Here is a 56,851-nt window from a genome sequence, read left to right on the forward strand (position 1 = left end):
CAACCACAAGACCCGCCAGCCCGTCACACGATCACTGGTCGCCTACGACCACTGATCATTCGGAATGACTCATCTAGGCCGTCTCTTCCGGATCTTGCCCGGCCCGCGCCGCCCGCCGCCGCCCTCCGACGCCCCGGCGGGCGGTGGCGAAAAGCCCGGTAACCTGGAGGAGGGGCGCTATTGGCGCGCCCGGACACGTACGCGCAACCAGGAAGGTGCCCGCACCGTGGAAACCGCAGCTCCGACCGCCGTGATCGTCGCCATCGACGGTCCCTCCGGCACGGGCAAGTCCAGCACTTCCAAGGCCGTGGCCGCCAAGCTCGGGCTGCGCTACCTGGACACCGGTGCCCAGTACCGGGCCATCACCTGGTGGATGATCACCAACGGCATCGACACCGCGGACCCGCAGGCCATCGCCCTCGCCGCGGGCAAGCCCGTCATCGTGTCCGGCACCGATCCCGCCGCCCCCACCATCACCGTCGACGGCCTGGACGCCTCCGGCCCGATCCGGACCCAGGAGGTCACCTCCAAGGTCAGCGCCGTCAGCGCCGTCCCCGAGGTGCGCACCCTGATCACCGAGCTCCAGCGCTCCATCGCCGCCGAGGCGGCCGACGAGGCAGACGGCATCGTCGTCGAGGGCCGGGACATCGGCACCACCGTGCTGCCCGATGCCGACCTGAAGATCTTCCTCACCGCCTCCGCCGAGGCCCGCGCGGCCCGCCGCAGCGGCGAGCTGCGCGGCAAGGAGGCCACGGACCTCGCGGCCACCAAGGAGGCGCTGCTCCAGCGCGACGCCGCCGACTCCGGCCGCAAGACCTCCCCGCTGGCCAAGGCGGGCGACGCGGTCGAGGTGGACACCACCGAGCTCACGCTCGACCGGGTGATCGAGTGCGTCGTGACCCTCGTGGAGGAGAAGCGGGCGGGGCGCTCGTGAGCGATACGCCCTCCCTCAAGGGTGCGGCGGTCGGCCGGCGGATCGGCATCGGGCTCATGTACGGCCTCTGGAAGCCGCGCGTGCTGGGGGCCTGGAAGGTCCCCGCCACCGGCCCCGTGATCCTGGCCGTGAACCACTCGCACATCATCGACGGACCCATGCTCATGGGCACCGCACCCCGGCCGCTGCACTTCCTGATCAAGAAGGAGGCGTACGTCGGTCCGCTCGGCCCCTTCCTCGAAGGGATCGGCCAGGTCAAGGTGGACCGCTCCGGCACCGACCGGACCGCCGTCAGCCGTGCGCTGGGCGTACTGGAGAACGGCGGGGCCCTGGGAATCTTCCCCGAGGGCACCCGGGGCGAGGGCGATTTCGCCTCGCTGCGCGCGGGCCTCGCGTACTTCGCGGTCCGGGCCGGCGCGCCCATCGTGCCGGTCGCCGTCTTCGCGAGCACCGAGCGGCGCAGCCGCCTCGTCAAGGCGCTGCCGCCGCTGAAGAGCAGGGTCGACATCGTCTTCGGCGATGCCTTCGACGCCGGGGACGGCAGTGGCCGCCGTACCCGTACCGCGCTGGACCAGGCCACCGTACGCATCCAGGACCGGCTGACCGCCCACCTGGCCGACGCCAAGCGCCTGACCGGGCGCTGAGCGAGACTTGACCTAGTAGTGGGACCGCGCTGCGCGGGCCCCACCGATCACCACGAACGACGAGGAACGGACTTCATGAACGACCAGCACGACCACGGAGCACTTGGCGATGCCGAGTACGCGGAGTTCATGGAGCTCGCCGCGGAAGAGGGCTTCGACATCGAGGACGTCGAAGGCGCGCTAGAGGAAGCCGGTCACGGCCCGCTGCCCGTCCTCGCCGTCGTCGGCCGCCCGAACGTCGGCAAGTCGACCCTGGTGAACCGGATCATCGGCCGCCGCGAGGCGGTCGTCGAGGACAAGCCCGGCGTCACCCGCGACCGCGTCACCTACGAGGCCGAGTGGGCCGGCCGCCGGTTCAAGGTCGTCGACACCGGCGGCTGGGAGCAGGACGTCCTCGGCATCGACGCCTCCGTCGCCGCCCAGGCCGAGTACGCCATCGAGGCCTGCGACGCGGTCGTCTTCGTGGTGGACGCCAAGGTCGGCGCCACCGACACCGACGAGGCCGTCGTCCGCCTGCTGCGCAAGGCCGGCAAGCCCGTCGTCCTGTGCGCCAACAAGGTCGACGGCCAGAGCGGCGAGTCCGACGCGGCCTCCCTGTGGTCCCTGGGCCTCGGCTACCCGCACCCGGTCTCCTCCCTGCACGGCCGTGGCACCGGTGACATGCTCGACGCCGTCCTGGAGGCCCTGCCCGAGGCCCCCGAGCAGCGCTTCGGCACCGCCGTCGGCGGTCCGCGCCGGATCGCGCTCATCGGCCGCCCGAACGTCGGCAAGTCCTCCCTCCTGAACAAGGTCGCCAAGGAGGACCGCGTCGTCGTCAACGAGCTGGCCGGCACCACCCGCGACCCGGTCGACGAGCTGATCCAGCTCGGCGGGGTGACCTGGAAGTTCATCGACACCGCGGGCATCCGCAAGAAGGTCCACCTCCAGCAGGGCGCGGACTACTACGCCTCCCTGCGCACGGCCGCCGCCGTGGAAAAGGCCGAGGTCGCGGTCATCCTGATCGACACGATGGAGAACATCTCCGTCCAGGACCAGCGCATCATCACCATGGCCGTCGAGGCGGGCCGCGCGATCGTGATCGCGTACAACAAGTGGGACCAGCTCGACGAGGAGCGCCGCTACTACCTCGAGCGCGAGATCGAGACCGAGATGCAGCAGGTCGCCTGGGCGCCCCGGGTGAACGTCTCGGCGCTCACCGGCCGCCACATGGAGAAGCTGGTCCCGGCGATCGAGACCGCGCTCGCGGGCTGGGAGACGCGCGTCCCGACCGGCCGTCTGAACGCCTTCCTCGGCGAGGTCGTCGCCGCCCACCCGCACCCGATCCGTGGCGGCAAGCAGCCGCGCATCCTGTTCGGTACGCAGGCGGGCAGCAAGCCGCCGCGGTTCGTCCTCTTCGCCTCGGGCTTCCTGGAGCACGGCTACCGCCGCTTCATCGAGCGCCGCCTGCGCGAGGAGTTCGGCTTCGAGGGGACCCCGATCCACATCTCGGTCCGCGTCCGCGAGAAGCGCGGTGCGCAGCACAAGAAGAAGTAGCGGGAAGAAGAAGCAGCGGGAAGCCGCCGGGCTAGTAGCCCCGGCGCGGAGCGGGCGGCAGGGCCGCCGGGATGTGCTGCATCCCGGTCTGGTGCTGCCGCCCGCCGGCGTATCCGGCCCCTGCGTACGAGTACTGCGGCTGCGGGGCGGGGGAGGGCTGCCAGGCGTCCGCCTGCTGCCCGGCGTGCTGTCCCGCCGACTGCCATGAGGAACCGTTCCAGCCGCTCCCGTAGGAGCTCGGGGAGCCCGCGGCGGAGGTGCTGCCGTACGTGCCCGCGCCCCCGCCGTACGCGCCGCCTCCGTACGCGCCGCTGTACGAGCCCCCGTACGAGAACGCCGTGAAGCCGAGGTCCTCCTCGCCCGTCCGGTCGCCGGGCAGGGCCCGGAAGGCGCGCAGGTACTCCGAGTACAGCGTGTCGTAGATGGGGGTGTGCGAGGCGGTCGGAGAGCTCCCCAGCTCCCGTGCGGGGCGCATCGGGGGGACGCTGCTCGGATAGGACGGGGCGCGGGAGACATCGTAGGAATGCACGTATCAGCCAACGAAACCGGCGGCCCACGGATGCGGGGTCGCGGGGCGGAAAACGCAGATCGCCGGGGGTGCGCGGGACGGACCGCGCACCCCCGGCGCACGCCGCCCGGCCCCCTGGGCGGGGGTCGGACGGCCGATTCGGGGACGGAAGACAGAGCGGGGGCGGGAGCCGGGGAAGGCCCCGGCGGGCCGGTGCCTCAGGCGCCCGGGGTACCCGCCAGCGGCATCGAGGCGGCGACCAGTTTGCCGTTGCGGGCGGCCTTGTCCAGGGCGTCGCGCAGCAGGTCCTCGCGGGGCTGCTGGCCGATGGTGCCGACGGGGGCGGCGTACACCAGGACGCGCTGCGTCTTGTTGACGGCGGCCCGCCAGCCGTCGGTCACCGACAGCGGCCGGTGCGCCTGCCACCAGGCGATCTGACCGGGCTGGAGCACCGAGTGCAGCTGGCCGGCGGCGAGCAGGATCGACCAGCCGCTCAGGGCCTGCGGGACCTCTTCGGTCTCGGTCATGGGGATGAAGCCCTGCTCGATGAGGAGCGGGAGGAAGTCGTCGCCGGGACCGGTGGTGCCCGGGCGCGCGATGGGCGCGGTCGGCTCCACCACGAGGGCAGGGTGCAGCTCGCCGTTGATCAGGATCAGGCCGCTGGTGATGCCGAGGACGGCCTGGCCGCCCGGCACGGACTGCGGTACCTCGCCGGCGGGGGAGGCCGCCGGGGCGGGGCTGTCGCCCGTGATGGAGCGGACGGCGCCCTGGAGGTCCGCCTCGGGCACGGAGACGACCTGGGAGGGGATGCAGCCGGCGTGCGCGAAGGCCAGGACGGCCGTCTCGTCGCCGACGAACAGCACGGTGCTGGTCTGCTCGCGCTCGGAGTCGCCGGGGGTGCGGCAGGAGGTGCAGTCGTAACTGCCCGGGGATCCGTCACCTGCGAGCAGCCGCTCGGCCTCCTCGTCGCCGATCTCGGCACGTACCTCATCACTGACTTCGAGCATGCGCGGCACGGGGTGGCTCCTCGGACTAGGCGTGCGGGGCCGGGGGGTTCCGGCTCGCCGGGATCAACGGGGGAGTGGCGGCCGGGGTCACGCCGTTTGAGGGAACGGAATCGAACCGGACCCCCGAAGGAGTGAACGGTCTGACCGGGCCGTTGTTTTCGTGCCAACTCTTTTTTGGTTGTGCGCAGTTGCTGGCCGGTGCTGGTCGTTTGGGGTGTGGGCCGAGCGGGTGGGGGCGCGCGGGGCGCGGTGTGGCGGGCGCGGGGGGTGGTACGGGGCTGCGTAGCGTGACGCGATGCGCAACTTCGGGGTTCCGGGCGGGATCGGGGCGGCGGCCCTGGTGGCGCTGCTGCTCGTCGGGTCCGCTTCGGCGGCGGTCGCGGCACCGCCCCCGCCCAGGCCCGGGGCGCCCGGCCGGGCGGTGGACTGCGGGCCCGGCGGCCAGTGGCCCTGGGACTGCGTGGCCGACTGCGAGAGCGGGGGCCGCTGGGCGGTGAACACGGGCAACGGCTTCTACGGCGGACTGCAGTTCTGGCAGCCGACCTGGGAGGAGCACGGGGGGCTGGCCTTCGCGCCGAGGGCGGACCTCGCCACCCGGGAGCAGCAGATCCGGGTGGGGGAGGAACTGCTGGGCAGCCAGGGCTGGGAGGCGTGGCCCGTGTGCGCGAAGCGGTACGGGCTGGCGGGGCGGATGCACGTGGTGCGGGGCGGGGACACGCTGGTCGCGATCGCGCGGAAGCGTGGGGTGCCGGGTGGGTGGCAGGCGCTCTACGCGGCGAACCGGGGGGTGATCGGGGATCGGCCGGGGGTGTTGCGGATCGGGATGCTGTTGGCGCTGCCGGCTGTGCGGTCGGATTCGGCTCCTGCTCCGCAGGTGTCACCGGCGCCGGTGCCCGCTGCGGTTGCGGCCCCGCCTGCGCCAGGTGTGCTGCCTTCGGGGGCGTAGGTGGTGGGTGGGTGCGGGTGGGTCGGCCCTGCGGGGCGGGGTCCCCTACCCGCCCTTCGCCCGTTCCCCGGGCTGCGCCCGGACCCCCCTGGGGCTCCGCCCCGGACCCCGCGCCTCAAACGCCGGCGAGGCTGAAATTTTCCGGCGCAGCCGGAAAATCCAGCCCGTCCGGCGTTTGGTAGGGGGCTCCGTGCGGAGGGTCAGGCTGGGTGGCCGAGCACCGGGTCGTGGTCGGGGGAGGGCTGGGCCGGGATGCGGGCGCCCGTGGGCGCGGTCGGGGACGAGGGCTCGTGGCCCGGCTGGGCGGGGAGGCGAACCGGGTGTGCCTCGGGGTCCGCGCATTCCATCGTGCGGGGGAGTTTCAGGGCCATCGCCGCGCCCGCCAGGAGCAGGGCCGCGCTGACGACCAGCGTCACGTGCAGCCCGTGGACGAAGGAGTGGCGGGCGGCCGAGAAGAGGGACTCGCCCGCCGGTCCGCCGAGTCGCGTCGCGATCTGGTAGGCCTCGCCCAGGGAGTGCGAGGCGCCGGCCGAGTCGGCCGCCGAGACTCCGGGGACGGCCGCCAGGCCGGGTGCGTAGGCCGCGTTCATCACGCTGCCCAGCAGGGCGATGCCCATGCCCGCGCCGAGCTGGTAGGAGGTCTCCCCGATCGAGGCGGCGCCGCCGGCCGTCGCGGCCGGGGCCTCGCTCAGCATGGACTCGTAGGCCGCGAACAGGGTGGTCTGCAGGCCGAAGCCGAGGAGGATGAAGCCGACCGTGAGGAGGACCGGGCGGTCCTGCTGGCCCATGAGGGTCAGGAGCAGGACCGCGAAGGCCGTCAGGACGAAGCCCAGGGAGACCATCCGGCGCGGGCCGGTCCGGGCCAGGGTGTACGAGCCGGTCGCGCCCGCCGCCATCGCGGCGAAGGTGAGCGGCAGCAGGCGCAGCCCGGTCTCCAGCGGGCTCAGGTGCAGGACGAGCTGGAGGTACTGGACGGCGATCAGCTCCAGGCCGACCAGCGCCAGCATGGCCAGCACGATGCAGCCCACGGAGGTGGTGAAGGCGGGCCGGGAGAACATCCGCATGTCGATCAGGGGGTGGGGCCGTCGCTTCTGGCGGCGGACGAACAGCACCAGGAGCACCGCTCCGACCAGCAGCGGGACCAGTGCCTGCGGGTCGGCGAACTGACGCTCGGCCCCCAGCCGCTTGATCCCGAGCACCGCGCCGAGCACGCCGCCGGCCGCCATGAGGGCGCCGAGCACGTCCCAGGGTCCGTCGGACGTGCCCCTGGACTCGGGCAGCAGCCAGCGGCCCAGCGGCAGGATCATGATCATGAGCGGGATGTTGATGAGGAAGACCGAGCCCCACCAGAAGTGCTGGACCAGGAAGCCGCCCAGGACTGGTCCGCTCGCCGCGCCGATGGCGGCCACCGCGGTCCAGATGCCGATGGCGAGGGCCCGCTCGCGCCGGTCGGGGAAGACCTGGCGCAGGATCGACAGGGTGGCCGGCATGATCATCGCGCCGCCGACGCCCAGCAGGGCGCGGGCGGCGATCAGGACCTGGGCGTTGTCGGCCAGGGCGGCCACGGCCGAGGCCGCGCCGAAGAGCCCGTAGCCGAGCAGCAGGATGCGGCGGCGGCCCACGCGGTCACCGAGGGTGCCGAAGAGGATGAGGAGGGCGGCGCAGACCAGCGGGTAGGCGTCGACGATCCAGAGGAGTTCCATCGGACCCGGGCGCAGGTCCTCGGTGACGGAGGGGACGGCGACGTGCAGGATCGTCGCGTCGAGCGCGACGAGCACCAGGCTCACGCAGAGGACCGCCAGGACGGCCCAGCGGTTGGCCCCGCCGGAGGCCGCGCCGAGTCGCCGCAGTCGCTGCCAGGGGGAAGGGGTCCTGTCGCCGGTCACGTTCGTCCCCGACATGCATGTACCTCCCAGGTGATCCCTCGCACTCGGCGGACCAGCGTGTTCTCGGGGCCACGGGTGGGGAGGTGGCGTCCTACGGGGTCCGGCGTCGACACGCGAGTGAAGAGTCAGCGTACGCGAGTTCGGCTGTCCGACACGTGGTCAAGCTCTCATCCCGCCGCGGCTGCGCTGTGGTGTGCGCCACTCGTCCCACCTCGGACCTCCCTGTCCGGGCCCGACCGCCCCGGACCTCGATAATCATGCCCGTGAAGGATCTTGGATTTCGCCGGGCCGCGCCCGCTCTGGCCGTGTTCGTGGCGGTGCGGCTGCTCGGCCTGACCGTGCTCGCGGTGTGGGGGGCGGTGGCCGGAAGCAGTCCCCACACCCTGCTCTCGGCCCGCTGGGACTCGCTCTGGTACGCCCGCATCGCCGCCGAGGGGTACGGGTACGAGGTGGCGCTCCCGAACGGCGACGTCCACTCCAACCTGGCCTTCTTCCCGCTGCTGCCCTGGCTGGAGCGGCTGGTCTCGGCCGTCACCGGGCTCGGGTACGGCTCCGCGGGCCTGGTGGTGTCGGCGCTCGCCGGGCTCGCCGCGGCCTGGGGGATCTTCGCGGTCGCCGAGTCCGTCCACGGCCGCCGGGCCGGGGTGTTCGCCGTCGCGGTCTGGGCCGCGCTGCCCGTCGGGATCGTGCAGTCGATGGCGTACAGCGAGTCCCTGTTCACCGCGCTGGCCGCCTGGAGCCTCTACGGGGTCCTGCGCGGGCACTGGCTCACCGCCGGCCTGCTCGCGGCCGGGGCGGGGCTGACCCGCCCGGTCGGCGCCGCCGTGGTCGCGGCGGTGTGGGTGGCGGCCGCCCTGGCCCTGCGCGGCGGGGAGCGCTCCTGGCGGCCGGTGGCGGGGGCGCTGCTGGCCCCGCTCGGCGCGGCGGCGTACGTGCTGTGGGTGGGTGCGCGCACCGGCGGCGGCCTCACCGGCTACCTCGACGTGCAGGGCGGCTGGGGCAACGGCTTCGACGGCGGCTGGGCCTTCGCCCGGTTCATCGGGGCGCGGCTGGCCTCGCCCGCCTTCCCCGCCGGGATCGGGCTGATCGCCGGGGTCGCGCTGGTGCTGTGGCTGTACGTGCTCTGTGTGCGCCGGCGCCAGCCGGTGCCCCTGCTGGTGTACGCCGGGATCGTGGTGGCGCTGGCCCTGTGCGCCTCCGGGTACTTCGGCTCCAAGCCCCGGCTGCTGCTGCCCGCCTTCCCGCTGGTGTTCCCGCCGGCGGTGGCGCTGGCCCGGTGGCGCACCGGCCGGGCGGCCGCGGTCCTGGCCGCGGCGGCGGCCGGCTCGGCCGCGTACGGGGCCTTCTGGCTGAACGGCTCGGGGCCTCCGTAGGCCGCGGCGGGACGGGCCCGCGCGGCGGAAGGCGGCCCAAGATCACGGAATGGGACGTTCCGCGCCGATCTTCCGGCAAAACAATTGACCGGGGACGATAAACGCGGTGTAAGTGTGCGGGGAATGGCGGGACGAAGGGACCTTCCCCGCTCCAACCAAAGGACGAATACCGGGAATTAAGTCCCGCATGAGACCAACTCCACATCACATGGTCATCACAAAGCCCGCGATTCGCCCGGGCCGCCCATCGGCGCGCGGTAACGTCGATTGAGTGCGTACCGACCAAATCCTGCCCAGACTGGAGCGGGTGTTCGCCCGGCTGGACCGGGAACCAGAGCGACCGGCTCATCTGCAAACGCCGCGGATGAGCCGGCACCGCGTCGTGCTCCTCGGCGCGACCCTCGGCTTCTACCTCGCCATCGTCGTCGCGGTCCTGGCCACTTCCTGGCTCGTCCGCCTCGACTGGCAGATCATGTTCTTCCGGCCCTACGAGCAGTGGCCGCAGCTCCACGCCTTCCTCGACTACCTCGTCGTCCTGGGCCAGCGCGGCCCCACCGCGGTCATGGTCGCCGCGTGGCTCGGCTGGCGGTCCTGGCGGCAGCACACCCTCCGTCCGCTGATCACCCTCGGCGTGGCGCTGCTGCTGCTCAACATCACCGTGGGCGCCGTCAAGCTCGGCCTGGGCCGGCTCGGTCCGCACTACGCCACGCAGATCGGCTCCGCCGAGCTCTTCGCGGGCGGCGATATATTTCCTTCCGGCCACACCGCCAACGCCGTGGTGACCTGGGGAATCCTGGCCTACCTGGCCTCGACCACGGTCACCCGCCGGGTGCTCTCCCTGGTCTCCGCCGTGGTCTCCCTGAGCGTCGGCGCCACCACCGTCTACCTGGGCACCCACTGGGTCAGCGACGTCCTGCTCGGCTGGCTCGCCGGCCTGCTCGTGCTGCTGGCGCTGCCGTGGTTCGAGCCGCTCATCGCCCGGGCCGAGGCCTACGTCTTCGACCTGCGCGCGCGGCTGCGCAGCCTCGTGGAGGCCGGGCAGGTGCCCGAGGCGCTCACCGGGCTGCTCGTCCCGGTGCTGTCGGCCGGTGGCAAGTGGCGGCTCGAGCGGACCGCGGAGGAGCCGTCCGCAGGGCAGCCGGTGCAGGCCGGAGCGCCCGCGCAGGCTCCCGGTCCGGTGCCGGTCGCTGTGCCGGTTCCGGTTCCGGTTCCGGCGTCGGCTTCCGCCCAGGCCCCGGCCTCCGCTTCCGCTTCGGTGCAGACCGCGGGGCACCAGCCGGCCGTCCGGCCCGCCGTCCACCTCGCCGGCCGCCCGCACCTGATCCGCTCCGAGCGGACCCCGCTCACCCCGGCCGGCAGCCGCCGCCCGGCCCATGCGGAGCGCGCCCCGGCGCGCGGCACGGCGCCCCGCCCGGCCACCGGCGGCTGAGCCGGACGGTACGCACCCCCTCCGCTCGCACGCACACGGCGGGCCCCGGTCGAGGACCGGGGCCCGCCGCGGCGCGTCCGGGCCGGCGCGGGCCCTTCGGGGCCGCGCCGGCAGCGAAAGGCCCGGAACGTCAGCGGCGCGCCGGGACGTTCCTCCAAACCGGGTCACGCTTGGGTCACGGATTGTCGACAGTCTCCCACGGCGGAGTTCGTCTGGACCTTTTATTTCCCGTCCCGCGACACGCCCGGGATGAATTCTGTTTCGAATTCCTCCGGAACTCCCCGGAATTGTGGCCGGGATGTACTCCGATCCCCTCCGCTTCCTTACAAGTCCTTCACTTCTCCGGTCACTTCGCGCGGTTCCAGAGACCTGCCGAGCCGATCTCGCGCGGCCCTGATCCGGTCCTTCAGCTCGACCGGTTCGACGACTTCGAACTCACACCCGATCAGCATGATGTGAATGACCATGACGTCGAGGTTGACCGCCCCCGTGCGCAGGATGCAGCTCTCCTCGTCGAGGGGCTCCAGGGTCCCGTCGGCCGGCCCGAGGATCCGCGCCGCCTCCTCCTGGGGCACCCGCAGCCGGACGACCGCGCGGGCCGCGTACACCCGCTGGGAGATGCCCTGCGAGACGTACGCGGCGAGGTCCTCGGCGGGCGGCGGGCGCGGGGTGAAGCGCGGTCCGTGCGGGGGCCTGGGCTCGATCCGGTCCACCCGGAAGGTCCGCCAGCCCTCCCGTTCCAGATCCCAGGCGACGAGGTACCAGCGGCGCTCGCTGCACACCAGCCGGTGCGGTTCGACGGTCCGGCGGGTGACCGCGCCCCCGTGGTCCCGGTAGCCGAAGCGCAGCCGCTCGGAGTCCCGGCAGACTCCGGCGAGCTCGGTCAGCACCGAGGAGTCGACGGTGGAGGCGCCCGCCCCGCGGAACATGGGCACGGTGAACCGGTTCAGCGCGGACACCCGGGACCGCAGCCGGGCCGGCAGCACCTGCTCCAGCTTCGCGAGCGCCCGTACGGAGGCCTCGCCGATGCCCTCCACGCCGTTCCCGGCGGCGGTCCGCAGCCCCACGGCCACCGCGACGGCCTCGTCGTCGTCGAGCAGCAGCGGCGGCAGCTCGGCCCCGGCCCCCAGCTGGTACCCGCCGCCGGTGCCCGGACTGGCGTTCACGGGGTAGCCGAGATCCCGCAGCCGGTCCACGTCCCGGCGCACGGTCCGCGCCGTCACACCGAGCCGGTCGGCCAGGTCGGCCCCGGTCCATTCCCGGTGGGCCTGCAACAGGGACAACAGGCGCAGCAGTCGCGCGGAAGTATCGAGCATGCCCGCAGTCTCCCCCAGGGGCGGGACCGCGGGAGCGGGGGACGGGACCGGCGGACAGGACCCGGGTCACACCGGCAGCGGGTGGACCGCGGACCGGCGGACCGACAAACTTGCGGCGCTAGGTTTTGTGATCCCGGCCTGCCAGGAGGCGCAGTGTCCTTCGTTCCCACCGACCCGCTCGGGCTCGACGAACTCCTCACGCCCGAGGACCTCGCGATCCGGGACACCGTCCGCGGCTGGGCCGCCGACCGGGTCCTGCCGCACATCGCCGAGTGGTACGAGAACGGCGAGCTGCCCGGGATCCGCGAGATCGCCAAGGAGCTCGGCTCCCTCGGCGCCCTCGGGATGTCCCTCCAGGGGTACGGATGCGCGGGCGCGAGCGCCGTCCAGTACGGGCTCGCCTGCCTGGAACTGGAGGCCGCCGATTCCGGGATCCGCTCGCTGGTCTCCGTCCAGGGCTCGCTCGCGATGTACGCGATCTGGAAGTACGGCTCCGAGGAGCAGAAGCAGCGGTGGCTGCCCGGCATGGCCGCCGGCGAACTCATCGGCTGCTTCGGCCTGACCGAGCCGGACGTCGGCTCCGACCCCGCCGCGATGCGCACCCACGCCAAGCGGGACGGCTCCGACTGGGTGCTGAACGGCCGCAAGATGTGGATCACCAACGGCTCGGTGGCCGCCGTGGCCGTCGTCTGGGCGCAGACCGAGGAGGGGATCCGCGGCTTCGCCGTCCCCACGGACAGCGCCGGCTTCTCCGCCCCGGAGATCAAGCACAAGTGGTCCCTGCGCGCCTCGGTGACCAGCGAGCTGGTCATGGACGACGTACGGCTGCCCGCCGACGCGGTGCTCCCGGGCGTCACCGGACTCAAGGGGCCGCTCGGCTGTCTCAGCCACGCGCGGTACGGGATCGTCTGGGGTTCGATGGGCGCGGCGCGCGCCAGTTTCGAGTCGGCGCTCGGCTACGCGAAGACGCGCGAGCAGTTCGGCAGGCCCATCGGCGGCTTCCAGCTCACCCAGGCCAAGCTCGCGGACATGGCGCTGGAGCTCCACAAGGGGATCCTGCTCGCCCACCACCTGGGGCGCCGGATGGACGCGGGGACCCTGCGCCCGGAGCAGATCAGCTTCGGCAAGCTCAACAACGTCCGCGAGGCCATCGAGATCTGTCGGACCGCGCGGACGATCCTCGGCGCCAACGGGATCTCCCTCGAATACCCCGTCATGCGGCACGCCACCAACCTCGAATCGGTCCTCACCTACGAGGGCACCGTCGAGATGCACCAGCTCGTGCTGGGCAAGGCGCTCACCGGGCTCGACGCCTTCCGCTAGGCCGGGTGGGGCCCGCTGGATGCCGGGAGGGCCGGAAGGAACCGGGGGCGGCCGGTGAGGCCTTGCTCAGCTCTGGTTGAAGAAGTCGCGCGAGCGGCCGCCGGGCTCGCCGCTCACGATCTGGGTGTCGGCCGGGGTCAGCAGGAAGACCCTGGTCGCCACCCGCTCGATGGAACCGCGCAGACCGAAGGTCAGACCGGCCGCGAAGTCGACCACGCGCTTCGCGTCGCCCGGGTCCATCGAGGACAGGTTCACGATGACCGGGACACCGTCACGGAACAGCTCGCCGATGCCGCGGGCGTCGCGGAAGCCGTCCGGGGTGACCGTCGCGATGCGGCGGCCCTGCTCTACGGCGGACTCGGACGCCACCTTGACACGGGGGTCCGTGACCCACTGCTCCCCGGGGCCGACCACCGAACCCCCCTGCGGGGCCTCCGCGTAGTCGTCGTCGTAGTAACGCTCGTCGTCGCTGTCCTCTACGAGACCCAGCCAGGCACTCGCCTTGCGCACCGAACCCATGGACGCCTCCTTTCATCGCGGTCAGTTCTGTCTTGTCTTCCGCGTCCCTATCGTCGTCCATGATGCTGACAACGCGCCAAGTGGATAGTCGCCGCGCAGGGGTTTCGTGACGGTACTGGTGCAGAACATCCGTTGCACGGTCAAGGATCCCGGCGGGTACCGCTGCTGACTGAGTGAAAATACGACCAGTGCGGCCGTACGGGTGATCGACGGGGACGTACGGGTGACGCGCGGTCTCGCTACGATGCCCGTCGCGCACGCGTATGACACTCGGGGGAATCCTTTTGTTCGGCATCGTCAGACCCTGCACTCACCGGCTCGGGGAGCGGTTCAAGGCGGAGTGGATGGCCCATCTCTGCGGGCTGTGCCTGGCACTTAGGGGGGATCACGGCCAGTTCGCCAGGATCGTGACCAACTACGACGGGCTGCTCGTCTCCGTTCTGACGGAGGCTCAGTCGGGACCCGCCCCCGGCTCCCGGCGCACCGCCGGCCCCTGTCCACTGCGCGGGATGCGCACCGCGGCCGTGGCCAACGGCGAGGGGGCGCGGCTCGCCGCCGCCGTTTCGCTCGTCCTGGCCTCCGCGAAGGTGCGCGACCACGTCGCCGACCGGGACGGCCTGTTGGCCCGCGCCCCGATCGCCCTCGCGGCGCGCCGGGTGGCCCGCGGCTGGGACCGGGCGGGTGCCCGGACCGGGGCCTCGCTCGGCTTCGACACGGCCGTGCTCGTCGACGCCGTGGACCGGCAGGCGGGCATCGAGACCCTGGCCGGAGCCGGCACGCCCGTGCTCGTGGTGACCGAGCCGACCGAGACCGCCACGGCCGCCGCCTTCGCCCATACCGCGACCCTCGCCGGGCGGCCAGGCAACGCCCCCGCGCTCGCCGAGGCGGGACGCTACTTCGGGCGGCTCGCGCACCTGCTGGACGCCGTCGAGGACCAGGCGGCGGACGCGGCGGCGGGTGCCTGGAACCCGCTGACCGCCACCGGGACCCCCCGTACCGAGGCGCGCAGGCTCTGCGACGACGCGCTGCGGGGCATCCGGCTGGCCCTGCGGGAGGTGGATTTCGCCGACGCGGGGCTCGCCCACCGGCTGCTCGTGCACGAGCTGCGCACCTCGGTGGACCGCGCCTTCGGCACCTCCGGCTGCGCCCACACGGTGACGGACCCGGCTCCCGGGGGCTCCTTCGGCCCGCCGCCGGTGGACTTCGGCCCGCCTCCGGCGCCCCCGCGCAGGCCGCGCCGGGACCTGCTGCCGGGCTGCGCGGTGGCCATCGGGCTGTTCTGCACCTGCCAGATGTGCTGCACGGAGCACGAGGGGCCGTGGTCCCGGGAGAGGAAGGACCCGTGGTGCGACGCGGGCGACTGCTGTGACGGCTGCGACTGCTGCAGCAACTGTGGCTGCGGTGACTGCTGCTGCTGTCCCTGCGACGGCTGCTGAGGACGTTCCGGCTCCGCTTCGGTTCCGGATCGGCGACCACTTGACGGCGGCTTGGTGACGGCTTGGTTCCGGATGGGTGCGGGCTTGGCCGGGTCCTGCGCGGCACTGATCCGGCAGGGCGATTTTCGGCCGTTCCGGGATCGGGTGTGCACGGGGTGGTCGCATGGCCTGGTCTGCGACAAGGGAGTGTGTCGGCCGGTGAGGTCGGGCGCGAGCGGACAGTGGCCGGAATCAGCTCTTGCCGGGCGTGTCTGATGCCAGAAATTCTTCGATAGCATTTACGGGGTTTGTCAGGGGCACGGCGAACGGTGATCTACCGGCTGTGGTTCCTGCTGCTCGCACGAGCCCGGGCCTTGCACCTGCCCCCGGGCTTCGATTCCCTTCGGGAGGACAATAAGTGACGATCAAGCGCAACTTCCGTTCCCGGCTGTTCGCCGTAGCCACCGGACTGACCGCCGTGGCCACCATCGCGGTTCCCGCGTCGGCGTCCGAGGCCCCGAACGGCGGCAGCGTCAACGCCGAGCGTTTCGCCGCGGTGGAGGCCTCGCTCCTGCGGGCCGACGTCGCCGGCACCTCGTGGGGTCTCGACCCCGCGACGGGGGCCATCGTGGTCACCGCGGACTCCACCGTCTCGGACGCGAACATAGAGAAGATCAAGAAGGAGGCCGGGGCGAACGCCTCGGCGGTGCGCGTCGAGCGGACCCACGGCAAGCTCTCGAAGCTGCTCAGCGGTGGCGCCGGCATCTGGGCCTCGCAGTGGCGCTGCTCCCTCGGCTTCAACGTGCGCCGGGGCACCGCGTACTACGCCCTGACCGCCGGTCACTGCACCGACGGTGCGAGCACCTGGTGGTCGAACTCGAGCCGCAGCACCAAGATCGGCCCGACGCGTGGCAGCAGCTTCCCGACGAACGACTTCGGGATCATCCGCTACGACAACAAGAACCTCTCGCACCCCGGTTCCGTCGGCGGCCAGGACATCAAGACCGCGGTCAACGCCACGGTCGGCATGTCCGTCAAGCGCAAGGGCAACACCACCGGTACCCACGGTGGCAAGGTGACCGGCCTGAACTACACCGTGAACTACGGCAACGGTGAGATCGTCTACGGCATGATCCGGACCAACGTGTGCGCCGAGCCCGGCGACAGCGGCGGCCCGCTCTACTCGGGCACCCGCGCGGTCGGCCTCACCTCCGGCGGCAACGGCAACTGCACCACCGGCGGTACCACGTACTTCCAGCCCGTCAAGGAAGCGCTGACCCGCTACAACGTCAACGTCTACTAAACCCGGGGCCTTCGGGCTTCAGGTAGACCGGACGCGCGCCTCTGGCGCAGCCCCGGGCACCCCTCCCGTTCGCGGGGAGGGTGCCCGGGGCATCCGCGTTTCCGGACCCGTTTCCGACCCCCGTTCCCGGATTCGTTCAGCCCGTACGGCGTACCGTGCGGTTTCCCGCGGGGCCGGCGTGGAAGGGTTGAGCGGCATGAGCGCTGACGCAGCCGACACCGGCGACACGGACGGCACGGACGGCACGGACGACGCGGAAGGTCGAGTTCCGGCCGTTCCGGGGCCCGGGATCCCGGCGCGCCCTGCCCGTCGGGATCGTGGAGGGCGGGCCGAGGCCGAAAGGCGCCCTTGCTAGCGGTATCCGACGCCAGGAGACTCCCGTCAGCGTCTCTCAGGACTTGTCAGGGGCACGTCGAGCGGTACCCCGTCCGCCGCGCCCCCGGCAGCCCTCCACGGGCCCGGCAGCACCCCACCCCCGCCGGGCCTCCGATCCCCACTCGGGAGGACGACAAGTGACGATCAAGAGCATCATCCGTTCCAGGCTCTTCGCCGTGGCCACCGGCATGGCCGCGGTGGCCGCCCTCGCGGCCCCCACGGCCGCGCACGCCGACGGCGGGTTCAGCGCCGACCGGCTCGCCTCCGCCGGCGCCTCGGTCCTGCGCGCGGACGTGGCCGGCACCGCCTGGCACACCGACCCCGCCAGCGGCACCCTCGTGGTCACCGCCGACTCCACCGTCTCAGCGGCCGACATCGCCAGGATCCGCAGCGAGGCCGGAGCGAACGCGGCCGCCCTGCGCATCGAGCGCACCCCCGGCAAGCTGCGGAAGCTGATCTCCGGAGGCGACGCCATCTACGCCTCCGGCTGGCGCTGTTCGGCCGGCTTCAACGTGCGCAGTGGAAGCACGTACTACATCCTGACCGCCGGACACTGCACCGACGGCGCGACCACCTGGTACACCAACTCCGCCCGCACCACCGCCATCGGCCCCACCGTGGGCTCCAGCTTCCCGAACAACGACTACGGGCTCGTCCGCTACGACAACGCCTCCGTGGCCCACCCCGGGACCGTCGGAAGCCAGGACATCACCAGCGCGGTCAACGCCACCAACGGCATGTCCGTCACCCGGCGCGGCTCCACCACCGGCACCCACAGCGGCTCGGTGACCGGGCTCAACGCCACCGTGAACTACGGCGGCGGCGACATCGTCTACGGAATGATCCGGACCAACGTCTGCGCCGAGCCCGGTGACAGCGGCGGCCCGCTCTACTCGGGCACCCGTGCGGTCGGCCTCACCTCCGGCGGCAGCGGCAACTGCTCCTCGGGCGGCACCACGTTCTTCCAGCCCGTCGTCGAGGCGCTCAACGCGTACGGCGTGAGCGTCTACTAGCCCCGTACCCCGGCCACGGGTCTGCCACGGTCCCGTGCGCCCCCGCCGCACCCCTGGACGTCCTCCCGCCTTCTGGGAGGATGTCCAGGGCGTTCGTGTCCACGGGGGGAGCGGGTTTCTGCATGAAGCGAATCGGCGTGACCGGGCACCGGTCGATTCCGGACGAGCTGCTCGGACATGTGGAGGAGGGCCTGCGGGCCGTACTGGGCGGCCACGACGGGCCGCTGGAGGCCCTCTCCAGCCTCGCCGAGGGAGCCGACCAGCTGTTCGCCGCCATCGCGCTGGAATGCGGCGCCGACCTCACCGTGGTCATCCCCAGCGGGGACTACGAGGAGGGCTTCACGCAGACGGGCGCGCTGGACCGGTACCTGGGGCTCAAGCGCCGGGCCTCCCAGGAGGTCAGGATGGACTTCCCCCGCTCCACCGACGAGGCCTACTACGCGGCCGGCACTTACATCGCGGATTCCTGCGACCGCCTCGTCGCCGTCTGGGACGGCCTGCCCGCCCGCGGGCACGGCGGCACCGCGGAGATCGTCGCCTACACCCGCGCGCTCGGGAAGCCCGTCACCGTGATCTGGCGGGAGGGCGTGGCCCGGGACTAGGCCGTCTCTTCCGGATCTTGCCTGGCCCGCGCCGCCCGGCACCGCACCTCGCCGCACTGCCGGGGCACCCGAGTACGTCCAGTACACGGGAGCCCCGGCAGCACGGCGAGGCACGGCACCGGACGACGCGGGCCTGACCGGCAAGATCCGAAAGAGACGGCCTGGCCGGGCCGCGCCCCCGCGGGCCGTCAACTGCTGTGCCGGGCCAGCCAGTCCGTGTGCTGCGGGGACACGTACCGCTCGGTCTCGTAGACCGCGGTCGGCCACTGCGACTCGGTGATCGTCGTCTGCATCACGACCATCATCGCGGACAGGTCCTGCTCGATCAGGGTGTGCGCCTCGATCAGCGGGTGGTGGCGCCGCACCTCGTTCCAGGCGATGCCGGCCGTCGCCGCCGCGCTCAGCAGCCCGGTCAGGGCCGGGCCCGGACCCGAGCCGAACGCCCCGAAGAGGGCGAACAGCAGCGCCAGCAGGGTCAGCAGCACGATCGACCACGACCACAGGGCCGTCGCCCGCCGGGACACCTCCGTCTTGCGCTGGTACCAGTTGCGCTGCTCGATCAGCCGGTCGCGGACGTACGTCTCCCTGCGGACCTGGTAGTCCAGCCCCCGCAGCCGGAACATCGCACCGGTGATCTCCCCCTTCTCCGGCACCAGCCCGGCGGTCCGCGGATCCTCCCAGCCCATCTTCCGCAGCTCGTTCAGCCCCGCCTCCAGCCGCGTGCGGTACGTCTCCTCGACGCGCGGGACATCGCTGCCGAAGGGGGCGCCGTGGACGGCGTACCGCCAGGCCAGCGATTTGATGAACTCCGCGGCGCTGCGGTTGAGCTGCCACTGCGGGCGGGCCCGGCGCCGGGTGGCCCGTACGCCCACGCCCAGCACCCCGGCGTACGCGAGCACGCTGAGGAGCCCGGACAGGTACGCGGAGCCGAGCTTCGGCCCCGCGGGCAGCGCGGCGATCGCGGCGGCCACGACGAGCAGCGTCAGCTGGGCGCGCGTGGCCTGGGTGGACTCCCGCTGCCGGGAGATCGCCGCCTGGTCGGTGTGGTGGAAGAGGGCCGGCAGGTCCTCGTTGCGAAAGGTCATGCTGTCACTCACAGCGAACCCCCCAGTCTGCTGGTTCTGCGTCTATCGGGAGGGGAGGTGCGGGGGCGGCGCCCGGCGGGAGCCGCCCCCGCGGATCACACCGCCAGCGGCTCCAGGTCCCGGTGGACCCGGCGCTCGTCGCGGGCGTACCGGCTCAGCCCGTGGTCCTCGCCGAGCAGCCGGGTCAGCTCGGCCACCGCCTCGGCCCGCACCCGGTTCGCCTCCTCCTTGCGGCCCACCATGTCCAGGCTGATGGCCATGTTGGAGGAGCTCGCCAGGGTCTCCGGATGGTGCACGCCCAGCGCCTCGCGCAGCCGCATCACCGAGAGCCGCTCCAGTTCGAGGGCGCCCTCCGGATCGCCCAGGTCGGCCCGGGCGTTGGCCAGGTTGAGGTTGGCGAAGATGGTGTGCGGGTGGTTGTCGCCCAGCACCTCGCGCATCTGGCGGATGGTCTGGCGCAGCATCGGCTCGGCGGTGTCCGCCGCTCCCGTGCCCCAGTGGAACACCGCGAGGTTGTTGACCGCCGCCAGGGTGTACGGGTGCCGCTCGCCCGGCACCTTCATGTACTCGTCCACCACCTCCTGGGCCAGGTCCCGCGCCCCGCCCGGGTCCCCGGTCGCGAACAGGTCCGAGGCCAGGTTCAGTTCGCAGGCGAGGAGGTCCGGGTTGACCGAGGTGTACTTGGCCCGGTACCGGTTGCGGGTCGCCGTCGTCAGCCTCAGCGCGTCCTCCACGTCACCCGCCCTGCGCAGCGACACCGCGAGGTTCTTGGCCGCCGACAGGGTGCCGGGGAAGGCCCGGCCCAGGGTCCGCTTGTAGGTCTCGTACGTCCGGCTCAGCAGCTGCACCGAGTCGTCGTACCGGCCCACCTCGCGCAGGTCGCGCGCCAGGTTCTGCGCCGAGGACAGGGTGTACGGGTGCTCCGTGCCCAGGACCTCGGTGCGCCGGTCGAAGACCTCCTGGTCGATCTCCCTGGCCCGCGCGTACTGCCCGATCATGCGCAGGTTCAGCGCCAGGTTGTTCGCGGCGGCCAGGGTCCGCGGATGGGCCTCGTGGAAGATCTGCCCGAAGCCCTCGTGCGCCGCGTTGGCCAGCTCCATCGCCTCGCCGTAGCGGCCGAGCGCGCCCAGGTCCATCGCCAGCCCGCTGGTGGTCATGTACGTGTGCGGGTGCGAGGGGCCCAGCGCCGCCTGCTGGCGCTCCAGCGTGCCCTCGTCCAGCTCCATCGCCTCCACGAACCGGCCCTGCGAGCGCAGGATGTTCGAGAGGTGGAAGCGCAGGTACAGGTACTGGAGGTCGTCGCCGCCCAGGGTCTCGCGCCAGGTCTCGCGGAGCTCCTCGCCCAGCGCGTACGCGGCCTTGAAGTCACCGCGCTTCCAGAGGTAGCGGACGCGGTCGATCAGCAGCCGGCGGGTCTCCGGCTCCTTGCAGAACCGGGCCTCCGACGGGGTCAGGTGCGGCCAGATCGTGTTGAACCGCGGCCAGGTCTCCGGGTTGTCTATCGGCTCGTCGTCGTCCGGCCGGGCACCCGCCAGGATCCGGTGCACCGCGTGCCGGGCCTCGAGCTGCTCCTCCTCGGAGAGCTGCGCCCGGATCACGGCCTGCACCAGGCGGTGCACCTGGATGCTGTTGCTGACCTGGTCGACCTTGGCGAGCGCGAAGCGGCCGATCTCCCGGATGACGCGGCCCAGCACCAGCTTCTCCTGGAGGGAGGAGTCGTACGGCTTGAGGGCGTCGATCATCTCCTTGCTGTAGAGCAGGTTCGCCGAGATCGGCTCGGGTGCGAAGAAGGCGCACAGCTGGAGCAGCCGCACGGCCGCGGGGGAGCGGGACTGGAGCCGCTCTATGGAGACGTTCCAGGTGGCGGCCACCGGCTCCGGGTAGCCGGGCGGCTGGTTCAGCGCCAGCACCCGGGCGGCCTGCTGGGCCAGCTGCTCGATGTACGCGGACACCGGGGTCGCGGTCTCCGCGATCCAGGCGCCCGCCTGCTCGACGGCCAGCGGCAGGTCGCCGACGGCGATGGCCACCTGCTCGGCGTCCTCCTTGCTGAGCCCGGGAGCCCGGCGCTGGAGGTGCTCGATGGACTCCTCGCGCAGGAACACGTCCACCGGGAGGGCGTCGCCGTACTGGGACCAGGACTGGTTGCGGGAGGTGACCAGCACGTGCCCCGGGCCGCCCGGCGGGAAGTACCGCTTGAGCGTCTCGGGATCGTCGGCGTTGTCGAAGACCAGCAGCCAGCGCGAGGAGGGAACCCCGCGCCGCAGCAGGTCGATCGCCTCCTGGGAGGCGGCCGACATGTCCTCGCCGGTCTGCGCGCCGAGGCGTACGGCCAGCTCCGCGAGGGCGGCGACCACGTCGTCGGTCTGCTCGGCGGAGATCCACCAGACCAGGTCGTAGTCGGCCATGAAGCGGTGGACGTACTCCAGTGCCACCTGGGTCTTGCCCACGCCGCCGAGCCCGAACAGGGTCTGCGGCTGCGGCAGCACCACGGATATGCCGCCGCCGAGCTGGTCGCGCATCCGCTCCAGGACGATGGAGCGGCCGGTGAAACCGGGGTTGCGGGGCGGCGCGTTCCAGATCTTCGGGACCGTCCCCGGGAAGCGCGGGCCGGGCGTCGAGGTGCTGGCGACGGTGTCGGGCAGCGCCATCGGCCGCTCCACCGCACGCAGCAGCGCGGTCGTGGCGTGCACCTCGTCCAGGCGGAACAGGTCCACCGGGTTGCGGTCGATGTACGGGGTGGACAGGCGGACGTCGCCCACCCTCAGCGGCACCAGCTGGCGCCGCCCCCCGGTCGGGTCCTCGGCGGCGGCCCGCTCCCACACGTCCACGGCGCGGGCGGACTTGAGGTAGGCGCTGGAGAGCAGCACCACGGTCCGCGCGGCGGTGTCGACGCTGATCCCCGTACCGCCCAGGGTGTCGCCGGAGGAGCCGGCCGGGGCCCGCTCGGCGGAGACGTCCCGGGGGACGACCCGGAAGCCGGCCCGGGTGAGCACCGATTCGATCCAGTCGGCCCACATCCGGTTCTCGGCGACGTAGGAGAGGAAGAGGTCGGCGGGCAGGGCGGGGCGGCGCCGGGTGAAGGCGTCGCGGATGCGCAGGCGCACCTCCTCTCCGATGGCCGGCATCGAGGTGACGTCGCCCTCGGTGACGACGGTGGTGAGCCGTTCGAAGGCGGAGAGCAGGGAGTTGGTGAGCCCGGCCTCGTCCCCGAAGGTGGCCAGGGTCTCCTCGTAGGCGTAGTAGGGGCGGTACGGGATCTCCACCGCGCCCCAGTAGGAGGTGAGGTCGTCCCCGATCAGGCCGTTGGGGAAGCGGTCGAACTTGATCCGGGCCAGGGCGCGGCCGGCGTCGGCCTTCTCCTTCTCGCCCTCGTCGATGCGCATCGGGACGGGGTAGATCTTGATGCCGCGGTCGTTGAACCGCTCGTCGATCTGCCGGGCCACGGAGGCGGCGCCGTCGATGGACTGGTCGGACAGGGTGAAGCAGTCGACCAGGACGTCGGGCAGGTGGACCGTGCAGATGTCGGCTATGTCGGAGAGGCCGGTGCGGCTGTCGATCAGGACGTAGTCGTAGTTCCGCTTCATGTCCGCGCGTAAGGCGTCGAAGAAGAGGCCGCCGCCGAGGCGGTCGTAGAAGTTGTCCCAGTCGAAGGTGGAGACGGTCGCCGAGTACTCGCGGTTCTGCCGGCCCGCCGAGACGAAGTCGAGGGTGCCTCCGTCGGGGAACTCCCAGCCGAGGGTCTCGGGGGTGAGCGAGACGGCGTGCGGCTGGATCCGCGCGTAGTCCTTGTGCCAGTCGTCGGCGCGCTGCACCGGACTGGTGGCCGCCCACGCGTACTCGCTGATCAGGTCGATGACACCGGTGGTGGCGCCGAGGGTGGAGGGGTCCAGGAAGGGGTGGAAGAAGCGGTGCAGGCCGGGAGCCTCCAGGTCCCAGTCCACGGCGAGGACCCGCTTGCCGTTGGCGGCGAGGATCCAGGCGGTGTTGGCCAGCGCCATCGTGCGGCCCGTGCCGCCCTTGTACGAGTAGAAGGTGACGATGCGTCCCTCGCGGTGCTCGTCACGGCTCTGGCTGTCACGACTCGATGTCATCCGCGTCCCCCCGGTCGTTGTCGTTGTCGTTGGTCTCGTCATCGGCCCCGCGGTACCCGCGGCCCGTGCTCCCCGCGGTGGGCGGGAAGGGGGCGGGTGGTGGGGCCGGCGGCCCGTTCATCCCCATCGGGCCCAGCAGCCGGGGCCGTTCGGTGCCGGCCGCGGGGCTGCCGGCCGGCGGATAGACCTGGGCGTGTCTCAGGAACTGCTGGGCGGCCGCCTCCACCACCTGCGGCAGGATCTGCCCCAGCGTCTCCATGTTGGCCACGCCGTTGGCGGCGGCCCGGCAGGCGGCCCGGCCCTGGCTCATCTTGACGGGCATGGTGTCCTCGAGGCGGTGGGCCAGCTCGCTCTCCTTCGCGCGGCTCTGGTGGTCGTACCGGTTCCACGGCACGACCACGTTGATCCACGGCCGGGACTCCTGGTCGAAGGCGGCGAGCCGCTGCCTTCGCTGTTCGTCCTCCACCGCCCACCGGTCCACGATGAGGATCTCGGGCCGGGTCGGCGGCTGTTTGGAGTCGAAGTGCCCGGCCTCGTCGTCGAAGGAGCCCACCGTCGTCTGGTAGTTGAGGTTGCGGACCAGGTCCTCGGCCACGTAGGCGATGGGCCGCTGGGAGACCGGGTGGTACGGGTTCCAGTCCAGCGCGCTGTCCCCGTAGTACTCCGGGCTGCGGCCCTCGGGCAGATCGTGCCGGGAGGAGGCGGCCACGGTGACGTGCAGGGTGCGGGCGGTGGTGCCGGGGGTGCTGGCCGGGGAGCCGAAGGCACTGGGCACGAGGCGGTAGTCGAGCGGCCGGATCGGATCGAGCCGGACGGTCTCGGCAACCCGGACGATCCGTTTGGCCAGTTCGTACACGGCGCTCTCGTACTGCTCGGCGTAGCCCCGCAGTTTGATCAGCCCGTAGAGCCCGTCGGTGACGTACCGCTCGCCGAAGGTGTTGTGGTTGAACTGCAACCGCTCGGCGGGAAGCGGTAGTTGTGAGGGCGGCACCGGAACCCATAACGCGGGCACGATGGCCTCGGCCGGCTGGTTGCTGAGCGCCACGTGGTGGATGGTGCGCTGCGCGAAGGCGAACCACTCCTTCCCGCACATCTCACTGGCGAAGTAGCGCGGCGAGAACAGGGGGACGAAGACCCGGCAGGTGGCGAGCGCCGCCCCGAGCCGTTCCGACCAGCCCTCACCGCTGCGTATCTCCCGGTCCATGAAGCCGGCCTCGGCTCCCGCGGGCAGATTCGTCAGCGCCATGACATGGCTGCAGAGATCGCGGAAAAGCCGCTCCACCCACATGTCCGGGTCCGGTCCTCCCGCCCCGAACCTCGGTGTATGCGCATAACTGAGAAAAAAGTACGGCTGCACTGATGCGGGCACACGACCCCCGTCCCGAAGATGCGAGCGAAGAAACATCATTCCGGAGCTGCTCCGCCACATCCCCTCATCGTTCAGTCAATCAGCGTCTGTTTTCGGTCATCCATTCAAGCGCGTGATCGACGGCATGCGGAAGGGCGAAGAGCATGGTCGATGCTCCGCCGATCCGCCCCCGGCGTATCCCGTCCTCCGGGAACGCGCCGCCGATTCCGGCGAAATCGCTGTCATCCAGCGCGATGTCCTCGTACGCGGTCCACCCTTCCCGCTTCGGCCCTCCAGGCTGCCCCCCTGAAGACCCCGGAAGGTTCACCTTCACCACACACTCGTACATGCGCAAGGGGGGCTTCGGAATTCGATACTCCGCGAGATGGAAAGCGGTGCAGACGGAAAATCCCACATTGATCATGAGTACCTCCCATCCCTCCCCGCACATCTTTCCCAAGGGTGATTCCTCGCCCAAATGGCTGGTCAGCGGATGTTCCGCACACAGTTCCCGGGCCCCTTCCCCGACCGCGGCGAAAGAGGTCTGCGGATGCCCGCTGCGCGCCGCTCCCGGGGCGGTGCGCACCGCCTCGGCGAGGACCCCCATGCCGTGGCTCGGGGTGTGCGCCGGGTCGAAGGCGGGCATCCCCGCGCGGAAGGCCCGTACGCCCTCCTCGGAGAGGCCCGCGATCTGCGCCAGGTGCGCCGTGGAGGTCTTGGAGTTCTGCGGGGTGAAGGCCGGCACCGCAAGGGTGCCGACCGGGCCGACGGCGGCGAGGAGGGCGTCCCGCAGCTCCCCGGCGCGCAGGCCGGTGCCGCCGAGCGAGGCGTGCACCAGGAGGCGCGCACCGGGGCGGACGCCGAGGGCGCGGAGGGGGCCGGCGAGACCGTCGGGGGCGGCGCGGCCGTGGTGGCCGTCGGGGGGACCCGTCACGCGTCGACCGCCTTCAGTTCCCAGCGGAGCTGCTCCACGAGCCGCTTGCCGGAGCTCGTCAGCTCCGCGGCCCCCGACAACCGGTCCAGCGCCCGGTTGATCCGGTCCAGCCCGCCGGGCTCCGGGACGGAGGTCGCCCTCCGGTAGGCCTCCACGGCCACCCGCTCGTGGACGTCGGCCAGCAGCCGGGACACCGGGACCGGGCGCTCCCGCCACGGCGAGGGGTGCTGCCACTCCCCGTCCAGCGCGTACAGGTCGGCCACCTCGGTCAGCGCCTGGAGCCCGGCCCGCCGCCGCCCGGTCAGCAGGGCGAGCGCGGTCTCCGCCACCCCCGCCGCGTACGGCACTCCGAGCGCGCCCGGGCCGTGCCGCCCGGCCTCGCCCCAGCCGCCGGCCCGGGGGCCGCCCGCGAGCGGGGTCAGCGTGGTCAGTCCGGTGGCGGCCGCCCGCGCGAACCCGGGCACCGAGGCGTGCAGAAGCTCCCACGCCGCGTCCAGGCGCTCCCGCCACTCCTCGGCCTCCCCGGCGCCGAGCCGCAGCCTGGGCGGGCGGGGGAAGCAGTTGCGGTGCGGATCCAGGTCCTCCAGCGCCACCGGGGCCCGGTCCGGCCCCGGCGACCAGGTGCGTACGGGCTGCCAGCGCGCGTCACCCGCCGCGGGCCCGAAGCGGTGCTCGGGGCGGCCCCCCTCGCGGACGGCGTACCCGCCGTCGGTGGCGTGCAGGGTGGCCCGCCCGTCGGTGCCGGGCTCGCCCAGGCGCAGCAGGCCGAGCGTCGGCAGGTACACCTCGCCGTCCCGGTAGACCACCTCGGCGGGCAGGTCGAGCCCGCCGCGCAGTACGGCGGCGGCGGCCAGCGCGGTCAGCCTGCGGGCCGCCTGCGGGGCGCCGGGGCCCGCCTGCGCGGGGTCCAGGCAGGCCATGACCCAGGTCCGGGTGAAGGGGTGGGCCAGTACGGCGTCCAGCGCGGCCGCGCCCTCCTGCCCGGCCCGCTCCACGTCGCCCAGTACCCGCCAGGCCCGGTCCCAGTCGGAATCACCCGTGCGGCGGTCGTTCAAGAGGGCGAGCAGGTCCCGGGTGAGCTGCTCCTGGGAGGCGGCCAGCGCGGCCGGGTCGGACAGTTCCGGCGCGCTCGCGCGGGCACTCGTACGCCCCTCCACGCCGTCGACGAGCTCCCGCAGGTCGGTGCAGTAGACGGAGGGGTGGTCGAATTCCCGGTCGGATCCGGCCGCTTCCGCTCCGGGCGTTTCCGTGTCCGCGGAGGCCTTGTAGCGGTGCGTGTAGAGCCCGCCGCCGCACGAACGTACGACGGGGCACCGGCGGCACGTGGCGCTGACGCCGGCCAGTCCCAGCTGCCGGGCGCGGACCCCGGGATGGGCCGCGACCAGGTCGAAGGGGTGGTCGAAGACGTTGAACCCGGTGGCGGCGGCCCCTTCGAAGGCGCTCTTCAGGGAGTCGACCTGCTCCAGGTTCCCGTCGGTCTCGACCACGACGAGATCGGTGGGGGCGAGGCCGAGGGACTCGGTGAGGCTGGGGCCGCCGGACAGGGTGGAGAACAGCGAGTCGAAGAGCCGCACGGGTACCGGGCGTCCGAGCTCCTCCCAGTGGTCGAAGACCCGGAGCAGCCAGCGCGCGTAGGTGTCGGGGGCCTCGTCGGGGCGGACCGGGGGCGTCTGCCAGGTGGCGTGCGGGAGGAGGAAGTCCACGCGCGGCGGAGCCAGTTCGACCAGGGCGTCGAGGACGGCGACGGGATCGTTGGCCACGTCGATGGTGCAGAGCAGTCCCTGGTAGAGGTGGCGGTAGGGCTCGGTGCGCAGGAGGTCCACGGCGGCGAGGACCAGGGGGTGGCTGGTGCGTCCGTCGGCGAAGCGCCGGTGACGGTCGTTGGCCGCGCGGTCCCCGTCGAGGGAGACGCTGACGCTGACGCCGAATTCCGTGAAGAGGTCGAGGTAACGGCGGCTGAGCTGCAGGCCATTGGTGTGCATGCGCAGGTCGAGGGCGGCGATGCCGTCGAGGGCGCGGGTGAATTCCTCGCACACGAGCCGGAGGCGGGCGGTGCCCGCGAGAAGCGGTTCCCCTCCGTGAAGGATGACCGTGACGGAGGGGAGTGCGTGTGTCCTTGCGTGTTCGGCGAGCCGCGACGCGGTCTGCGTGATCACCTCGGGGGAGATCACTTTCGGCCGGGCGCGCCAGCTCTGATCTGCGTGTTCGTAGACATAGCAATGATCACAAGCAAGATCGCATCTGCTGTGAACTTTCAGGACGATCTCGCGAAAAGCGATCAGGCCGGTCATTCCACCAGTCTAGAGCGCTGACTTCCGTGTCAGAGCGCAGAGTTGAAGATGGGCGTCTGAACCTTTCGGCCGGATTCCGTCGGGAGGACTCGTCCCAGGGTCGCGGCCGCGCGCGCACCGCGGACATCGATCCGGTCGAGCGGGACGCGGGTGGCCGTGACGGTGCTGGCCGGGTGGGTTGCGGAGGTGTTCATGACGCCGTCCTCGGGGAGGTCATGGGGAATGGGAGAGGTGGACATTGGCGAGAAGCCAATGTCTGGCGCGGACTTTACCTTCCCGATCGGTGATCGGCGTGCCGAACTGCCCAGGCCGTTGTTACAGAGTCATGTCCTGCGCAGGGCCGATCGGGCGTCTCTGGCAAACATGATCGAATTCATTCGGGACCGGCAATCGCCCGTTTGCCTCAAGGCAAGATCCTTTCTATTCGAAGGCCTGCCGCGGCCGTCGGGCGCCACCTCCGGAACGGGGGTGGCGGCGGGCCGGTGCAGCGGCAGGTTCCGGGCCTCTGACCTCGCCGCATGCCCCCTCCGCCCCCTTCGCTCCGCCGGTCCGGAGCGTGTACTTCCTTGGCGGGGAGCGGAGTTGAAGGACGCAGCCCGTCCCCGGGTACGGATCCTCCCGGCCCCGGGCCCCCGGCCCCCGGCCCTACGCCGGCTGCTGCTCGTTGACGGGAGGCGCGGGCACCTCCCTGAGCAGCCACGTCAGTACGTCGGGCAGGGCGCGCAGGGCCGCGAAGTGCGCGGCGGCCGGGTCGATGGTCGTGGTGGCGCCCGGGATGCGGCTGGCCAGCCAGCGGGAGTGGCCCACGGGCGAGAACACGTCGAGCTCGCCGTGCCAGATCAGCACCGGGCAGCGGATGTCCGCCGGGTCGAAGCCCCAGGGGCTGCTGAAGGCGATGGCGTCGTCGATCCAGCCGTAGGCGGAGGTGCGGACCCCCTCGCGGTAGTTGCGCAGCAGCATGGCGCGCAGCCCCGCGTCCGCGACGATCATGCGGTCGCTGTCGGTGAGCTCGCGGCGCAGCTCGTCCAGGAGCCGGCCGGGGTCCTCGGCGATCCCGGCGGCGCGCGGGATCAGCCGGGCGGCGAGTTCCTCGGGGTCCCGGCCTGCGGTGGAGTGCTCCCGGACGTTCGAGGGGGACATGCCCTCGAACCAGTCCAGGTTCTCCGCGTCCCGGGGGGCCAGGGAGACCAGTGCGGCGGTCCGGGTGACCCGGTCGGGGAGCAGGGCGGCGCAGGCCAGCGCGCCGGGGGCGCCGCCGGAGCGGCCGGCGACGGCGAAGTGCTGCAGGCCCAGGGAGTCGGCGATGGCGGCCACCTCGGTGGCCACGTCGGCGACGGTGCGGCCCGGATGGCGGTCGGAGCCCCCGTACCCGGGGCGGTCGTAGGCGATGAGCTGCATGCGGCGCTGGTAGAGAACCATGCCCCGGGGGGCGGGGCCCAGCCGGCTGCCCGGCATGCCGTGGAGCAGGAAAACGGTTTTGCCGTCCGGGTCGCCCCAGCGCTCCACCGTCAGATTCCGTCCGTCCGCGACGCGCACCTGACTGCGCACGCGCTCCCTCCCTCACGGTCGACGCGACTCGTCACGGTGATTGTGCTCGCTGGGGGAGGAGCGCGGTAGGGCGCACTTCGTCCGAAATTCTTGTGAAAGTTTTCACAAGCGCACACGGTCTTAGGTCCCGAGGTATCTGTGCAGGTCAGAGGTGTGGTCGAGAGGGTGTGAACGGGTGTGAACAGCCCTTCGGCCCGGTGGATAAGGGCTTTTTCGGCAGCTCGGCTTCCGCTTTTGGGTGTCGAATTGAGTCATCAGGAAAGCGGTTCAGGTTGAGTCGAAATGAAGGAGTTCCTGCCATGCAGGCGAACGAGATGGTGGATGGACTGGTCCAGGGGGCGCTCGCGGCGCTCGACCAGTTCTCGTCGTTCAACCAGGAGCAGGTCGACCACATCGTCAAGAAGGCCTCGCTGGCCGCGCTGAGCCAGCACGGCGAGCTCGCCCAGCTGGCCGTCGAGGAGACGGGCCGCGGCCTCTTCGAGGACAAGGCCGTCAAGAACCTCTTCGCCTGCGAGCACGTCGTGAACTCGATGCGCGGGCTCAAGACCGCCGGCGTCATCCGCCGCGACGAGCTGAACGGCATCACGGAGATCGCCGAGCCGGTCGGCGTCGTCTGCGCCATGACCCCGGTCACCAACCCGACCTCCACCACGATCTTCAAGGCCCTGATCGCCCTGAAGACCCGCAACCCGATCATCTTCGCCTTCCACCCCTCCGCGCAGAACTGCTCGGCCGAGGCCGCCCGCATCGTCCGCGACGCCGCCGTCGCCGCCGGCGCTCCCGCCAACTGCGTCCAGTGGGTCACCGCCCCCTCCATGGAGGCCACCGGCGCCCTCATGAACCACCCGGGCGTCTCCACCATCCTCGCGACCGGCGGAAACGCCATGGTCAAGGCCGCCTACTCGTGCGGCAAGCCGGCCCTGGGCGTCGGCGCGGGCAACGTCCCGGCGTACGTCCACAAGAGCGCCAAGCTCGGCCGCGCGATCCACGACATCGTGCTCTCCAAGGCCTTCGACAACGGCATGATCTGCGCCTCCGAGCAGGCCGTCATCCTCGACGCCGAGATCTACGAGAAGGGCATCGCCGAGTTCAAGCGACTGGGCGCCCACGTGGTCTCCGCCGCGGAGAAGACCAAGCTGGAGCAGTTCGTCTTCGGCACCACCGCCTACGCGGCCGACGCCTCCGGCGCCAAGCTGAACCCGGCCGTCGTCGGCAAGTCCCCGCAGTGGATCGCCGAGCAGGCCGGCTTCACCGTCCCCGCCGACGCCTCGATCCTCCTCGCGGAGTGCAACGAGGTCGGCGAGAACGAGCCGCTGACCCGCGAGAAGCTGTCCCCGGTGCTGGCCTGCCTGAAGGCCTCCGACACCGAGCACGGCCTCGAACTGGCCGCCGCGATGGTCGAGTTCCACGGACTGGGCCACAGCGCCGCCATCCACGCCGAGGACGAGGAACTCGTCGAGGAGTTCGGCAAGAAGGTCAAGGCGATCCGCGTCATCGCCAACTCGCCCTCCACCTTCGGCGGCATCGGCGACGTCTACAACGCCTTCCTCCCCTCGCTCACCCTGGGCTGCGGCTCGTACGGACACAACTCGGTGTCGAACAACGTCACCGCGGTCAACCTGATCAACGTCAAGCGGATCGGACGGCGCAACACCAACATGCAGTGGTTCAAGGTCCCGCCGAAGATCTACTTCGAGCGCAACTCCATCCGCTACCTCGGTGAGATGGACGGCATCAGCCGGGTCTCGATCGTCACCGACAAGACGATGGTCTCCATCGGCTTCGTGCAGAAGGTCGTCGACATCCTGCAGGCCCGCGAGGGTGCCGTGTCGATCCAGATCATCGACAACGTCGAGCCCAACCCGGAGCTCTCCACCGTCCAGGCCGGCGCCGCGATGATGCGCGACTTCAAGCCCGACACGATCATCGGCCTCGGCGGCGGCTCCCCGATGGACGCCGCGAAGATCATGTGGCTGATGTACGAGCGCCCGGAGGTGGAGTTCGCCGACACGAAGGAGAAGTTCTTCGACGTCCGCAAGCGCGCCTACAAGTTCCCCTCGCTCGGCGAGAAGGCCAAGATGGTCGCCATCCCGACCACCTCGGGCACCGGCTCCGAGGTCACCCCCTTCGCCGTCATCTCCGACCCGGCCGCGGCCCAGAAGTACCCGCTCGCCGACTACGCGCTGACCCCGAACGTCGCCATCGTCGACCCGATGCTGCCGATGGGCCTCCCGCCCAAGGTGACCGCCGACTCCGGCTTCGACGCCCTGACGCACGCCACCGAGGCCTACGTCTCCGCGTACTCGAACGACTACACCGACGGCCTCTGCCTCCAGGCCATCAAGCTCATCTTCGAAAACCTGCAGCGCTGCGTGGTCGACGGTCCGAACGACCCCGAGGCCCGCGAGAAGATGCACAACGCCTCCACGGTGGCGGGCATGGCCTTCGCCAACGCCTTCCTGGGCATGGTCCACGCCATGGCGCACACCCTGGGCAACACCTTCCACGTCGCCCACGGCCGCACCAACGCGCTGCTCCTTCCCCACGTGATCCGCCACAACGGCACGGTCACCCACAAGGCCACCCCGTGGCCGAAGGCCGAGGTCTACCGGGCGCCGGAGCGCTTCCAGGAGATCGCGAAGATGCTGGGCCTGCCGGCCGCCACGGCCGCCGAGGGCGTCGAGTCCTACGCCAAGGCCGTCGAGGAGCTCCGCAGCAAGTGCGGGATCACCTCCTCCTTCGCCGAGGAGGGCGTGGACGAGCAGGCCTTCATCGAGGCCCTGCCGACCCAGGCCATGAACGCCTACGCCGACCAGTGCGCCCCCGCCAACCCGCGGATGCCGATGATCGACGACCTGAAGCAGCTGATGCGCCAGGCGTACTACGGCAACGCCGAGGGCGCCCCGGCCAAGAAGGCCGCCGCCAAGAAGAAGTAACTGCCCAGGGGAAGTGATCCTCCTCCCCACCGAGAACCTCCGCTAAGGAGCGGAAGAGCCCGCCCGGGACGCTAAGGCCCGGGCGGGCTTTCCACATGTCCACGGCAGCGTCAGCGGGGCGGCCGCAGGGCGAACTCGTTGCCGTCGGGGTCGAGCATCAGCACCCTGGCGCCGCCGCCCTCGCCGGTGTCGGCGCGCTTCGCGCCGAGCGAGACCAGGCGCTCGATCTCTGCCTTCCCGTCCGCGCCGGCGGGGAGCGCCAGCTCGAAGTACAGCCTGTTCGTGCCCGTCTGCGGCGCGACCGGAGGCCCACCCCACGTGATCTTCGTACCGCCGTTCGGTGACTGGATCGCGGTCTCCTGGTCCTGGTCCCAGACCAGCGGCCACCGCAGCGCCTCGCTCCAGAAGTACCCGACCTCCCGCGTGCCGTCGCAGGCCAGCGCTCCGATGGCACCGGTGTCGGCGAGGAACGCGTTGCCCGCCTCGATGACGCAGAACTCGTTGCCGTCGGGATCGGCGAGCACCACGTGCCCGTCTTCCGGGAGCTGGCCCACGTCGATGTGGTGCGCGCCGAGGCCCAGCGCCCGGGCCACCGTCTGCCGCTGATCCTCCGGGGAGGCGCTGGTCAGGTCGAAGTGCGCCCTGTTCTGGACGGTCTTCGGGTCATGGCCCGGCAGGAAGCGGATGCGGAATCCGGCGGCATCGGGGGGCAGGATCGCGGCGGCGTCGCCGGGAGCGTCGGCGAGCTCCCAGCCGAGGACCCCGGACCAGAACCGTGCGAGGTCCGACGGGTGGGTCGCGTTGAAGCAGATCGCGAACAGTTGGCTGGTCATATCCGCTGCGTCTCCGATCCGCGCACGGTCACTGCCGTGCCTCGCACTCCTGGCGGGCGCAGCCTAAGAGGGCCGTGCGGCCCCCCGCATCCGGTTTTCCGCTCACAGGTGCGGGATCAGCAGGGCCGCCGCGGAGCGGGCGCGCTCCAGGGAGGTGGCCCGGTCCGCGCCGCGCTCGCCCAGCACCACCCGGGTGCTCAGGCCGTCCAGCAGGGCGAGCAGCTCCGAGGCCCGGGCGGGGACCTCCAGGCCGGCGGCGAAGCGGCCCTGCTCCACCCCCTTGGCGAGGAGCGCCTCCAGGTCCCGCTGCCAGCCGTCGTCGATCTCCTGCTGGGCGGCGCGCAACGGTTCGTTCGAGGGGATGCGGGCCCACAGCTCGATCCAGAGCGTCCAGCGCGGATCGCGGAGGCCGCGCGGCAGGTAGAGCTCCAGGAAGAGCGCGAGCTTGCGGTGGGCGGTGAGCCGGCGGCCCAGCAACGCGGTGCGCTCTTCGGCCAGTTGCTGCTCGCTCCAGCGCAGGGCGGCCAGCAGCAGCCGGTCCTTGGTGCCGAAGTAGTACAGGATGTGGCCGCCGCTGGTGCCGAGCCGGTCGGCGAGCGCGGACATGGTGAGCGTCGCCAGCCCGTCCTCGGCGATCGCCGTCATGGCCTCTTCGAGCATCCGCTCCTGGGCGATCCGCCCGTCGCGCCGCCGTGCGGCTCCTGCTGTCACCTGTGCCGCCTTCCCGATCTTCGTGGGCCGACCCTATCCCGGACAGGGTCTTGACGGGGTCCTGGTCGGGAGCGCATCTTGAATGTCATTCAAGAACTTAGAACGCCGTTCAAGGTCGGCTTCGCGGTTCGGTCCACCGCTTCCCGCCGAAGGTCAGGGGCAGACGCATGGCACACCAGGAGACGACGGCCGCCGTCGACGAGGTCTTCAGGGACGAGGTCTTCAGGGTCGAGACCCACGGCATCGACCCCATCCCCGACGCCGAGCGCCACGGCGGGGCCAAGGACCTCTTCTGGCTCTGGTTCGGTTCGAACCTGACCTTCACCTACGTGATCAACGGAGCCCTCGCCGTCGCCTTCGGCCTCAGCTTCTGGCAGGCCACCGCCGTGGTCGTGATCAGCGGGCTGTCCTTCTTCGCGATCAGCGCCGCCGGCCTCAGCGGCATCCGCACCGGCACCGCCACCCTGGTCATCTCCCGGGCCGCCTTCGGCGTACGGGGCAACTGGCCGGCCGGCGTCCTCAACTGGGTGGTGAGCATCGGCTACACCATCGTCAACACCGTCGTCGGCACCCTGGCCCTGGAGGTCTTCTTCGCCGAGGTCGGCCTCGGTGAAGGCACCCTGATCCGGGCCCTCGCGCTCGGCCTCACCCTCGCGCTCACCTTCGCCGTCGCGATGTGGGGCCATGCCACCGTGCAGTTCGCCGAGCGCTGGATGGCCTACGTCCTGGCCGTCGGCTTCGGCGCCCTGCTCGTCTTCGTCCTGCCCGGCGCCGAGACCACCGCCCCGGCCGACGCCCTGGCCCCGGGCCTGTCCGGCTGGAGCCTGGCCTTCGTCGTGATGCTCGCCGGGCCCTTCTCGTACCTGCCGATGCCCGCCGACTACACCCGGTACCTGCCCCGCACCACCTCGCTGAAGTCGATCACCTGGATGGGCGCCCTCGGCGGGTTCCTCTCCTCCGTCGCCCTCGGGATCGCAGGTGTGGCCGCCGCCACCCAGACCGACATGACCGACGCCGTCGCCGGAGCCGAGAGCCTGCTCCCCGGCTGGTTCCAGCCGCTCTTCCTGGCCCTGGTCCTCGGCGGCTCCGTCACCAACTCGATCATCACCCTCTACTCCTCCAGCCTGAACCTCCAGGTCCTCGGCATCCCGTGGAGCCGGGCCCGCGCCATCGTGGTCAGCGCCGCCGTGACCGCCGCCGGATCGCTCGCCGCGCTTTTCCTCACCGACTTCACCACCTCCCTGCTGTCCTTCCTCTCGCTCCTGATCATCGTGTTCGCCCCCTGGGGCGGCGTCTTCCTCGCCGACATGCTGCTGCGCCGCTGCCGCTACGACTCCGAGGCGCTGCACGCCGGGAGCGCGGGCGCCTACTGGTACCGCTCCGGCTACCACCCCGCCGGCATGGCCGCCCTGCTCGCCGGCATGGCCTTCGCCGCCCTGACCTGCGACTCCGAGCTCTGGACCGGGCCGCTCGTGGCCCCGCTCGGCGGCGCCGACCTCACCCTGCTCGGCTCGGTGGTCTCCGGGCTCACCTACTGGGCCCTGGCCCGCCGGGTGCCCGCGTACGCCCCGGCCGCCTGAGGGCTCCCTCCGGGCCCGGGGGCTCCCTCCGGGCCCGGGGGCTCCCTCCGGGCCCGGGGGCTCCCTCCGGGCCCGAGGGCTTCCTCCGGGCCCCGCCGCCGCCCACCTCCCCGTACCGCCTCTGCACAGGAGCACCGCCCCATGTCGTACCCCGCACCCGCCCCCGCCGATCTGCTCCTCACCGGGGCCCGCATCCACACCGTCGACCCCGAGCTCCCCGAGGCCGAAGCCCTCGCCGTGCGGGGCGGCCGGATCGTCTGGGTGGGACCGGACGCGGAGGCCGCCGACTGGGCGGGCCCGGACACCGAGCGGATCGACGCGGGCGGACGGCTCGTGCTGCCGGGGTTCATCGACGCCCACAACCACGTCCGGCTCGGCTCCGACGACGCCTGCGTGCAGCTCGCCGGCGTGCGGACGCTCGAAGGGATCCTCGACCGGATCGGCGCGTGGCGCGAGGCCAACCCCGGCGCCGAGTGGATCGAGGCCGAGGCCTTCGACTACTCCGCGATCCCCGGCGGCCGCATGCCCACCGCCGCCGACCTGGACCCGGTCACCGGCGACACCCCCGCGATCGTGCTCTCGTACGACGTCCACACGGCCTGGCTGAACACGGCGGCCATGCACCGGCTCGGGGTCGCGAAGGACCGTACCGACCTGCCCTTCGGCACGGCCGCCGTGGACCCGGAGACCGGTGAACCCACCGGATTCGTCAAGGACTTCGCCATCAAGGGGCTCTCCCGCGACGGCCACCGCGCCCTGCGCGACCTGGGCGTGCCCTGGGCCTCCCCGGACCGCCAGTACGGGCGCCTCGCCAAGAGCCTCGACGACGCGATCGGCTTCGGGATCACCACCGTCGTCGAGCCGCAGAACTCCCTCGACGACCTGGAGCTGTACGACCGGGCGCGCGCCGAGGGCCGGCTGCGCTCGCGGATCGTCGCCGCGCTGTTCCACCCGCGCGGGACCACCGAGGAGGACCTCGACCTCTTCGAGGCGGCGGCCAAGGTGCACGGCGGGGACCGCTTCCGGGTGGGCCCCCTCAAGCTCTACATCGACGACGTGGTGGAGCCGCGCACGGCCGCCCTGCTGGAGCCGTACACCGGCTGCGGGGCGCACCGGGGCGAGACCTTCTACCCGGCGGAGGAGTTCGCGGAGCTCCTCGCCCGGCTGGACGCGCGCGGGTTCCAGTGCTTCGTCCACGCCACGGGCGACCGGGGCATCCGTACCGTCCTCGACGCCGTCGAGCACGCGCGGGCGGTGAACGGCCCGCGGGACGCCCGCCACCAGGTGGTGCACGTGGAATGCCTGGACCCCGAGGACGTGCCGCGCTTCGCGGAGCTCGGCGTGGTGGCCTGCATGCAGCCCCGGCACTGCGCGCCGGAGATCGCCGGTCCGGGCCAGGACTGGGCGGAGAACGTGGGGGAGGGCCGCTGGCACAAGGCGTGGCCGATGCGGAGCCTCGCCGACGCGGGAGCGGTCCTGGCCTTCTCCAGCGACTGGAACGTCGCCGAGATGGACCCGATGATCGGCATCTACACGGCCCTGACCCGGCGCCCGCTGGGCGGCGGCGAGCCGTGGCAGGAGCAGGAGACGGTGGACGCCCGGAGGGCGGTGTACGGCTACACGATGGGCTCCGCCTACGCCAACTTCCTGGACGAGGACCGGGGTTCCCTCACCGTCGGCAAGGCGGCCGACTTCGTGATCCTGTCCCGCGACATCCTCGCGGTGGCCCCGGAGCGGATCCCCGGAACGGTGGCCGAAACGGTGGTGGTCGCGGGCGAGGTGGTGCACCGGGCGCCGTCGGCCTGACGCGGGACGCCGCCGGGGCCCGGGAAATGGCTGGCAGGGCGGGGGAGCGGGAGTTAGTCTCGCCGCGATGACGACTTCCCGTACGCAGAGAATGGGGGTCCCGTCCGCGCAAGGTGAGTGCTGATGCTCACTCGAACCGCGAACGGGCCTTCCCACCCTTCCCACCCTTCCCGCCCTTCCTTCTGGCCGCGCGTGCGTGAGTACGCCGTGCCGCCCTCCATGATCGAGACCGCGACCGCCCGCCGCTCCGCCGGTGACTGGGCGGGGGCGTGCGCCGCCTCGGCCGTCGACGTGGACTTCGACCTGCGCCTCCTGGCGCGCACCCACGGCCGCGCACTCGCGGCCCGGATCCGGGCCGACCTGCGCCACCTGGCTCCGGACCTCCTGCGCTGGCACCTGCCGAGGATCGCCCCGGACGGACTGCTGCGCCCCGGACTGACCATCGCGCTGGCCCGGTACGGGGGCGCCGGCGGTGCGTGCCCGGTGCACCTCGTGGCCCGTACTCCACCGGCCTGGGCGGAGTACGGGCAGCGGATCAGCCTCGCCCTGTGGGACGGAGCCCGCTCCGAGGACGTCGGCCGCCGCCGTCCGGGGGCCGGTCCGCATCCACATCCGCACCCGCACCCGCATCCGCGGTTCCGCCTCGACCTGCACCGCCACCTGTGGGACGCGCGCCGGAGCGACGAGCTCCGCGTCCGGTCCGGGGCCGACCAGCAGCCCGGCGGCGCGGGTTCCGTGGCGGATCCCGCCTTGTCGGAGCTCCTGCCGCCCTCGCTCCGCTGCGCCGTCGACCGGTGGGCGGCCGAAGCCGGGATCGTGCTCCGGGCAGAGGGGCGCTCCGGCGGTACGGTCGCCGTGCGGCTCGGCTCCCGGCACCGGCTGTACGTGCACCTGCGCGGCGACGGCGCCGCGCGGATCTCGGTGGCCGCGCCGATGGAGGCGTGCGCCCCCGCCCCGCCGGCACTGCCCGACGCGGCGACCTGGGTGCTGCCCGACCTGGACATGCTGCGTGCCGGGGCGATCGACGCGGGCCGGCTGCACCCGCTGGTCGGCCGAGCCCTCGTACCGGACTGGTCGACGCCGCGGGCTGCCGCAGCCGCGGACCGGCCGGGGGGCACTCGCCTGGTGGACTGCCGGGGTGCCCGGCACCGGATCGGCCTGGTCGACGGGGTACTGGCCCCGCTGGACCACGACCCGGACGAGATCCGCCGCGAGGAACTGCTGGTCGCGCTGACCGGTACGCCCCTGCCCTGCCTGCGCGCCATCGACGAGGCGCACCGCCGTCCGGACTCCCTCTCCGGCGTCCGCGAACGCCTCGACCACGGCGACACCGCCGGAGCCCTGGCCGTCGTAGAAGGACTGCTCGGTCCCGGAGCGCTGCTGCGCGACGGCCCGTTGCGGGACGAACTGGAGGCGGCCGCGCTCCGGCGGGTGACCTACGGACTGTTCCGGGCGGGCCTGGCGGTACCGGCCCCCGGGCGCGTCCCCGCCGGTTACCGCTCTCCCCGCCCCCGGCGCACCGAGCGCTCGCATCCGCGACACGCGTCCCGCCGCTGACCCGGTCCTTCTGCGCTGCCCCCTTCCCGCCCCACATCCAAAGGTGATTCCGCATGCATTCCCACGCTCCTTCCGCCCCGAGCGGTACCGACCAACTCGACGTCGCCGCAGGGCTGCTGGCCCTGCTCCGCGCTACGACGACCGAACCGCGGCCCGACGTCCAGCTGGAGGCCCTGACCCTGGCCGTGGCCGCCGACCTGCCCGTCCTCCTGTGGGGCGAGCCCGGCATCGGCAAGACCGCGGCCCTGACTCAGCTCGCCGCCTCCCTGGACCTCCCGCTGACCACCGTCATCGCCAGCGTGCACGAGCCGTCCGACTTCTCCGGCCTGCCCGTCGTCGGGGACGACCCCGCGGAGCAGGGCGTGCCGATGGCCCCGCCGGACTGGGCCGTGCGCCTGGTACGGGCCGGCCGCGGGCTGCTGTTCCTCGACGAACTGTCCACCGCGCCGCCGGCCGTGCAGGCGGCCCTGCTCCGCCTCGTACTGGAGCGGCGGATCGGCACCCTGCGGCTGCCGCCCGAGGTCCGGATCGTGGCCGCCGCCAACCCGCGGTCCTCCGCGGCCGACGGCTGGGAGCTGAGCCCGCCCCTGGCCAACCGCTTCGTCCACCTCCAGTGGACGCACGATCACGAGGTGGTGGTACGCGGCCTCGGCGGGACCTGGCCACGCGCCACCCTGCCCCGGCTCGACCCCGAACGGCTCCCCGAAGCCGTGGACTTCGCCCGCCGGGCGGTGTGCGGGCTGCTCGCCGCCCGGCCCAAGCTGGTCCACCAGCTGCCCTCGGGGGAAAGCCGCCGGGGCGGCCCGTGGCCCTCGCCCCGGAGCTGGGACATGACGCTCCGCCTGATCGCCTTCGCGACCGCGGCCGGCTCCTCCCGGGAGGTGCTGTCCCTGCTGGTGAGGGGAACCGTGGGAGATGGTCCCGGACTGGAACTGCTGGCGAGCCTGGACCGGATGGACCTCCCGGACCCGGAGTCCCTGCTCGCCGACCCGGCGGCCGCCGTCCTGCCCGAGCGCGGGGACCTGCGCCAGGCCGTGCTCGACGGGGTCGTCGCGGCCGTGCGGGGGCGCCCGGAGAAGTCCCGGTGGGACGCGGCGTGGGCCCTCCTGGCCCGCGCCCTGGAGACCGGCGCCCCGGACCTGGTGGTCGTCCCCGCGAGCACGCTCGCCGCGCTGCGCCGCGAGGACTGGGAGGTGCCGGCCGCGCTCGACCGGCTCGCCGGGGCCGTGGCCCTGTCCCGGCGGGCCGACCGGGCGGCGGCCCGCTCGGGCGCGGCGGTCGGGGCGGGCCGATGACGGCCGCGGCGGCCGTACCGCAGGTGCCCGTACCGCCTGTGGCGCTGGACCTGGAACTGGACCTGGACAAGCTCTACGCCGCCCGGCTGCACGCCGTGCGCGTGCGGCCTTACCTGGCCACGGCGCTGTTCGCACTGCACGTCGTCGCATCGCGCCGGGTGCCGACGATGGCCGTCGACCGGCACTGGCGGTGCTACGTCTCGCCCGGCTTCGTGGAGCGGACTCCCGTGGAGGAACTGGCCGCGGTCTGGGTGCACGAGGTGTCCCACCTGCTGCGCGACCACCACGGGCGCGGGGAGCGGGTCGCGCGCGAGCGCGGGCTGACCGGCCCGGGGGAGCGGCTGCGGATGAACATCGCGGCCGACTTCGAGATCAACGACGACGCGTACGGCGACGGGCTGGTCCGGCCCGAGGGCGCTGTCCAGCCGGCCGACGCAGGGCTGCGGGAGGGCGAGCTCATGGAGGAGTACCTGACGCAGTTCGGCCTCGGACCGTACACGCAGCACATGGTCTGGCTGGACTGCGGCAGCGGAGCCGACGGGCTGGAACGGGAGTGGGACCTCGGAGCGGACGGAGCGCACGGGCTCAGCGAGCAGGAACGCGATGCGGTGCGGTTCCGGGTGGCGCAGGGCATCAACGGCCGCCCGGGGAGCGCCCCGAGAGGCTGGAAGCGCTGGGCGGAGGAGGTCTTTCACCCTCCGCAGCCCTGGCGGGAGCTGTTGGGGGCGGCCGTCCGCTCGGCCACTTCCGGATCCGGCGCAGGCGACGACTACACCTACAGCAGGCCGTCGCGGCGTTCGGCCGGAGTACCGGGCGCCGTGCTGCCGAGCCTGCGGCGCAGGCCGCCCCGGGTCAGCGTGGTCATCGACACCTCCGGGTCCGTCAGCGATGCCGAACTGGGCAGCGCGCTCCTGGAGGTCACCGCGATCTCCCGTGCCGTGGGCGGCCGCCGGGACCTGGTCACCGTGGTGCCGTGCGACGCGTCGGCCCGCATCGCCCATCCGCTGTGCCGCGCCGAGGGAATCCCGCTGCTGGGCGGCGGCGGTACGGACCTGCGGACGGGCTTCGCCACCGCGCTGCGGTCGAGGCCCCGGCCGGACGTGGTCGTGGTCCTGACGGACGGGCAGACGCCCTGGCCGGAGGCGCGGCCGCCGTGCCGGACGGTGGTGGGGCTGTTCCGCCGGGCCGGGTCGGACGGATCGTGGGACGAGGACGACCCCGACTACGTCCCGGACTCGCCGCCCGCGTGGGCCCGCGTGGTGGAGATCGGGTAGACCCGGAAGAGACGGCCGGCCCTAGCGCTTCGGCCAGTACCAGAGGGGCTCGTCCAGGGGGCCCTCGCGGCCCGCGACCTCGGTCTGGCCGAAGTCCTTGACCAGGGTGATGGTCTGCAGGTCCACGCGGTGGCGCCGGACGCCCGCCGCCAGGGCTTCCGCGAGCGGGGCCGCGTGCGTGACCACCACCGTCTGGGTGTTCCGGGCCACCGTCAGGATCAGGTCCGCGAGGGGGCCCAGCAGGTCGGGGTGGAGGCTGGTCTCCGGCTCGTTGAGCACCATCAGGGCGGGCGGGCGCGGGGTCAGCAGGGCGGCCGTCCACAGCAGGTAGCGCAGGGTCCCGTCGGAGAGTTCCGCCGCGCCCAGCGGGCGCAGCAGCCCGTGCTGGTGCAGTTCCAGTTCGAAGCGGCCGTCCCGTTCCGCGACCGCCACGCTGCTGCCCGGGAAGGCCGCCTCGACGGCCGTGTCCAGTGCGGCGTGGTCGCCGGTCTCCCGGATCGTCTGGAGCGCCGCCGGCAGGTCGGAGCCGTCCGCGGCGAGTACCGGCGTACGGGTTCCGACGCGCGGGGTGCGGGCCGGCGCGTCGGCGTCCGTGCGGACGTGGTCGTAGAACCGCCAGGAGCGGATCAGTTCGCGCAGGGCCAGCAGGTCCGGGGCCAGTTGCGGGTCCGCCAGCTCGCTCAGCATGGAGTCGTACGGGCGCAGGGCGCCGTGGGTGCGGTGCCAGCCGCCGTCCGCGGTCCGGGTGCGCACGGCGGGCCCGGCGCGGTCCGAGAGCAGGGCGGCGGGGCGCAGCACCGGCCCGGCCCAGGTGCACTCCCGTTTGATCTCGGGGTCCAGGCCGAAGAGCGAGCCGCGGACCGGCGCGGGATGGCCGAAGTCCACCGCGTAGCCGAACTCGTCCCCGGCGAAGCCGAGCCGCAGGCTCACCGGTTCGGAGCGGACCGTCGGCTGGACGGCGTACCGCCCCTCGCGCACGGCCCGCCCGATCGTCTCCGGACCGGCCCACAGGGTGGAGGGCAGTCCGCCCTCCCGGGCCAGCGCCGCGACGGCGCCGCCGCGCGCGGAGTCGGCCAGCAGCCGCAGCGACCGGTACAGGCTGGACTTGCCCGTGCCGTTGGCGCCGGTCACGACGGTGAGCCGGCCGAGGGGGACGATCAGCTTGCGCAGGGAGCGGTAGTTCTCCACCGCGAGGGTCGTGATCATGCAGCCGCCCTGGTCGGAGAGGTCATGCCTCCGGGTGCTCCTCGGGGGCGAGGAAGCGGCCCATCGGCAGCACCTGGCGGCCCCAGGTGCTCGCCATGATCTGGCCGGCGAGCAGGTACGTGGCTCCGAGCGCGGCCAGCAGACCGCTCCAGCCGGTGATCCGGTTCCAGAGCACCGAGCCGGTGAACCCGCTGATCGTCATGGCCACGAAGACCACCAGCACGCAGGTGAAGGTGGACAGCAGCACCAGGTGGATCCGCCAGCTGCCGATCCACAGCACGAACACCACGAACACCCACGGCAGCGTGAACAGCCCGCTCACGTCCCCGCGCAGCGCCGGATCGGTGGCGGGCAGCACCCACTGGAGCAGCAGGGCCTTGGACATCCAGAACAGCCCGAAGCCGCCGAAGACGGTGGCGTGCCAGGTGTCGCCGCGCTGCGCCTGGAAGAGCCCGGCCAGCAGTTGGGCGAGCCCGCCGATGAAGAATCCGACCAGCGGCAGCACGGAGTGGCTGAGCTTCTCGGGGAAGATGCCCGCGTCGATGCCGGTCGCGATGGTGGTGACGACGATGAAGCCGGTGAGCCCGAGGGGGCCCAGCTGCGCCTGCGCGCTGGGCTCCATCCGCTTGACGGAGACGGCCTGTTCGGCCGGGCCCATGCGGTTGCGCAGGTGGACGGGGTTGTTCATCGCACGGCTTCCTCTTCCGGCAGGGCGTCCGGTTCCTCGGGGAGCCCGCTGCCCACCGGCGGCCCGGCCTTGCCCCGGCGGCCCGCCGCGCAGACCATCGTGACCACCGAGCCCAGTACGGCCCAGCCGCTCAGGACCAGCAGCGGCCCGGTGAGGTCATTGCCCTTGAAGTACGTGATCGAGCGCGCGGCGTAGGTGCCGGCGCCGGGCGGCAGCCACGGGCCGATGGCCTTCCAGAACGGTGGCAGCAGCGGGTACGGATAGGCGCCGCCGGCACTCGGGTTGCCGAACACCACCACCAGCAGGATCGCCAGGCCGATGCCGACCACGCCCGCGAGGCCCTGGAAGGCCAGGGTGATCGCGCCGACGGCGAAGACGACGAGGGTGCCGAGCCCCCACAGGCCCCAGATGCTGCCGGGCAGCGCGCCCAGGACCGGGTCGGCGATCACCGAGCCGAGCAGCCCGGCCGCGAGGGAGTACGCCAGCAGGACCCCGAGCCGGATGACGGCGCGGTGCATGTTCGCGGGCCGGGCGCCCGCGCTGATCGCGAGGATCGCGGCGCACAGGTAGCCGCCCACGCACCAGCCCACGACCAGGTAGAACGAGCTCAGGCCGCGCCCGTCGCCGGCGGCGACCGGGACCACGTCCACCACGGTCACGGTGCGGCCCTGGGCCTTCTCGACGCGGCCGACGATCTCTTCCACGGCCTGCGACAGGGAGGCTCCCGCACCGCTCGCCACCAGCAGCTTGTCGGTCCTGCCGGCCGGGTCGACGATCAGCGCGCCGTCCACGTCCCGGTTCTGGATCTGCCGCAGCGCCGTCGCCTCGTCCGGTACGGCGCGGGGGTCGAGCGGTTTGCGCGGCAGCGCGGAGAGCTGCTTCGCCGTCTGTTCCGCGACCGGCGCCGCGGGCGCGGCCACCGCGATCGGGATCTCGCTGGGTTTGGGGTGATGGAAGGCCCCGACGTACGAGGTGATGAAGGCGAGCTGGAGCGCCAGTACGCCCAGGACCAGGAGAGCGGCCCGGGCCGTGACGGCGTCCTTGAGCTCGGCGAGGAATCCGCCGGACTGCCCTGGGTCTGCGTGGGGGGTCTGGGTCATGTCTCACACGCTCGGCGTACCGGGCGCCGGGCGCAGCAGGGGAGGGCCGAATGGATGACGGCCGACCGGACGACGGCCGGCGGGGCGGGCCGCGCATTTTTTACCGACGCGTAACTTCCCAGTTTTGCTACTCGCCCGTAATTTAACGGCTGCAGCACCCCCCTTGTGATCCGGATCACGGGATGCACCCCCACGTACTTCCCGCGCCGTCCCTCGTTACTCCCCTTTGAACCGCGAGGAGATCACACGATGCTGCCCTGGAGACGCCTGCTCCGCCCGCTGGCCGTCCTCACCCTGACCGCCGCCGCGCTCGTCGCCCCCACCGGAGCGGCCCAGGCCGCTGCGGCGCCGAGCAGCGGCTGGAACAACTGGTCCTGCAAACCGTCCGCCGCCCACCCCCGGCCCGTCGTCCTGGTGCACGGAACCTTCGGGAACTCCGTCGACAACTGGCTCGGCTTCGCGCCGTACCTCGTCCACCGGGGCTACTGCGTCTACTCCCTCGACTACGGGCAGCTGCCCGGCGTCCCCTTCTTCCACGGGCTCGGCCCCATCGCCGAGTCCGCCGGGCAGCTCGACGCCTTCGTCGACAAGGTGCTCGCCTCCACCGGAGCGGCCGAGACGGACATCGTCGGACACTCCCAGGGCGGCATGATGCCGCGCTACTACCTGAAGTTCCTCGGCGGCGCCGACAAGGTCAACGCCCTCGTCGGCCTCGCCCCCGACAACCACGGGACGACCCTGCTCGGCCTCACCAAGCTCCTCCCGTACTTCCCCGGCGCGGAGGACCTGATCAGCACGGCCACCCCGGGCCTCGCCGACCAGATCGCCGGATCGCCCTTCCAGACCAAGCTCAACGAGGGCGGGGACACCGTCCCCGGAGTCGCGTACACGGTGATCGCCACCCGCTACGACGAGGTGGTCACCCCGTACCGGAGCCAGTTCCTCTCCGGGCCGGACGTCCGCAACGTCCTGCTCCAGGACCTGTGTCCGGTGGACCTCTCGGAGCACGTGGCCATCGGGCTCACCGACCGGATCGCCTGGCACGAGGCGGTCAACGCCCTCGACCCGGCGCACGCGAAACGGACCACCTGCGCGTCGGTCTTCTCCTGACGGCGGGCGGGGGCGGGCGGCCCCGATGGGCTGCCCGCCCCCGCCGTGGGCGTGCGTCAGCGGCCGTGGCGGCCCGGGGTCGCACGGCGGCGGGCCAGCCCGAACAGCACGGCCGCGCCGACGGCCAGGACTCCGGCCCCGGCGATCGCGATCGCCGGGGTGGCGCTGCTGCCGCCCGTCTCGGCGAGGTCGCTGCCGCCGTTCGTCTGCGGGTCGTTGTCCCCGTGCCCGTTGTGCTCCACCGTGGACTTGCCGGCGCCCTCGGAGATCTGCTGGTCGGTGGGGGCCGAGGGTCGCGGCGCGGGCTCCTCCGAGGGCTGCTGCGAAGGCTGCGCGGAGGGCTGCTGCGAGGGCGTGGAGCCGGGCTTCCCGCTCGGCTTCGAGCTCGGCGCGGTGCTCGGCTTCCCGCTCGGCTTCTCGCTCGGTCCGGGGCCGGGCTGCCCCCCGTTGTCCTTCCCGAAGACCACGTCCGAGCAGGTGTAGAAGGCCTCCGGGCTGTCCGAGCGCTGCCAGACGCTGTAGATCAGGTGCCGGCCGGACTTGTTCGGGACGGTGCCGGAGAAGACGTAGTCGCCGTTCTGCATTCCCGGGTCGGTGACCTTCACGAAGGGCGCCGGCTCCAGGTCGGACCACTTCAGCGGCTTCGACGGGTCGTAGCCGTCCTTCGTCACGAACAGCTCGAAGGAGCCCTTGTGCGGGGCGGTCCCCTTGTAGCGGAAGGTGTGCGCGCCCGCGCTCATCGGGCTCGCCGGCCAGTCGGCGCGCGCCAGGTCCAGTCCCTTGTACTTGCCGTTGCCCGCCGAGCACAGCTGTCCGTCCGGGATCAGGGACCTGCTCTTGCCGGCCGCGTTGGCGATGTTCACCGCGTTCCAGTCGTAGAACGCCTGCGCACCGCTCGCCGCGACCGCCGCCCTGCACGCCGCCGACTTCGGGGACTCCGGGCCCTCCGCGTAGCACGCCGCCACCCGGCTGACCGGGTCCGTCATCGAACCGTGGGCGGCCGCGGGGACGACGGCGTACGCGGCCACGGCGAGCGGGGCGAGACCGGCAGCGATGCGGGCGGCGGTACGGCGTGCGGGCATGGTGGATCTCCTCTGGGCACGGCACAGGGCTGCGCGAGTCGTGGGTGCGCCGGAGGACCGGGGCTGTGCGGCGCCGCCCCTCACGGGTTCGCGGCGCCGCCTCCGGCCCTCCCTGGCCCAGCCAAACTAACCGCCCGGAAGCCGGGTTCCACGGGGTTCGGGCCCCGGGAGCCGATCCTTAGGGCCCCTTTAAGGAGCCACTAAGCGGGCCCACAGGAAGGGCCCTGCCCGGGCCGTGGGGCCGAGGGTCAAGGCAGCAGGGCGGAGAGTCCCGCGGCCGAGCGGGCCTGGGCCTCCAGGGCGTCCAGGGCCCGTACCGCCTGGGCCGCCGCTTCGGGATCGGTGCCGTCGAGGCCGCTCGCGGCGAACTCGTCCTCGTCGAGCCGCAGTACGGAGCTTCCGTCGGCCGACACCCACAGGTCGAGGTCCAGGTCCTCGACCAGGATCACCCCGTCCTCCACCGTCGCGGGGCGGGTGATGTCGCAGTACCAGCCCTTCAGCACGCCCCCGCCGGTCCGCACCTCCTTGACCGCGTACCAGCGGTCGCGCCAGAAGTGCTCGGTGAACACGTCGCCCGGCTCGAAGCGGACGAAGCCGAAGTCCCGTACCCCGGGGGCCGCCCAGGGGGCCCGTACGGTGATCCGGGTGCCCGTGTCGGCGACCAGCTCGGCCGGGTAGCGGATCTTCGTACGGCCCGCCTTGGTGAGGGCGACGGTCAATCGGTCGGTCATCGTGGTGTCTCCTGCTCTCAGAGCTGTTTGGTGAAGCGGGTCTCGGTGGCGCAGACCTCGTACCCGAAGCGGGCGTTGACGGCGAGCATCGGGGCGTTGCCGGTGTCGTTGCCGGTGAAGGCCTCGGTGCAGCCGGCCGCGCGGGCCCGCAGCAGCGAATCGGTCTTGGCCAGCCGGGCCAGTCCCCGGCCGCGGAAGGGGCGCAGGGTGGCGGTCATGGCGGAGGAGTAGCGTCCGGCCCCGTCGGTGTGGGCGGCGGTGAAGCCCGCCACCTCGCCGTCCACCAGGACCACGGTGGTGAGCTCGCGGTCGAGGTACGGGTGCTCCCAGGTGTTGCGCAGCCAGTCCTCGTAGTCGTCGAACTCCACCGGAACATCGCCCGGTTCGTCCAGGACCGCCGCCGCGTCGGCCTCGAAGAGCGGGCGCGGATCGGCGGCGAAGGCCGAACCGGCGCGCAGCTCGACCCCGTCCGGGAGCTTCCCGGGCAGCGCCGGCAGGTCGGCCGCGGCGAGGTCGAGGCGCAGGAAGTGCGCGGAGCGGGAGGACCGGTACCCGTGGCGCTCGGCGAAGGCGCGGTGCGCGGGCTCGTCGAGGACCCAGGCGAACGAAGTCCTTGCGCCCTCGGCCCGCAGATGCTCCTCGGCCGCGCCGAGCAGCGCCCTCCCGGCGCCCAGGCCGCGGTGGGCGGGGTCCACGTAGGCGTTGACGAAGCCCTGTCCGGGCTCGGTGCTCTCGTGGGCGATGCCGACCTGGGCGGTGCCGATGACCAGGCCGTCGGCGTTCTCGGCGACGAGGACGCGGTAGCGCTTGCCGGGGTGGGCCGAGGCGAGTTCATGGGCCACGCCGCGGGCCGTGCCGATCATGAAGGGGAGGGCGGCGCGGCGGACGCGCACGACCGACTCCGCGTCCCGGGGGTCGGTGGGACGTACGTCGCGAAGGGTGGTGATCACCTGTGCGACGGTAGGCGGCGGCGGAGTCCCGCGCCTGCGAATTTCCCCGCGGATGGGGGACAATCGGCCGCGTGACCTCGACTTCTCCGCACCTGAAGATCCGCATCGACGGCGCGCCGGGCGCCGCCGCCCCGTACGAGCAGCTGCGCGCCCAGATCGCCGCCGGGGCCCGGGCGGGCCGGCTGCCCGCCGGGTTCAAACTGCCCACGGTCCGCGGGCTGGCGGAGGAACTGGGGCTGGCGGCGAACACGGTCGCGAAGGCGTACCGGGCGCTGGAGTCGGACGGCGTCATCGAGACGCGCGGCCGGGCGGGCAGCTTCGTGGCGGCGGCCGGAGACGGGCCCGCCCGGGAGGCGGCCACCGCCGCGCAGGCCTACGCGGAGCGGGCGCGGCGGCTGGGCCTGACCTTCGACGAGGCGACCGCGGCGGCGCTGGACGCACTGCGCGCGCGGTACGCGGACTGACGGGGAACGGACTGACCGCGGACGGACCGGGCCCGGCGCGGACCGGCCCGGGGTCAGTCCTTGCGCGGGAACAGCCGGGCCTGGAGGTGGTGCTGCATGGGCTGGCCCACCGCGGCCATCTCCTGCACGATCGTCAGCCCGCCGTCCTCCAGCGCGTACCGCCGCCGCATGGCGGTGACCTCCTTGGCCCGCGGGGTCAGCCCCACCGTGTCGGTGGCCATCTCGATCTCCGTACCGGTTACCTGGCCGACGTACGTCTCCACGATGCCCGTCGGGTGGGCGAGCGTGACCTCGACGGAGGCGTCCGGGAGGATGCGCCACCACCCGGTCTCCCGGCCGGCGGGGCGCAGGGCGGTGCCGGACTCGTCGATGAGCCACGCGCGGGACTCGTAGCAGAGGAAGGGCCGGCCGTCGTGGCTGAAGGTGATCTCCTGCTCGTACCGGAACCCGTGCTCCAGGGTCGGGTACTCGCCGCTGCCCCGGCCGTGCCAGCGTCCTACGAGGCCGAGCACCGGCTGCAGCTGCGGGTGCGGCTCGGGGCCCTCGCCGAGGACGTGGCTGTCGGGGAAGGGGTTCTCCTGCGCCGGTTCGAGCACGGTGCGTTCTCCTGTTCGTGGGTCCCCCGAGGTGCGCACGGCCGGTGGGGGCCTCCGGCCGCGCCCCCATTGTCCCCGCGGGGCGGACCGGAGCCGTGCGCGCCCCGCACGCGGGAGTAGCGGGTCGGGAGCCGAGAGTGGTCCGGGGGCGCCGCGCCTACAAGTACATCCCCGCGTCCGCGTCGTGGCCCTGCGGCGGCAGCAGTGCGGCGGGGCCCGCCGCGCCGCGGCGCAGGGCGTACAGCTCCGCCAGCGTGGCGCCCTCGCGGGAGATGCCCTCGTCGGTGCCGAGCCAGTCCACCGCCTCACGGTGCGTCAGCCGGCCGATCTCGATGCGGGCGAGGCAGCGCCCCGGCCGGACCACGGCCGGGTGGAGCCGCTCCAGGTCCTCGTTGGTGGTGACGCCGACCAGGACGTTGCGGCCCTGGCCGAGCAGGCCGTCGGTGAGGTTCAGCAGCCGTGACAGCGCCTGCCCGGCGGTGTGCCGGGCCTCGCCGCGGATCAGCTCGTCGCAGTCCTCGAGCAGCAGCAGCCGCCAGCGGCTCTTCGCGGTGCCCTCGTCCTCGCCGATCGCGATGTCCATCAGGTAGCCGATGTCGTTGAACAGCCGCTCCGGGTCCAGTACGCAGTCCACCTGGCACCAGTCCCGCCAGGACCGGGCGAGCGTGCGCAGGGCGGAGGTCTTCCCGGTGCCGGGAGGGCCGTGCAGCAGGAGCAGCCGGCCGGCGATGTCGTCCGGGGTCACCTTCATCAGCCGGTCCATCGCCCCGGCCACCGGAGCCGTGTAGTTGGGCCGCACCTCCTCCCACGTGCCGGCCGCGATCTGCCGGGTCGTGCGGTAGGGGCCGCGGCGCGGGGAGACGTACCAGAACCCCATCGCGACGTTCTCGGGCTGCGGTTCGGGCTCGTCCTGCGCGCCCTCGGTGGCCTCGCCGAGCACACCGGCGGCGAGCTCCTCGCTGACCGCCGTCACCGTGACGTCCGCGCCCCGGCTCCAGCGGGAGACGAGCATGGTCCAGCCCTCGCCCTCGGCCAGCGTCGCGCTGCGGTCGCTGTCGCGGGCGGAGCGCAGCACCGTGGCCCCGGCCGGCAGCAGGGTCGCGCCCGGCTTGACCCGGTCGATCGACACGCTGTGCGAGTGGGGCTGCTCGCCCGACGCGAAGCGGCCGAGGAACAGCGCGTCGACGACGTCCGACGGGGAGTCGCTGTCGTCGACGTTGAGCCGGATCGGCAGTGCGTCCTGGGGGTTGGCTGGCATGGCGCCCATGATCCGGCACGAACTGCCCTCATGCACCCGTGTTTCGCCGGATCGAGTGGCGGGATCCCCTCTTCAAACACCGTGCGAGTGAAGATTCGGCCCGCGTGTCTGCCCCGAACATTCTTGGCATGGACACTTCCAGCGGACCCCTGCTCCTTGTACCACGGACTCAGGAGTAACTCCGGAGTAACCCCCCACAAGGAGCCGCACACATGAGCATGAGAATGCCTCGTTTCGCCGCCTTGGCCTCTGCCCTGTTACTCGCCGCGGGAGCCGCCCTGTTCGGAGCCGGACCGGCATCCGCCGCCGCCGACTTCGGCTACGTCGCCCTCGGCGACTCCTACTCCTCCGGCGTCGGCGCCGGCAACTACGACAGCGCCAGCGGGAACTGCAAGCGCACCACCCGCGCCTACCCGGCCCTGTGGGCCGCCGCCCACTCCCCCCAGACCTTCTCCTTCGCCGCCTGCTCGGGCGCTCGTACGGGTGATGTGATGAGCGGCCAGCTCGCACCCCTGAACTCCGGCACCGACCTCGTCAGCATCACCATCGGCGGCAACGACGCCGGATTCTCCGACGTCATGACCACCTGTGTGCTCCAGTCCGAATCCACCTGCGTCAGCCGGGTCAACCAGGCCAAGGGGTACGTGGACTCCACCCTCCCCGGCCAGCTCGACCAGGTCTACAACGCCATCAAGAGCCGCTCCCCGGGCGCCCGCGTGGTCGTCCTCGGCTACCCCCGCTTCTACAAGCTCAATGGCACCTGCGTGGCGGGGCTGTCGGAGGGCGAGCGCAAGGCCATCAACGGTGCCTCCGACCACCTCAACGCCGCCATCGCCAAACGCGCCGCCGACCACGGCTTCGCCTTCGCCTCGGTCGCCGGCGCCTTCACCGGGCACGAGATCTGCTCCAGCAGCTCGTGGCTGCACAGCGTCAACTGGCTGAACATCGGCGAGTCCTACCACCCGACCGCCGCCGGACAGTCCGGCGGCTACCTGCCCGTCTTCACCAGCGCGGCCTGATGGCCTGAGGCGCGTTCTGATGGCCGCGTCCGCGTCACGGACTGGCCGTCGGCCCCGGGTTGGGTGACGGGGAAGCGGCCGGTCCGGGCGTGCCCGGGGAGGAGGCTCCGCCCGTCGGGGTCTCCTCCTCGCACGTCACCGAGAACTCCAGCCAGGCCGAGGCCGCCGCCGACGGCGCCCGGACCTCCAGCCGCACCGCGTCCTCGAAGGTCGCGTCCGGATAGTGCGTCAGCTCCGTGTGGTCCAGCCGTACGCTCACCGGCCCGCCCGCCGGGTACGCGAGGGTCTGCCAGCCGGGGCCCGAGGTCTGCCCGCTGCGCGTGGCCCACCGGTACTCCACCACCGCCGGGGTCCGGTCCACCGCCACGGTGGCGGTGAAGGCGGGAGCCTTGCCGGCGGGTGCCGGGCACGTGCCGGTGTAGGCGTCCCGGACCGCCTGGACGGCGGACAGGGTGATCCCCGGCGGCGTGGCCGAAGGGGAGGCGGAGGCGGAAGGGGACGGTGAGGGGGACGGGGAAGCGCTGGGAGAAGGGGTCGCCGAAGGCGGGGCGCTCTGCGTGGCCGTCGGGGTGGGTGTCGCCCCGGCTCCGCCCTCCCCGCCCGGGTCGCGGTCCTTCAGCAGCAGCCAGCCCAGCAGGACCACCACCGCGAGCAGCACCACGATCCCACCGGCCAGCACCAGCCCGGCGCCGCTGCGCGCGGGCTCGGGGGCGGGCGTCCACGCCGGGCCGGTCGCGCTCCCGGTCCCGGGGCCGGGTGCCGGCAGGGGCGGGGTGGGGTGGCCGTACGGGTGCCGCGCGGCCGGGTCCGAGCCGTCCGGCCCCGGACCCGGAGCGGGACCCGACACCGGCCCGCCGGAGGCCCGTACGGTCCCGCCCGCGCCGACGATGCGCAGCATCCGGGCCGCCTCCGCGGCGGACAGCCGCTGCCCGGGATCCTTGACGAGCAGCCCCTCCAGGACGGGCGTCAGCGGTCCGGCGCGCCGCGGCGGCGGGGGCTCCTCGTCCACCACCGCCCGCAGGGTGGCCACCGGGGACTCCCGGTGGAAGGGCAGGACCCCCTCCACGGCCAGGTACAGCGTCACCCCGAGCGCCCACAGGTCCGACCCGGGGCCCGGCTCCTGCCCCAACGCCCGCTCGGGCGGCAGGAATTCAGGGGAGCCGACCACCTCGCCCGTCATGGTGATGGCGGTGGAGCCCTCCAGGCTCGCGATCCCGAAGTCGCCGAGCACCACCCGCCCGTCGTTGGCGATCAGCACGTTGCCCGGTTTGACGTCCCGGTGCAGCACCCCCGCCTCGTGCGCGGAGCGCAGCGCGGCCAGCACCTGTTCGCCGATGTGGGCGGTCCGCTGCGGGGTGAGCGGCCCGTCGCCCTCCAGGACCTCCGCGAGCGAGAGTCCCCGTACGATCTCCATCACGATCCAGGGCCGGCCGTCCTCGGTGGCCACGTCGTAGACGGTGACCACGCCCCGGTGCGAGACGCGGGCCGCGGCCCAGGCCTCCCGCTCGAGGCGCCGGTACATCCGGGTCACCTCGGCCTCGTCCATCCCGGCCGGTGCGCGCACTTCCTTGATGGCGACCTCGCGCCCCAGGAGCTCGTCCAGGGCCCGCCACACCATGCCCATCCCGCCGCGGCCGAGGGGGCCCAGCAGGCGGTACCGTCCGGCGATGACCCGCCCGCCGGCGCCGTCCCCGTTCGCCGCGGACTCAGTCACCGAAAGCCTCATTCACGCGCGCCCCCAAGAGCGTTACCGGACGATCACTCCAAGTTAGCGCAGAGCGCGCGCCGTGGCTCCGGTCGTGACGGGAGTCGTGACGGGAGTTGTGCGACTCCCCGAACCCCGCCCGTTCTAGCGGAGAGTGACGATCGACTCCGCTGAGTAATCGTCAACTCCCGGTCGCCACACGGCCAATTCACACCACCGGGATACCCGTGCGCGACGTGGGGACGATAGGGTTACCCTGCCCGGTGGGCCGGGTGCCCTCATACGGGTGGGGAGAGACATGGAACAGATAGCAATGCGCAGCAGGCCGCCCCGCGTGCCTGCCATCACGTGCGGCAGCGGTGCGACCAGTTCGCGCCTCGACCGCCACCTCGCCGTGCTGGGCGGTCCCGCCGTCCCGCACCGCGAGACCGCCGAGGCGACGCTGCTCATGCGCGAGCTCACCTCGCGCGACCACACGCACCGGCTGCGGAGCCGGAGCGCGCGCGTATCGCTCTTCGCGCCGCTGCGGAGGCTGCGGCGCACGCTCTTCGGCAGCCGCCGTTCGTAGCCGTCCCCTTCGTGGGTCGCCCCTTCGTGGGGCGTCCCGTCCCCGTAGTGCCGCCGTTCCGTCCCCGGCCTGATCAACCCTGCCCAGTCAGCGAACCACACCGTCCCGGCGCAGTGCCGCGATCTGTTCGCCCGTCATCCCCAGGGCGTGCAGCAGGACTTCGGTGTGCTCGCCGAGCGCGGGCACCGCACCCATGTGCGGTGCCGCGCCGCCGGGCAGCCCGATCGGCGGCAGCAGGGCCCGCAGCGGGCCCGCAGGCGAGCCCACCTCCCGCCAGCGGTCCCGGGCCTCCAGCTGCGGATGCGCGGCGAGCTGTGCCACCGAGTTCAGCCGTGCGCAGGCGATGCCCGCGGCCTCCAGCCGGCCGATCGCCGCGTCCGCGCCCAGCCGGGCCAGTGCCTCGGCGACCACCGCGTCGGTCTTCTCGCGGTTCGCGGTGCGTGCGGCGTTCGTCGCGAAGGTTGGGTCTTCGGCCAACTCTGGCTTCTTTAGTACCTGTTCGGCCAGTCGGCGCCACTCCCGGTCGTTCTGCACCGACAGGAGGACCCGGTCGCCGTCCGCCGTCGCGTAGGCGTCGTAGGGTGCGATCACGGCGTGCGCGAGGCCGGTACGCACCGGCTGCTCCCCGCCGTGCATGGTGTGGTGCAGCGGATGCCCCATCCACTCGGCGAGGGCGTCGAGCATCGACACCTCCACCCTGCCGCCGCGCCCGGTGGTCCCGCGCCGCAGCAGGGCGGCGAGGACGCCCGAGAAGGCGTACATGGCCGCCGCGATGTCCGCCGCGGGGATGCCCGCCTTGGCCGGCTGCTCCGGGGTGCCGGTCACCGAGACCAGGCCCGCCTCGCACTGGACGAGCATGTCGTAGGCGCGCTTGTGGGCGTACGGGCCTTCGGGGCCGTAGCCGGAGACGTCCACGGCGACCAGCCGGGGGTAGCGGGCGCACAGCGCGGCGGAGTCGAGCCCGAGCCGGGCGGCGGCCCCCTGGGCGAGGTTCTGCACGAACACGTCGGCGCCGTGCAGCAGCTGGTGCAGGACCTCGCGGCCGCGCGGGTCCTTGAGGTCGAGGGCGATCGACTCCTTCCCGCGGTTGGCCCACACGAAATGCGAGGCGAGACCGTGCGCGGCGGTGTCGTAGCCGCGGGCGAAGTCTCCGCCGTCGGGGCGCTCGACCTTGATCACCCGGGCGCCGAGGTCGGCGAGCTGGCGGGTGGCGAAGGGGGCGGAGACGGCCTGTTCGACGGAGACGACGGTGATGCCGTCGAGGGGGAGGGGGTCGGTGGCGTGCGTGTCGCTGTGACGGTCGGGTGTCATGACGCCCTGCCTACCGGCCTGGAGGGGGATCTGTCACCACGCAGGATGGTGACATCCCCCATTCCTGGCGATTTGTCTGCGTATGGTATGGCGCGTCGTCCCTCGACTCGCACCGAAGGGTTGCCCATGAGACGCCCGACCGCACTCGATCAGCGCTCCCCGATCCGGCGGGTGGCGGTCGTGGTGATAGCTCTGGTCGCCGGGCTCGCGCTGGCTGCCGGTCCGGCGCCCGCCGCGGGCCTCGCCCCGACGCCGCTGAACATCTCCGTGTCCAACTCCAACGGGACCGTGACGAGCCTGGCTCCGGACTGCACGAGCGGACCGCTCACCGAGTCCCGGCGCATCACCGGCAGTCAGTCGGTGCCCGCCGGGCTGTTCTCCTCGCTGCCCGGTCAGCTCGCCTTCGACCTGCCGGTCAACCTGGGCGCCACCCAGGCGGCGCTGCGGGGCAACGACGGGCGCGTCACACTGACCAACGCGCGCGGCACCCTGACCCTGGCCCTGAGCGCCGGAAGCTGCGCCGCGCCGACCCTCGCCCACAGCGGGAGCGCGATCTCCGGGGGCGGCACCTGGGCGGTCGTCGCCGACACCACACCGGGCAACTCCTATGGCCAGGCCACCGGTTCGGGCACCTTCAACCTCGTCAACATGGGAAGCTCCGTCGGCACCGGCCGGCTGTGGACGCTGAACCTCATCGGCTCGGCGGATCCCCTCCAGCCCACGATCGCCGTGACCCACCGCGCCTTCTGGGGCGGCCCGTTCGCCTACCTTTCGCGGACCCTGAGCGTGGAGTACCGGATCCGGAACACCGGACCCGGAGACGCCTTCGGCGTGGTCCTGAACGATGCGGCCACGAGCTCCCCGGGGGTCACCCGGATCGGCCCGGTGCCGCAGGCGGTCGGCTCGGTGCCCGCCGGTTCCGAGCGGAGCGTCGTGGTCCGCTACCGGGTGTGCGGCATCGCCTCGATCGGCTGCCGCTTCACCGCCGACGTCCAGCTGACCGTGGCGGACGCCCTCGACTCCGGTGGCCCCGCGTCCTTCCAGCGGACCGTACAGGTGCCCATCACCCCGGTGCCGTAGGGGCCGGATCGTGCTCAGCCGAGGCCGCGCGCGAACCGGCGCGTGGCCGCCGGCACGAAGAGCGCCAGCAGGGCCAGTGACCACAGCAGCGCCCCGGCGACCGGGTGCGCGACCGGCCAGGCGGCGCCCGCGGCGGCCTCGCCGCCCGCGTTCCCGAAGAGCTGGCGCACTGCCGTGGCGACGGCGCTGATCGGGTTCCACTCGGCGGCCGTGCGCAGCCACCCCGGCAGCCCGGCCGTCGGCAGGTACGCACTGGAGAGCATCGGCAGGACGAAGGTGGCGCCCCCGAGCTGCCCCGCCGCCTCCTCGCTCTTGCTCAGGAGGCCGAGGTACGTCCCCACCCATGCGGTGGCGAAGCGGAACAGAAGGAGGATGCCGAAGGCCCCGAGTGCCCCCTGGAGTCCGTTCTCCGCCCGCCAGCCCATGGCCAGCCCCACCAGTATCAGCGGCACCATCGAGACGCCGGTCGTCAGCAGATCCGCGGCCGTCTGCCCGAGCGGCACCGCGCTCCGGCTCATCGGCAGGGTCCGGAAGCGGTCCGTCACCCCGCGGTGCGCGTCCTGCGCGG

General features: G+C 72.7%; 47 protein-coding genes (1 of these 47 cut by a window edge). 22 read left to right on the forward strand and 25 right to left on the reverse strand.

Annotated features, from left to right (window positions below; translation table 11 throughout):
* The first annotated feature begins 226 nt into the window (after window positions 1-226).
* The 3 genes from cmk to der all read left to right on the forward strand — a co-directional run bounded on the left by cmk (window position 227) and on the right by der (window position 3,111).
* Window positions 227-934 (forward strand): (d)CMP kinase, encoded by a 708-nt coding sequence (cmk, locus tag NLX94_RS21705; RefSeq protein ID WP_254384668.1) that lies wholly within the window; start codon window positions 227-229, stop codon window positions 932-934.
* A gap of 56 nt (window positions 935-990) precedes the next feature.
* The gene (locus NLX94_RS21710) at window positions 991-1,578 is read left to right on the forward strand and encodes a 1-acyl-sn-glycerol-3-phosphate acyltransferase (RefSeq protein WP_254384928.1); all 588 of its coding nucleotides are present in this window, start codon (window positions 991-993) and stop codon (window positions 1,576-1,578) included.
* Between the two features lie 75 nt (window positions 1,579-1,653).
* Window positions 1,654-3,111 carry a ribosome biogenesis GTPase Der gene (gene der, locus NLX94_RS21715; protein ID WP_254384669.1) on the forward strand — a complete coding sequence of 486 codons (1,458 nt, stop codon included), beginning with the start codon at window positions 1,654-1,656 and terminating at the stop codon, window positions 3,109-3,111.
* Between the two features lie 31 nt (window positions 3,112-3,142).
* Here der and NLX94_RS21720 read toward each other — a convergent pair whose 3' ends face one another.
* Entirely contained in the window at window positions 3,143-3,640 is a 498-nt protein-coding gene (locus tag NLX94_RS21720; protein WP_374684005.1) for a hypothetical protein, read from the reverse strand.
* 197 nt (window positions 3,641-3,837) lie between these two features.
* Window positions 3,838-4,635: a hypothetical protein gene (locus NLX94_RS21725; protein ID WP_254384671.1), complete on the reverse strand. Its 798-nt coding sequence runs from the start codon at window positions 4,633-4,635 to the stop codon at window positions 3,838-3,840.
* Window positions 4,636-4,921: 286 nt separating this feature from the next.
* Between NLX94_RS21725 and NLX94_RS21730 the strand changes: the two genes are divergently transcribed.
* Window positions 4,922-5,572, forward strand: coding sequence for a transglycosylase family protein (locus NLX94_RS21730; protein WP_254384672.1), 651 nt, complete (start codon window positions 4,922-4,924; stop codon window positions 5,570-5,572).
* A gap of 200 nt (window positions 5,573-5,772) precedes the next feature.
* On the opposite strand, the gene NLX94_RS21735 is transcribed toward NLX94_RS21730, so the two are convergent.
* Window positions 5,773-7,473, reverse strand: a complete 1,701-nt coding sequence (locus NLX94_RS21735; protein WP_254384673.1) for an MFS transporter — start codon at window positions 7,471-7,473, stop codon at window positions 5,773-5,775.
* A gap of 242 nt (window positions 7,474-7,715) precedes the next feature.
* Between NLX94_RS21735 and NLX94_RS21740 the strand changes: the two genes are divergently transcribed.
* Both NLX94_RS21740 and NLX94_RS21745 read left to right on the forward strand, forming a co-directional pair.
* A complete protein-coding gene (locus tag NLX94_RS21740; RefSeq protein WP_254384674.1) occupies window positions 7,716-8,831 on the forward strand; it encodes a hypothetical protein in 1,116 nt (371 codons plus the stop codon).
* A gap of 271 nt (window positions 8,832-9,102) precedes the next feature.
* Window positions 9,103-10,260: a phosphatase PAP2 family protein gene (locus NLX94_RS21745; protein WP_254384675.1), complete on the forward strand. Its 1,158-nt coding sequence runs from the start codon at window positions 9,103-9,105 to the stop codon at window positions 10,258-10,260.
* A gap of 323 nt (window positions 10,261-10,583) precedes the next feature.
* On the opposite strand, the gene NLX94_RS21750 is transcribed toward NLX94_RS21745, so the two are convergent.
* Entirely contained in the window at window positions 10,584-11,576 is a 993-nt protein-coding gene (locus tag NLX94_RS21750; protein WP_254384676.1) for a YafY family protein, read from the reverse strand.
* 153 nt (window positions 11,577-11,729) lie between these two features.
* Here NLX94_RS21750 and NLX94_RS21755 point away from each other — a divergent pair, with 153 nt between their 5' ends.
* Window positions 11,730-12,899, forward strand: coding sequence for an acyl-CoA dehydrogenase family protein (locus tag NLX94_RS21755; RefSeq protein WP_254384677.1), 1,170 nt, complete (start codon window positions 11,730-11,732; stop codon window positions 12,897-12,899).
* Between the two features lie 66 nt (window positions 12,900-12,965).
* Here NLX94_RS21755 and NLX94_RS21760 read toward each other — a convergent pair whose 3' ends face one another.
* Window positions 12,966-13,418, reverse strand: coding sequence for a cell division protein SepF (locus NLX94_RS21760; protein ID WP_254384678.1), 453 nt, complete (start codon window positions 13,416-13,418; stop codon window positions 12,966-12,968).
* A 284-nt stretch (window positions 13,419-13,702) separates the two neighbouring features.
* Between NLX94_RS21760 and NLX94_RS21765 the strand changes: the two genes are divergently transcribed.
* From NLX94_RS21765 to NLX94_RS21780, 4 genes are all read left to right on the forward strand, one after another.
* The gene (locus NLX94_RS21765; protein ID WP_254384679.1) at window positions 13,703-14,854 is read left to right on the forward strand and encodes a DUF5685 family protein; all 1,152 of its coding nucleotides are present in this window, start codon (window positions 13,703-13,705) and stop codon (window positions 14,852-14,854) included.
* A 397-nt stretch (window positions 14,855-15,251) separates the two neighbouring features.
* Complete coding sequence (locus tag NLX94_RS21770) at window positions 15,252-16,136, forward strand: S1 family peptidase (protein WP_254384680.1); 885 nt, start codon at window positions 15,252-15,254, stop codon at window positions 16,134-16,136.
* Between the two features lie 563 nt (window positions 16,137-16,699).
* Window positions 16,700-17,524 carry a S1 family peptidase gene (locus NLX94_RS21775; RefSeq protein WP_254384929.1) on the forward strand — a complete coding sequence of 275 codons (825 nt, stop codon included), beginning with the start codon at window positions 16,700-16,702 and terminating at the stop codon, window positions 17,522-17,524.
* A 122-nt stretch (window positions 17,525-17,646) separates the two neighbouring features.
* Entirely contained in the window at window positions 17,647-18,126 is a 480-nt protein-coding gene (locus NLX94_RS21780) for a hypothetical protein (protein WP_254384681.1), read from the forward strand.
* Between the two features lie 188 nt (window positions 18,127-18,314).
* On the opposite strand, the gene NLX94_RS21785 is transcribed toward NLX94_RS21780, so the two are convergent.
* The 7 genes from NLX94_RS21785 to NLX94_RS21815 all read right to left on the reverse strand — a co-directional run bounded on the left by NLX94_RS21785 (window position 18,315) and on the right by NLX94_RS21815 (window position 29,423).
* Window positions 18,315-19,211: a DUF4231 domain-containing protein gene (locus NLX94_RS21785; protein WP_254384682.1), complete on the reverse strand. Its 897-nt coding sequence runs from the start codon at window positions 19,209-19,211 to the stop codon at window positions 18,315-18,317.
* A 95-nt stretch (window positions 19,212-19,306) separates the two neighbouring features.
* Entirely contained in the window at window positions 19,307-23,302 is a 3,996-nt protein-coding gene (fxsT, locus tag NLX94_RS21790; protein WP_254384683.1) for an FxSxx-COOH system tetratricopeptide repeat protein, read from the reverse strand.
* Window positions 23,286-24,707, reverse strand: a complete 1,422-nt coding sequence (locus NLX94_RS21795) for a TIR-like protein FxsC (RefSeq protein ID WP_254384930.1) — start codon at window positions 24,705-24,707, stop codon at window positions 23,286-23,288. The genes fxsT and NLX94_RS21795 overlap by 17 nt, the downstream gene beginning before the upstream one ends.
* A 43-nt stretch (window positions 24,708-24,750) precedes the next feature.
* The gene (locus tag NLX94_RS21800) at window positions 24,751-25,485 is read right to left on the reverse strand and encodes an AAC(3) family N-acetyltransferase (protein WP_308402485.1); all 735 of its coding nucleotides are present in this window, start codon (window positions 25,483-25,485) and stop codon (window positions 24,751-24,753) included.
* A gap of 95 nt (window positions 25,486-25,580) precedes the next feature.
* Window positions 25,581-27,875 carry a radical SAM/SPASM protein FxsB, inactivated metallohydrolase extension form gene (gene fxsB / locus NLX94_RS21805; protein WP_254384684.1) on the reverse strand — a complete coding sequence of 765 codons (2,295 nt, stop codon included), beginning with the start codon at window positions 27,873-27,875 and terminating at the stop codon, window positions 25,581-25,583.
* Window positions 27,876-27,904: 29 nt separating this feature from the next.
* Window positions 27,905-28,069, reverse strand: a complete 165-nt coding sequence (gene fxsA / locus NLX94_RS21810; RefSeq protein ID WP_254384685.1) for an FxSxx-COOH cyclophane-containing RiPP peptide — start codon at window positions 28,067-28,069, stop codon at window positions 27,905-27,907.
* A gap of 451 nt (window positions 28,070-28,520) precedes the next feature.
* Complete coding sequence (locus NLX94_RS21815; protein WP_254384686.1) at window positions 28,521-29,423, reverse strand: alpha/beta fold hydrolase; 903 nt, start codon at window positions 29,421-29,423, stop codon at window positions 28,521-28,523.
* A 299-nt stretch (window positions 29,424-29,722) separates the two neighbouring features.
* Between NLX94_RS21815 and adhE the strand changes: the two genes are divergently transcribed.
* Window positions 29,723-32,359 carry a bifunctional acetaldehyde-CoA/alcohol dehydrogenase gene (adhE, locus tag NLX94_RS21820; RefSeq protein ID WP_302170250.1) on the forward strand — a complete coding sequence of 879 codons (2,637 nt, stop codon included), beginning with the start codon at window positions 29,723-29,725 and terminating at the stop codon, window positions 32,357-32,359.
* A gap of 110 nt (window positions 32,360-32,469) precedes the next feature.
* Here adhE and NLX94_RS21825 read toward each other — a convergent pair whose 3' ends face one another.
* Window positions 32,470-33,192 (reverse strand): VOC family protein, encoded by a 723-nt coding sequence (locus tag NLX94_RS21825; protein WP_254384687.1) that lies wholly within the window; start codon window positions 33,190-33,192, stop codon window positions 32,470-32,472.
* A gap of 102 nt (window positions 33,193-33,294) precedes the next feature.
* On the reverse strand, window positions 33,295-33,852 hold the full coding sequence (locus tag NLX94_RS21830; protein ID WP_254384933.1) for a TetR/AcrR family transcriptional regulator: 558 nt from the start codon (window positions 33,850-33,852) through the stop codon (window positions 33,295-33,297).
* 218 nt (window positions 33,853-34,070) lie between these two features.
* On the opposite strand from NLX94_RS21830, the gene NLX94_RS21835 reads away from it, so the two are divergent.
* The 5 genes from NLX94_RS21835 to NLX94_RS21855 all read left to right on the forward strand — a co-directional run bounded on the left by NLX94_RS21835 (window position 34,071) and on the right by NLX94_RS21855 (window position 41,415).
* Complete coding sequence (locus NLX94_RS21835; protein WP_254384688.1) at window positions 34,071-35,483, forward strand: cytosine permease; 1,413 nt, start codon at window positions 34,071-34,073, stop codon at window positions 35,481-35,483.
* 141 nt (window positions 35,484-35,624) lie between these two features.
* A complete protein-coding gene (locus tag NLX94_RS21840; RefSeq protein WP_254384689.1) occupies window positions 35,625-37,289 on the forward strand; it encodes an amidohydrolase in 1,665 nt (554 codons plus the stop codon).
* 123 nt (window positions 37,290-37,412) lie between these two features.
* Complete coding sequence (locus tag NLX94_RS21845; protein ID WP_254384690.1) at window positions 37,413-38,846, forward strand: hypothetical protein; 1,434 nt, start codon at window positions 37,413-37,415, stop codon at window positions 38,844-38,846.
* A 53-nt stretch (window positions 38,847-38,899) separates the two neighbouring features.
* Window positions 38,900-40,141: a MoxR family ATPase gene (locus NLX94_RS21850; RefSeq protein ID WP_254384691.1), complete on the forward strand. Its 1,242-nt coding sequence runs from the start codon at window positions 38,900-38,902 to the stop codon at window positions 40,139-40,141.
* A complete protein-coding gene (locus tag NLX94_RS21855; protein ID WP_254384692.1) occupies window positions 40,138-41,415 on the forward strand; it encodes a VWA-like domain-containing protein in 1,278 nt (425 codons plus the stop codon). The genes NLX94_RS21850 and NLX94_RS21855 overlap by 4 nt, the downstream gene beginning before the upstream one ends.
* A 21-nt stretch (window positions 41,416-41,436) precedes the next feature.
* Here the strand turns inward: NLX94_RS21855 and NLX94_RS21860 are convergent, their stop codons facing one another.
* The 3 genes from NLX94_RS21860 to NLX94_RS21870 are packed head-to-tail and all read right to left on the reverse strand — an operon-like array spanning window position 41,437 to window position 44,409.
* Window positions 41,437-42,621, reverse strand: coding sequence for an AAA family ATPase (locus NLX94_RS21860; RefSeq protein ID WP_254384693.1), 1,185 nt, complete (start codon window positions 42,619-42,621; stop codon window positions 41,437-41,439).
* A 22-nt stretch (window positions 42,622-42,643) separates the two neighbouring features.
* On the reverse strand, window positions 42,644-43,309 hold the full coding sequence (locus NLX94_RS21865) for an acetate uptake transporter (RefSeq protein ID WP_254384694.1): 666 nt from the start codon (window positions 43,307-43,309) through the stop codon (window positions 42,644-42,646).
* Window positions 43,306-44,409: a DUF3533 domain-containing protein gene (locus tag NLX94_RS21870; RefSeq protein ID WP_254384695.1), complete on the reverse strand. Its 1,104-nt coding sequence runs from the start codon at window positions 44,407-44,409 to the stop codon at window positions 43,306-43,308. Before NLX94_RS21870 ends, NLX94_RS21865 begins: the two co-directional genes overlap by 4 nt.
* A gap of 249 nt (window positions 44,410-44,658) precedes the next feature.
* Here NLX94_RS21870 and NLX94_RS21875 point away from each other — a divergent pair, with 249 nt between their 5' ends.
* A complete protein-coding gene (locus NLX94_RS21875; protein WP_254384696.1) occupies window positions 44,659-45,519 on the forward strand; it encodes a triacylglycerol lipase in 861 nt (286 codons plus the stop codon).
* Window positions 45,520-45,575: 56 nt separating this feature from the next.
* Here NLX94_RS21875 and NLX94_RS21880 read toward each other — a convergent pair whose 3' ends face one another.
* The 3 genes from NLX94_RS21880 to NLX94_RS21890 form a co-directional block, all read right to left on the reverse strand.
* Window positions 45,576-46,601, reverse strand: coding sequence for a lytic polysaccharide monooxygenase (locus NLX94_RS21880; protein WP_254384697.1), 1,026 nt, complete (start codon window positions 46,599-46,601; stop codon window positions 45,576-45,578).
* 248 nt (window positions 46,602-46,849) lie between these two features.
* Window positions 46,850-47,332 (reverse strand): DUF402 domain-containing protein, encoded by a 483-nt coding sequence (locus NLX94_RS21885; RefSeq protein WP_254384698.1) that lies wholly within the window; start codon window positions 47,330-47,332, stop codon window positions 46,850-46,852.
* 17 nt (window positions 47,333-47,349) lie between these two features.
* Entirely contained in the window at window positions 47,350-48,282 is a 933-nt protein-coding gene (locus NLX94_RS21890) for a GNAT family N-acetyltransferase (protein WP_254384699.1), read from the reverse strand.
* A 71-nt stretch (window positions 48,283-48,353) separates the two neighbouring features.
* On the opposite strand from NLX94_RS21890, the gene NLX94_RS21895 reads away from it, so the two are divergent.
* Complete coding sequence (locus NLX94_RS21895; RefSeq protein WP_254384700.1) at window positions 48,354-48,746, forward strand: GntR family transcriptional regulator; 393 nt, start codon at window positions 48,354-48,356, stop codon at window positions 48,744-48,746.
* Window positions 48,747-48,799: 53 nt separating this feature from the next.
* Here the strand turns inward: NLX94_RS21895 and NLX94_RS21900 are convergent, their stop codons facing one another.
* Both NLX94_RS21900 and NLX94_RS21905 read right to left on the reverse strand, forming a co-directional pair.
* Complete coding sequence (locus tag NLX94_RS21900) at window positions 48,800-49,342, reverse strand: FABP family protein (protein WP_254384701.1); 543 nt, start codon at window positions 49,340-49,342, stop codon at window positions 48,800-48,802.
* Between the two features lie 157 nt (window positions 49,343-49,499).
* On the reverse strand, window positions 49,500-50,600 hold the full coding sequence (locus NLX94_RS21905; RefSeq protein WP_254384702.1) for a DUF5925 domain-containing protein: 1,101 nt from the start codon (window positions 50,598-50,600) through the stop codon (window positions 49,500-49,502).
* 218 nt (window positions 50,601-50,818) lie between these two features.
* Between NLX94_RS21905 and NLX94_RS21910 the strand changes: the two genes are divergently transcribed.
* Window positions 50,819-51,619 (forward strand): SGNH/GDSL hydrolase family protein, encoded by an 801-nt coding sequence (locus NLX94_RS21910; protein WP_254384934.1) that lies wholly within the window; start codon window positions 50,819-50,821, stop codon window positions 51,617-51,619.
* Between the two features lie 34 nt (window positions 51,620-51,653).
* On the opposite strand, the gene NLX94_RS21915 is transcribed toward NLX94_RS21910, so the two are convergent.
* The gene (locus NLX94_RS21915; protein ID WP_308402487.1) at window positions 51,654-53,333 is read right to left on the reverse strand and encodes a serine/threonine-protein kinase; all 1,680 of its coding nucleotides are present in this window, start codon (window positions 53,331-53,333) and stop codon (window positions 51,654-51,656) included.
* A 289-nt stretch (window positions 53,334-53,622) separates the two neighbouring features.
* On the opposite strand from NLX94_RS21915, the gene NLX94_RS21920 reads away from it, so the two are divergent.
* Entirely contained in the window at window positions 53,623-53,892 is a 270-nt protein-coding gene (locus tag NLX94_RS21920; protein ID WP_030720225.1) for a hypothetical protein, read from the forward strand.
* A gap of 87 nt (window positions 53,893-53,979) precedes the next feature.
* Here NLX94_RS21920 and NLX94_RS21925 read toward each other — a convergent pair whose 3' ends face one another.
* Complete coding sequence (locus NLX94_RS21925; protein WP_254384703.1) at window positions 53,980-55,203, reverse strand: CaiB/BaiF CoA-transferase family protein; 1,224 nt, start codon at window positions 55,201-55,203, stop codon at window positions 53,980-53,982.
* 126 nt (window positions 55,204-55,329) lie between these two features.
* Here NLX94_RS21925 and NLX94_RS21930 point away from each other — a divergent pair, with 126 nt between their 5' ends.
* Window positions 55,330-56,283 (forward strand): hypothetical protein, encoded by a 954-nt coding sequence (locus tag NLX94_RS21930; RefSeq protein ID WP_254384704.1) that lies wholly within the window; start codon window positions 55,330-55,332, stop codon window positions 56,281-56,283.
* Between the two features lie 14 nt (window positions 56,284-56,297).
* Here the strand turns inward: NLX94_RS21930 and NLX94_RS21935 are convergent, their stop codons facing one another.
* Window positions 56,298-56,851 carry the 3' portion of an ABC transporter permease gene (locus NLX94_RS21935; RefSeq protein WP_254384705.1) on the reverse strand. 235 nt of this gene lie beyond the right edge of the window, so the window shows 554 of its 789 coding nt (coding positions 236-789); its start codon lies off the right edge, out of view; its stop codon occupies window positions 56,298-56,300.

Source organism: Streptomyces sp. TBY4, from assembly GCF_024213195.1.
GTDB lineage: Bacteria > Actinomycetota > Actinomycetes > Streptomycetales > Streptomycetaceae > Streptomyces.

Bases quoted from the DNA above. Each gene is read 5' to 3' on its own strand.
- NLX94_RS21830 (WP_254384933.1), bottom strand. From the start codon at position 33,852: ATGCTCGAAGAGGCCATGACGGCGATCGCCGAGGACGGGCTGGCGACG.
- NLX94_RS21905 (WP_254384702.1), bottom strand. From the start codon at position 50,600: ATGCCAGCCAACCCCCAGGACGCACTGCCGATCCGGCTCAACGTCGAC.
- NLX94_RS21875 (WP_254384696.1), top strand. From the start codon at position 44,659: ATGCTGCCCTGGAGACGCCTGCTCCGCCCGCTGGCCGTCCTCACCCTG.
- fxsT (WP_254384683.1), bottom strand. From the start codon at position 23,302: ATGACATCGAGTCGTGACAGCCAGAGCCGTGACGAGCACCGCGAGGGA.
- NLX94_RS21740 (WP_254384674.1), top strand. From the start codon at position 7,716: ATGCCCGTGAAGGATCTTGGATTTCGCCGGGCCGCGCCCGCTCTGGCC.
- NLX94_RS21825 (WP_254384687.1), bottom strand. From the start codon at position 33,192: ATGACCAGCCAACTGTTCGCGATCTGCTTCAACGCGACCCACCCGTCG.
- NLX94_RS21870 (WP_254384695.1), bottom strand. From the start codon at position 44,409: ATGACCCAGACCCCCCACGCAGACCCAGGGCAGTCCGGCGGATTCCTC.
- der (WP_254384669.1), top strand. From the start codon at position 1,654: ATGAACGACCAGCACGACCACGGAGCACTTGGCGATGCCGAGTACGCG.
- adhE (WP_302170250.1), top strand. From the start codon at position 29,723: ATGCAGGCGAACGAGATGGTGGATGGACTGGTCCAGGGGGCGCTCGCG.
- NLX94_RS21850 (WP_254384691.1), top strand. From the start codon at position 38,900: ATGCATTCCCACGCTCCTTCCGCCCCGAGCGGTACCGACCAACTCGAC.
- NLX94_RS21930 (WP_254384704.1), top strand. From the start codon at position 55,330: ATGAGACGCCCGACCGCACTCGATCAGCGCTCCCCGATCCGGCGGGTG.
- fxsA (WP_254384685.1), bottom strand. From the start codon at position 28,069: ATGAACACCTCCGCAACCCACCCGGCCAGCACCGTCACGGCCACCCGC.
- NLX94_RS21780 (WP_254384681.1), top strand. From the start codon at position 17,647: ATGAAGCGAATCGGCGTGACCGGGCACCGGTCGATTCCGGACGAGCTG.
- NLX94_RS21730 (WP_254384672.1), top strand. From the start codon at position 4,922: ATGCGCAACTTCGGGGTTCCGGGCGGGATCGGGGCGGCGGCCCTGGTG.
- NLX94_RS21865 (WP_254384694.1), bottom strand. From the start codon at position 43,309: ATGAACAACCCCGTCCACCTGCGCAACCGCATGGGCCCGGCCGAACAG.
- fxsB (WP_254384684.1), bottom strand. From the start codon at position 27,875: ATGACCGGCCTGATCGCTTTTCGCGAGATCGTCCTGAAAGTTCACAGC.
- NLX94_RS21920 (WP_030720225.1), top strand. From the start codon at position 53,623: ATGGAACAGATAGCAATGCGCAGCAGGCCGCCCCGCGTGCCTGCCATC.
- NLX94_RS21795 (WP_254384930.1), bottom strand. From the start codon at position 24,707: ATGTTTCTTCGCTCGCATCTTCGGGACGGGGGTCGTGTGCCCGCATCA.
- NLX94_RS21835 (WP_254384688.1), top strand. From the start codon at position 34,071: ATGGCACACCAGGAGACGACGGCCGCCGTCGACGAGGTCTTCAGGGAC.
- NLX94_RS21860 (WP_254384693.1), bottom strand. From the start codon at position 42,621: ATGATCACGACCCTCGCGGTGGAGAACTACCGCTCCCTGCGCAAGCTG.
- NLX94_RS21840 (WP_254384689.1), top strand. From the start codon at position 35,625: ATGTCGTACCCCGCACCCGCCCCCGCCGATCTGCTCCTCACCGGGGCC.
- NLX94_RS21910 (WP_254384934.1), top strand. From the start codon at position 50,819: ATGAGAATGCCTCGTTTCGCCGCCTTGGCCTCTGCCCTGTTACTCGCC.
- NLX94_RS21750 (WP_254384676.1), bottom strand. From the start codon at position 11,576: ATGCTCGATACTTCCGCGCGACTGCTGCGCCTGTTGTCCCTGTTGCAG.
- NLX94_RS21880 (WP_254384697.1), bottom strand. From the start codon at position 46,601: ATGCCCGCACGCCGTACCGCCGCCCGCATCGCTGCCGGTCTCGCCCCG.
- NLX94_RS21845 (WP_254384690.1), top strand. From the start codon at position 37,413: ATGCTCACTCGAACCGCGAACGGGCCTTCCCACCCTTCCCACCCTTCC.
- NLX94_RS21775 (WP_254384929.1), top strand. From the start codon at position 16,700: ATGGCCGCGGTGGCCGCCCTCGCGGCCCCCACGGCCGCGCACGCCGAC.
- NLX94_RS21855 (WP_254384692.1), top strand. From the start codon at position 40,138: ATGACGGCCGCGGCGGCCGTACCGCAGGTGCCCGTACCGCCTGTGGCG.
- NLX94_RS21925 (WP_254384703.1), bottom strand. From the start codon at position 55,203: ATGACACCCGACCGTCACAGCGACACGCACGCCACCGACCCCCTCCCC.
- NLX94_RS21760 (WP_254384678.1), bottom strand. From the start codon at position 13,418: ATGGGTTCGGTGCGCAAGGCGAGTGCCTGGCTGGGTCTCGTAGAGGAC.
- NLX94_RS21710 (WP_254384928.1), top strand. From the start codon at position 991: ATGTACGGCCTCTGGAAGCCGCGCGTGCTGGGGGCCTGGAAGGTCCCC.
- NLX94_RS21785 (WP_254384682.1), bottom strand. From the start codon at position 19,211: ATGACCTTTCGCAACGAGGACCTGCCGGCCCTCTTCCACCACACCGAC.
- NLX94_RS21735 (WP_254384673.1), bottom strand. From the start codon at position 7,473: ATGTCGGGGACGAACGTGACCGGCGACAGGACCCCTTCCCCCTGGCAG.
- NLX94_RS21885 (WP_254384698.1), bottom strand. From the start codon at position 47,332: ATGACCGACCGATTGACCGTCGCCCTCACCAAGGCGGGCCGTACGAAG.